Below are 57,243 nucleotides of genomic sequence, written 5' to 3'. Positions count from 1 at the left end.
CGCGCAGCGTGTCGCTGACCGAAGCGGGTGCCGAATTCCTGGTGCGCGTTCGCGCCATCCTCGCCGCTGTCGACGAGGCCGAGGCCGCCGCGTCGGCACATGCCGGCGGCCGCCCGCGCGGCCTGCTCAGGCTGGCGCTGCCCGGCACGTTCGGGCGCATGTGGATCGGGCCGCTGCTGCCTCAATTCCTTGCCGAATTTCCCGATGTCCGCATCGAGGCGGAATTCTCCAACCGCTTCGTCGATCTGGTCGCCGAAAATTTCGACGTCGCCGTGCGGCTCGGCGCGCTGGAGGATTCGCGCCTGGTGGCGCGCAAGGTGGCGACGCGGCGCCGGCTGCTCTGCGCCGCCCCCTCCTATCTCGCCAGAAGGGGCAGGCCGGAGACACCGCAGGCGCTGCTCGAACATTCCTGCCTCGGCTTCAGCGGCTTCCAGACTTTTCCGGCCTGGGAGATGACCGACCGCGAGGGCCGGCACGTGCGCGTCGAAGTTTCCGGGCCGTTGGTCTCCGACGATGCCGAGGTGCTGGTCGAAGCTGCCGTGCAAGGCGTCGGCCTGATGATGAGCACCGACTGGCTGGTCGGCCGCGAGCTCGCCGACGGCCGGCTGGTGCCGATCCTGGAGGACTGGACGCTGGCCGACGAAGGCGCGGTCTATGTCGTCACGCCGTCAGCCAAGGGTCAAGCCGCCAAGACCCGCGCGTTCACCGACTGGATCGGCAAGCGCTTCGCGCCGGATCCGCCCTGGCGGCGGTGAAGCCGCCGGTCTCCCACAAAGGGGGAAGATCACACGCTCCTCCCCTACTTCCCCTGCTGCTTCATGAACTGGCTGAGCAGGTCCACCGGCAGCGGGAACACAACCGTGGACGAGCGCTCGCCGGCGATGTCGTGCAGGGCCTCGAAATAGCGCAGTTGCATGGCTTGCGGCTCGGCGGCCAGCATCTTGCCCGCCTCGACCAGCTTGGCCGCCGCCTGCTGCTCGCCATCGGCGTTGATCACCTTGGCGCGGCGCAGCCGCTCTGCCTCGGCCTGCTTGGCGATGGCGCGGATCATGCTCTCGTTCAGGTCGACATGCTTGATCTCGACATTGGAGACCTTGATGCCCCAGGCGTCGGTGCGCTGGTCGAGGATCTCCTGGATATCGCTGTTGAGCTTGTCGCGCTCGGCCAGCATTTCGTCGAGCTCATGCTTGCCGAGCACCGAGCGCAGCGTGGTCTGCGCCAGTTGATTGGTGGCGGCCATGAAGTCCTCGACCTGGATGATCGCCCGTTCGGCGTCAACGATGCGGAAATAAAGCACCGCGTTGACCTTCACCGAGACGTTGTCGCGCGAAATCACGTCCTGCGGCGGCACATCCTGCACCACCACCCGCAGATCGACCTTGACCATCTGCTGGATGAAGGGGACGAGGATGATGAGACCGGGACCCTTGACCCCGGTGAAGCGACCGAGCGTGAAGACCACGCCGCGCTGATATTCCCTGAGGATGCGAATGGCCGCGGACAGGAACATGACCACCACCAGCGCAAGCAACAGATAGGCCACGTAACCGATGCTCATTTCTTTGCTCCATTCCTTCCGGCGTCGCGCCGCTGCACGGTCAGTACGAGGCCGCTGACATCGGTGACCTCGACGCTGTCGCCGGGTGCGATGGGTTCGTTGGCCTTCGCCCGCCAGCGCTCGCCCTGGGCCAGTACATGGCCCTCGCCGCCCTGCCAGTCGAGAATCTGGGCCGGCAGTCCGCGCATCGCCTCACCGCCGACACGCGGCAGGCTCTTGCGCGCCGCCCAGACATAGGTGCCCGTCAGCAGCGCCAGCCCAAGCGTCAGCGCGGCGGCGGGACCGATGACGGCCCATGACACGGCGAAGCCCGGACCTTGGGTCTTGAGCAGCACGGTGGCGCCAAGCAGAAAGGCGGCCACGCCGCCGAGTCCAAGCACCACGGTAGGGTTGAAGGCCTCGACAACGAGGAAGGCGACGCCGAGCAGCATCAGGGCGAGGCCGGCATAATTGATCGGCAGGAGATTGAGTGCATAGAGCCCAAGCACGAGGCAGATGGTCCCGATGACGCCGGGCGCCACCGCGCCGGGGCTGGTGAACTCGAAGATGATGGCGTAGACGCCGACCAGCATCAGGATGATGGCGACGTTCGGATCGGTGATGACGGAGAGAAGCTGGATGAACCAGCCGGGTTCCAGCGTCTCGACCCGCAGCCCTTTGGTCGCCAGAACCACTTTCCTGCCGGCCACATCGACGGTGCGCCCATCGGCCTGTTGCAACAACTCGGTGGTGTCGTGGGCGACGAAGTCGATCACATGTTCCTGCAGCGCCGCGTTGGCCGAAAGGCTTGCCGCTTCGCGCACGGCTTTCTCGCCCCAGTCGCCATTGCGCCGCGCAGTTCCGCCAGCGAGCGGATAAGGGCGACGGCATCATTGGTCACCTTGGCCATCATCGCGTCGCCTGCCGGCCGCCCGGTGCCGTCCTTCTGGTCGCCCTTGTCGTTCTGGTCGCTCTTGTCCTTGTCGCCGCCGGGAAGCGACGGCAGCCCGCCCATCTCGACCGGCGTCGCCGCACCCAGATTGGTGCCGGGCGCCATCGCCGCGACGTGGGTGGCATAGAGGATATAGGTGCCGGCGCTGGCGGCATGGCCACCGGCCGGCGCGACATAGCCGATGACGGGCACCGGTGAAGCGAGGATATCGGCGATCATCTCGCGCATCGAGGTGACCAGCCCGCCGGGCGTATCGAGTTGAAGGATGAGGACTTCGGCGACCCGCTTGGCGGCGACATCAAGCGCTTCCTCGAGTTGCCTGGTGCTTGCCGGCCCGATGGCGCCGTCGATTGCGACGCTCAGCGCAACCTTCTCGCTCCCGGCCGAAGAGAAGGGAGAAAAGACAGCTGCGGCGACGAAGGCCGCGGCAAAAAGGGCCACCCGCGCGAAGGTCACGCTCAAAGCTCCGTGGATTCAATATGGGTTGTATTTTGCGAAGTCCAAGAGGAGAGCGACGTCGGCGATTGCGGACGCGGCTGAGTGCACAATCTCCCTTGTGGGGAGTTGGTCGGCCGACCAGAGGCGCGCGCAAGATCAGGAAATATTTGTGCCCTGGGCTCAACCTCGCCAGGCCGACCGGGCTCGCCCGGCAACTATGTCTCTGGAGAATCTACTCCGGCGATGGCACCGGCGGCCGCGACGTCATCGCGGTGCCGAAGGCGGCGGCAATGACGGCGGCGATCCCTGCGCATTGCGTAGGGGTCAGGCTTTCGTGCAGGAACAGGAAGCCGGCCAGCGCGCCCAGCCCGGGCTCGAGGCAGGTCAGCGTGCCGTAGATGCGGGCCGGCATCCTGGTCAGCGCCACCATCTCCAGCCAGAAGGGCAGCGCACTGGAGAACAGGCCGACGAGCAGCGCGCTGGTCAGGATCGATGGCGCGAGCAGCGCGGTTCCGGCCTGTGCCACGCCGAAGGGCAGCACCAGCACGGCTGCGATCGCCATGCCATAGGCTGTGGTGCGCGAGCCGAGTTCGGCGCCCGCCTTCTGGGCGAGCACGATGTAGAGCGCCCAGAAGCCGCCGGCCGCCAGCGCCAGCATCACCCCGGTCGGATCAAGCGGCTGCAGCGAATGGACGAAAGGTGACAACAGCACGATGCCGGCCACAGCCAGCCCGATCCAGGCAAAGTCGCTGGCACGCCGCGAGGTCAACGTCGCCACCAGCAGCGGGCCGGAAAACTCCAGCGCCACCGCGATGCCGAGCGGAATGGTGGCGAGTGCCGCGTAAAACAGAAGGTTGAGCGCGCACAGCGTCACGCCATAGGCGATCAGCCATGGCATGGTGGCGCGCGACGGCCGCATCTGCCACGGCCGCAGCACGGCGATCAGCATCAGCGCGCCGACGACAAGCCTGAGCGTCGTCGTGCCCTGCGCGCCGATTAGCGGGAACAGGCCCTTGGCGAAGGTGGCGCCGATCTGGATCGACACCATGGCGCCCATCAGCGCAGCGATCGGCAAGGGCGCCGCTTCGCGACGGGCAACCGGCGTCGATGTCACTTTGGCTCGTCCTCCATGCCGCCGGACCAAACCCGCCCGGCGGCATCGCGATAGGCCGAACGGGCCGGCCTGTCGTGAGACAGCGCCGACGTCTTGATGGGGCAAGGCGCCGGCAACCGCCAACCGGTCACTGATGTCGCCAGCCTCGATGCCAGCCGCAGGCCGGTCTTGACGTCGACGATCTCCGGCCTTGACCCCCAGACGGCCATCCGCGGGGTGATCCGCGGTCGCCGGCTTGGAGGAAGAGCCGGTTGCCCGATGCCGGCCCGTGGAACCAGGTGACGCTGTGTTCGCCGCAACGGCGCTTATGGTTTAGGCTCCATCGCTTACATAGGGCTGGTCTTCTAGACATCAGGAGGATTTGATCCGTGCTCGCCCGCGTCGAAGCCGTCGCACCTCTGCCCGAAAATGTGCTCAGCCTGTCGACAGCGCGGCGGGCCTGGAACGGCGTTTCTCTCGACGTCAATGAATGGCGCGGCTCCGGCAGGGTGGCTCACCAATTTCCCCACGAGACGGAGACCCGCCTGATTGCCCTGCTGGAAGAGGTCGGCAGCCCGTGTGAACCACGGCTGCGCGAGAACCAGCCTTGCCCCGCCGGCTACAGGCCCAGGCACATGGACTTCGCCCCTGCCGGCATGGAGATGTGGGGCTATAGCGCCGACGTCCGCTTCGTTCGAGACGCCACGCTGATGTTCGATTTCGCCGCCATGGACGAAAGGCTGGCTACCCGGTTCGATCGCAAAGCGGTCTCGACGCCGCGGCTGCGTTTTGCCGATGACCGCATCTGGACCCTGGTCAAGCTGCTCGCCGAGGTGGTGAACGACACCGATCCGTCGGCGCAGCTCTACGGCGATGGGCTGACCGTGGCGATCATGGCGCGACTGTTCGTCGATCCGCTGGAGCCCGGCGCCGACGCCAAGGGCCTGGCGCCCTGGCAGCTTCGGCGTGTCATCGACCATCTCGATGCGCACCTGCCCGAGCGTGTCGACCTCGTGCGGCTGGCGGCACTGGCCGGCCTGTCGCAATCGCACTTCAGTCGGGCGTTCAAGGCCTCGACCGGCATGGCGCCGTATCGCTGGCAACTCGACGCCCGCATCCGGCGCGCGCAGGCACTGCTCATCGACAGCCGCGCCACGCTCGACCAGGTGGCCGAGGCCACCGGCTTTGCCGATGCCGTGCATTTTGGACGCACGTTCCGCAAGCTCATCGGCGCGACCCCGGCGACGTGGCGGCGCGACCGCAAAAGCTGATCGCAACGTGACAGCGGCCGATCGCAAGGCGACAGCGGATTCAGGCTGGAAATAGCAGGATCGAACAGTGCGTTGCGCCCCATGATGGAGCAATAGTCCCTCGACCGGGCAGGCGAGACATCGGATTGAGCACTTTGCGACATCCGCCTCCCCGGAACTCCTGATCCGGAAGGTGGAAGATGACCGCAGAACCGATCAACTATGATGCCCTGATGCAGGCTAACCTTGCCCGCGTGTTCGGCGAGCGCGATGCCGTCCGCCGGATGAGCGCCATTGCAAAAATCTATGCCGACGACGCGGTGCTATATGAACCGCATGCGGCGGCAACGGGCCATATCGCCATCAATCAGGCGGTGGAAGCGCTGCTGTCGAGCCTGCCGGCAGACTTCGTCTTCACGGCGACCGGCCCTGCCGTCGGTCACCACGGCATCGGGCGGCTGCGCTGGCAATCCGGCCCGCCCAACGGTCCCGTCGCCGTGACCGGCACTGATGTCGCGCATTTCCAGGGCGACCTCATCCATTCCCTTTACGTTTTTCTCGATCCCGCCGGCGCCTGATGCATGTCGCCCAAAAGTGCGCAGCGGTTTGGGACAACGACATGCACAAAAAACAGAAACTTAAGGCGCGTCGACTGAAGCCGTTTCAACACGACGCGCTTTAACCAGTCGCCCGCATATCCAAGGAGTTTCCCATGCCCAAAGCCGGTCTCGAAGCCCTGCTTCGCCCCGAAGACAGCATTCTGGTGCTGATCGACCATCAGCCCTACCAGTTCACCAATCTCAACAGCCACGAGCCGACGATGATCGTCAACAATGTCGTCGGCCTCGCCAAGACGGCCAAGGTCTTCAATGTCCCGACGATCCTGACCACCGTGCTCGAAGAGCGCGGCGGCTACATCATCAAGGGGCTGCAGGACGTCTTTCCGGGCCAGAAACCGATCGACCGCACCTTCATCAACACCTGGCAAGACCCCAAAGTCGCCGACATCGTGAAGAAGAGCGGGCGCAAGCAGCTCGTGCTGGCCGCGCTCTACACCGAGATTTGCCTGGCCATGCCAGCGATCCAGGCGCTGGCCGAAGGCTATGACGTCTTCATCGTCACGGATGCTTCAGGCGGCGTCTCGCTGGAAGCGCATGACATGGCCGTGCGACGCATGGTCGCCGCAGGCGCGGTGCCGATCACCTGGATGGCGGTTCTCGGCGAATGGCAGCGTGACTGGGCGCGCGAAGACACGGCCGCCGGTGTCGCCGGCGTCGTAGCCGAACATGGCGGTGCCAGTGGCGTCGCCTTCGCCTGGGAAATGCAGCTGCTCGCCACCCGCGCCAAAGTCGGCGCCTGAGCAGGCCCGCACGTCAAGAGGCCCGTACTTCGGGAGAGGCTAGCCATGTCCGCCGTGCCCATCCGCATCGGCTACTGCCTGTCGCTGACCGGCTCGCTCGCGGGCAACAGCCGGCCGGCGCGGCTCGCGCATGACATCTGGCGAGAAGACACCAACAGACGGGGCGGATTGCTCGGCCGCCCTGTCGAACTTGTCTGTCATGATGACCATGGTGATGCCTCGCTCGTGCCTGGCCTCTACAAGCGGCTGATGGACGACGACAAGGTCGACCTGGTCATCGGCGGCTATGGCACCAACACGGTTTTGCCGGCAATGCCGCTGATCATCAAAGGGCAGCGATTCTTCGTCGGTCTGATGGGCCTCGGCGTCAACAACGCGCTCGCCTATCCCAACTATTTCGCCATGATCCCGACCGGGCCGGATCCGAACGCGGCACTGACCGAAGGATTCTTCACGCTCGCCGCGCAGCAGAAGCCGCGGCCAGCGACCGTAGCGCTCTTGTCCGCCGACGCCGAATTTTCCAGGAATCCCATTCTCGGCGCCAAGGCAAACGCCGACAAATACGACTTCAGCATCGTTCATGAGGCCACTTATCCGCTGACGACAACCGACTTCAAGCCGGTCCTTGATGCCGTCGCCAAGAGCGGCTGCGACCTCTTGTTCCTCTGTTCCTACCTCCAGGATTCGATCGATCTCGTGCGCGCCATCCATGCGCACAGGTTCCGCCCGAAGATGGTTGGCGCCGGCATGATCGGGCCACAGAACACGGCGGTGAAAACGGCGCTCGGCCCGCTGCTCAATGGCTTCGTCAATTACGAATATTGGGTCCCCGTCGCCAGGATGATGTTCCCCGGCGTTCAGGAGTTTCTGGACACTTACCAGGCGCGAGCCGGCGATGCCGGCGTCGACCTCTTGGGGCACTATATGGCGCCGCTCGCCTTTGCGCAGATGCAGGTGGTTGCCCAGGCAATCGAGGCGAACGGCGGCCTCGACGACGCCGCCCTGTCGGCATACACGCGCGAAGCGATCTTCGACACCGTCATGGGCGCCGTCAGCTTCGGGGTGAACGGCGAATGGGCGCGGCCACGCGTCCTGCAGGTTCAGTTCCAAGGCATCTCCGGCCATGAGGCTGGCCAGTTCCGCAACGGATCGAGGCAGATCGTGGTGTCGCCACCAGACTTCGCCTCTGGTGAGCTGATCTTTCCCTATGCGCAAGCCCGCTCTGCCGGGTGAAGGGCTTTGCTTGCGGCTTCCCGTTGGGCGGATGCCTGCTTTGGGAGGAGCGAACCGTGCGGGCAACCCACGAAAAAGCCGGCGATCATGCTGCATCGCGCAAAACCCAATAATTCCAATTCATTCCATGTGTAACCGAGGAAAAGTTCGTATGGTAAATTATAGATTTTCGAGTTTCGCGGCCGATTTAAGAAAGATCTGAGCTTTTCTTATTCTCCAAGCTGGGGTTTTTTCCAATCAACCGGAGCAGGCAGATCCATACAGCTCAACGGCAGGGTTGAATTGCTCGGGGAAATCACCAAAAAGGGCGAAATCCGGGCAGCTTTGTCAACCTTTATCGCTTGCTCACACAAGTATTTCGGCCTGGTAAATTTTTTGTGTTGCGCTGCACAATGCGGTAGCCGAACCATCGTCCGGGGGACTCGTTTAGCGACTGGACATAGGCCGTGAAGGATTCCCTGGCTTGACCGAATTGAGCTGCCTGTCCGTCGATTTCGAGCCCGGCCTGAGCGGACTCGCAAAGCGCGGGTTTGATGGCGCCGGCCCCGTGGCGGGTCTCGTCCGCCTTGGCCTGCCGTTCGAAATGGCCGGCTTGCGGCTTCATCGCGGACATCACGCCGGCGGACGCTGTTGATGGGAAACACCCGCGACATCCAACTGGATGCATTGAGGGCCATCGCCGTAACGATGGTTCTGTACTCCCATTTCTTCGCGGCCGGAGGATCATCCTTCTGGGGCCATATCGGCGTGCGGCTGTTCTTCGTGCTGAGCGGCTTCCTGATCACGCGCCTGCTGCTGGAAGCGCGTTCGGCCGCCGAATTTGAAACCGGCGCCGCGTTGCGAGCCTTCTACATCAGGCGGGCGCTGCGGATATTTCCTCCCTATTTCGCCGTCCTGGGTTTCGTTTGGGTTTTCGACCTGGAACAGGCCAGGCCATCGCTGCTCTGGCATGCGCTCTATCTGTCGAATTTCTGGTATGCGCTGCGCAATGACTGGACGCCCTGGGTGCTGTGCCATTTCTGGAGCCTGAGCATCGAGGAGCAGTTCTATGTCGCCTGGCCACTGATCGTCCTGCTGGTCCCGCGCCGGCGCTTCGAGCCGATCTGCATGGGCATCATCCTGCTGTCGCTGGCCTATCGCTTCTACTGGCCGGTCACCGCCAACCCGGCGCTGGCACGCGACCTGCTGCCGCCGGCATCCATGGATGCGCTGGCGTCAGGTGCGCTGCTTGCCTGCTGGCGGTCCAGAGGTGCTGCCCTGCCGCAATGGATGCGGTTGGGCTGGCCTGCCTTCGCGGCCGCATTCCTGATGATCGAGTGGTTTGTCCCGGCGCCTCCCGATCCGACACTGGAATGGGCGCGCTGGCTGCTGCTGCAAGTCCTGCCCCTAGTGCCGTTGATGGCCATCGTCGCCGCCTGTTCGAGCGGCCTTGGCGGCACCCTCGGCAAGCTTGCCGAGCTGCCGCCGTTGCTGGCTTTGGGTCGCATCAGCTACGGCGTTTATCTCTATCATCCGATATTGCTGTCGCTCGCAGTCAAGTCGCAGCCGTGGATTCCGCTCAATGTCTCGGAGCAAGGGCCAGGGCGGTTGCTGGTTGCGAGCGCCGCCACGATTGTCGTGGCCTCGATTTCCTGGGTGGTTTTCGAAAGGCCGCTCAACCGCCTGAAGCGCCACTTCCCCTATGTGGCGCGCACCCATGCCGCGCCGGCACGCGCCGACCGCGCCGGCTGGGCCACGAGGGCGCCCGGCCGATCGCCCGATGGCCCAGCGCCATCGCTCGACCTACAGCAAACGGATGCGACTCGATGACCGCCGCGCCGCTCGTCTCAGTCCTGCTGCCGGTCTACAATGCCGGGCCCTATCTCGCCGCCGCGCTGGGAAGCATCCTGCGGCAGGACTACTGCCGCGTGGAGGTCATCGCCATCGATGACGGGTCGACCGACAATTCGCTCGAGATCCTCGAGCGATACCGGCAAGCCGACAGCCGCATCTCGATCATCTCGCGCGAAAACCGCGGCCTCGTCGCGACGCTCAACGAAGGGCTGCAGAAAGCCCAGGGCGACCTGGTCGCACGGATGGACGCGGACGACGTCGCCTATCCCTGGCGCCTGTCGCGCCAGGTGGCGCTGTTCGAGCGGCGGCCCGAACTTGGCTTCTGCGGCGCCGGGGTCGACATGTTGATCCGCGGCCGCATCGCCAGGGGCAAGCCCGATCCGGTGTTCCAGTTCGGCCGCATTCCCATATTGGCGATGTTCTTCACCATCTTCATGCATCCGACGGTCGTCTACAACAGGAAGGTCATCGAAGACGACGATCTCCACTACGACAAGACCTACAGGCACGCCGAGGATTTCGATCTTTTCAGGCGACTGGCCGGCCGCTACCCGGCAGCCATGATGCCCGAAAACCTGGTCGTCTACCGTGTCCATGCGGGAAGCGTGACCAGCCGGCACAGCAAGGAGATGCGCAGGACTCATTTGCGGATCGTGGCGGAGAATCTCGAGCGCGAGGGCCTTGCGGAAACCACGCGGGACCTGCGCGACATCGGCGATACGGTCAGCCTCGACACCGTTACCCGTGCGGCCAACTTCATCGTCGCGCTGGAGGAGGAGATCTGCTCGCTGCCGGCCGAGACACGGCGGAGCTTCGAGGCCGGCGCGCTGAACCTGTTCTATTTCCTCTACCAGCTCGTCGCCGACGAAAAGCAGCCCCAGTTGACGCATGAATTGCTGACGCGGACCACGAAATGGAACTTTATCCGGCGCCGGGAGAAATATGCGCTGCGGCCGGGCTCCTGGGCGCCCTGGCTCAGCCTTGCCTCGTTGTCGGCCGGCAGGCAGGCGGACGCCCTGGCATACTTCTTCAAATCCGCGCCCGCCGAGACGGTCCTGGCGCCTTATCAGTTGAGTTAGAGGGATGACCGTCAAAGCCCACCAACCCCTGCAGCGCGATCGTTCGACGGCGCTCGGCGCCGTCCCGGCCAATTCCCGCCCGGAACGATCGGCGCCAGAAGTCAGCTTCATCATCTGCACGCGCAACCGCGTCGCCGTGCTCGAGGCTTGCATCAAGTCGGTGCAGGCCGCGTGCCGCGCCCATGCCGGCTTCGCCGCCGAACTGGTGGTCGTCGACAACGGCTCGAGCGACCGTACGGCGGAACGCCTGGCCAGCATCGCCGCCATGTCGGACATTCCATTCACGCCGGTTTACGAGCCCCGCCCCGGATTGGCGACTGCCCGTAACGCCGGACTGAAGCGCGCGCGGGGCCGTGTGCTGGTCTTTGTCGATGATGACTGCGCGGTCCATTGCGACTACCTGCGCGATCTGGAGCGACACTATGCGTCCGGGGAACAATGGCTCATCCGGGGCGGCCGTGTCGAACTTGGCGATCCCAGGGATTTGCCCTTCACGATCAAGCGCTCGCGGGTACGTGAGCGGCTGACACCGGATGTCCATCCCGGCGGTTTCGTGCTGGGCTGCAACATGACGATGCACCGCGATGTCGCGGCCCGTATCGGCAATTTCGACGAACGTTTCGGCGCCGGCGGGCCGTTGCGATCGGCGGAGGATACCGACTATCTCGTGCGCGCGGTGCTGCTCGGCATCGCGGTCGAATATGTGCCGGACATGACGATCTTCCATCATCACGGCCGGCGCGATCGCAAATCCATCGAAAAGCTCCACCGCGACTACAGCCTGGGTAATGGCGGGCTCTGCCTGAAACATGTTCGCCATGCTCCCTGGCTGCTGCGTCATTTCTACTGGGCCGCGAGAGCCGCTTTCCGGGAATCGGCGGGCGGGCCTGCGTTCGATCGTGAACTCAACCTGTCGCATTGGCCGATCGTCGGCATGAATTTGCTCGGCGCCGCCAGATTCGCGGTTCTCCTGCTGGCGAGACGGGCGCAGGGTGCGCCGGTGCGACAAGATCAACAGGCAAATGCCGAAGCGAGTTGAACCGCTATAATGTCATTGCTACCGCCCAGCCTGCCGATGCTGTTCCGGACGTTCGGAAAGAAGCAACTGCGCCTGCTTCCGGCCGTGGTGGTGCTCGGCCTGGTCAGCGCCGTCCTCGAAGGGTTCGGCATCGGCCTGATCATCCCGTTGCTGGGCATTATCATGGGACACGGGGACGCAGCGGGAATGGGCGGCTTCTCCGCCGTCCTCCAGCATGTCGGATCGGGCCTCAGCGAGCGCGACCGGCTTATGGTCATTTCGGTCGCCATCCTCGGCTCGATCGTCCTGAAGAACATTTTCGCCTTCGCCAACACGCTGCTGACGACCTTCATCTACGGCAAGGCTAGTCATTCGATCCGCAGCGCTTTGTCGGAGCGGCTGTTGCGGGTCGGCTACCCATTCTTCCTGCGGCAGAGTCCAGGACGGCTGCTCAACATCATCTCCAACGAATCCTGGCGGGCATCGGATGCGATCCAGATCATGCTGTCGGCCATCGTCAGCGCATCGGCCGCCATCATCCTGCTGGCTTTCCTGCTGCTGCTTTCGTGGCGCATGACGCTGTTGGTCACGCTGGGACTGGCCGTCGTCCAGATCGCGCACGCCATCCTGTCGGCCAATCTGAAGGGGCCCAGCCGCAGCGTCGCCTCGCGCAACTCGCACCTCGCATCGCAGATGCTCCATCTGGTGCATGCCGGACGGCTGATCCGCATCTTTGGACAGGAGAGCCGGGAGAAGGCGATATTCGATACGGCGTCCGATGCGGTCCGCCGCGCCTCCTTCGTCCTGCTTGTGCGCCAGGGAGCGTTGCCGCCGCTGACGGAGGTTCTCCACGCCGCGCTGTTTCTGGCGGTGGTGATCGGCGCCTGGCTGGCCCAGGTGAATTTCCCGCTGATCATCGCGTTTGTCATCCTGCTCTACAGGCTGCAGCCGCATATGCGGGCCCTGCAAGGGTCGTGGAGCCAGCTGCAAGGCCTGAGCGGATCGCTCGAAGAGGTGACATGGATGCTGGATCCGTCCGGCAAGCCTCCACCGCCGCAAGGCGACGGGCCGTTCCACGGCTTGCGCCAGGGCATCAGGTTCGATGACGTGACGTTCACCTATTCCGGCACGGACCGGCGTGAGGTAGTGCTGCATTCGGCGACTTTTGATATCCGCGGCGGCCGCTCGACGGCACTGATCGGCCGCTCGGGCGCCGGCAAGACAACGATCGTCAATCTTCTGTGCCGCTTCGTGGAGCCTGACACCGGCAGGATTCTCGTCGATGGATCACCGCTCGACGGGATCGACGCCAGCCAGTGGCGCCAGCACATCGCATTGGCCAGCCAGGAGCTGGAGCTGGTCGACGGCACCATTTTTGAAAACATAACCTACGGGCAGGACGCGGCCACGGCCGCCGAAGCCGAGCGTGCCGCGAGACTGGCCGAGGCGCACGAATTCATCGAACGGCTCCCGCTCGGTTACGACACGCTCGTCGGCTACAGGGGTATCAACCTCTCGGCGGGACAGCGACAGCGGATCGCACTGGCCAGGGCCCTGGTGCGCGATCCCGATCTCCTGATCCTGGACGAGGCCACCAATGCCGTCGATGGGCTATCGGAGGCAGCCATCGTCGAGACCCTGAAGTCGAGAGCCGGCCGCCGCACGACCATCGTCATCAGCCACCATCACAGCACCATCTCGTTCTGCGACGACGTGGTGATCCTGAGCGGCGGCCGGGTGAAAAAGCAGGCGCCTTTCGGCGCGCTGGCATCGCTCACCATGGACGAGCTTTACCAGCACGAGCCGCTCGCCGCCCCAGGCGGGGCGGGAGCGAAGCGACGTCGCGGCGAGCCCGCGAAATAAAGCTACGGCGCCGCGCGGAGGTTCCTGCGGGCGCGCCGCCTGCCCGTTGCACGTGCTTTCTCCGCCACCACCCCGGTGATCTCGACCACGGTGCCTTCGCGCGGTCTGCCGCTGGTGGCCTTGTGGAGCCGCTCGTAGGGCAGCAATTCCTTGATCCTGGCATTGAGCGACACGATTTCGGCCCTGAGGTCCTCGCATTCCTGCCTCTGGACATCGAGCTGTATCTGTTCCGACGCCTGTTGCAGCACAAGCTGTGAAAAATTGGCGTTCACTTTCGAAAGGCTCGCCTTGTCGCTTTCGTTCTCTTCGATGAGCGCGGACAATTTTTCGTCGGCGATTTTCTTTTCGGCCAGCGTGTCGTTCAATTCAGTCTTGAGCCTGGCGATCTCGCCGGTGGCATCGCTGTTCTCGTTCGAGGCCCACTCCAGCCGCGATTGCAGGTCCTCGATCTCGGAACGCAACCCGCGCATTTGCGTCTGGCTGCGCGCCAGTTCCGCTTCCCGGTCGCCTTCCACCATGCTGGCCGCTTCGCTCATTCCCGAAAGCTTCGCCTGTGCGGCCTCGAGCGACTTCTGGAGCCGCACCTCCTCTTTCTCGCTCTTTGCGAGCGCGGCGAGCAGTTCCGCAAACCGCGCTGCTTCGCTGGCATGGATCGCCGAGAGCTCGTCGAGCCGGTGGCGCGCCTGGGATTCCCGCTTCAGCGCCTTGTCGAGCTCCATCGACAGGCTGACATGCTTTTCGCGCAGCATCTTGCTCTCGCGCAAGCGCCTGTTGGCCTCGACGGTCCTGGCGGTCAGCCGCTTGGCGATGTCGCCGAAGTCCGCGTCGCGCTTTGCGCTCGCATTGGCTGCCTCCGCGAGTTCCAGCCTTGTCGCGGCAAGCGTCGCGCGAAGTGCGTCCCTGTCCTGGACCAGGCTTGTCTCGCGCTGTTGCAGCACCTCGCAGGTGCTTTCACGCTCGCGCAGCTTTCGCCCCGCATCGTGCAGCTTTTCCGACAGCGTTCTTTGTTCGGCGAGGAGGCCGGCATTGGCCAGCTCCAGCTCGTTGGCGCGAAGAATGTCGCCATGCAGGATGTTGAGGTATTCGCGCGTCAGGTGATGTGAGGTCGCGATCTCCGACAGCTTGCCGGTGATCTCCTCCATATAGTCCCTGGCGTCATGGAACAGCCCTTCGAAGGCGCTTAACGCAGCCAGTCGGGTCTGGGCGTGGGACGTCAGCCGCGGCCCGGTTTCGGGACTGTCCGGATTGCCCGCACCGTCTGCATTCTCCGCACCATCCGTGTTTGCCGCATTGGCCTCGGGTGGCGGGTCGTCAGGTGCCGCCGTGGAATCCGGGACCTCGTCGCTCTTTGGCGGCGCCTCGTCCTCGGCGTTGAGACTAGCGTCCAGCGCATCCGCCAGATCGATCTGCAGTTCCTGTAGTGCGGTATCTACGTCTTCAGCGCGCTTGATCAAGCCCTTGAAGTTCATGCCCGAACTCCCCTACCCATACCCAACCCAGTACTTAACAAAATGCTAATGTATCATTACATCCGCGGCTTCCGTATGGGAAGCCCCGCCTGTAGAATGCTGAAACTAGGGGATTTCTCGCTTGCGTCCAGTGGCTTGAAGTCGCCGCCGCGCACCATTTTTCGTGGCAAAGCCCGCGCCGCCGCGCGTGAGCTCCAGAGGTGCCTCGGAGAAAACTTGTCTCATTCCGGCTTACCATACGGCAAGATGATTGCCGCAGGCGAGACTGACCACGCTACCCCAAAAGTGGAGGTACCAAACGTAGGTGGGTTGGCGCCGACCCTCCACAAAATGTAGGTTTCTCGCCCTACGGAAGTGGGGGACAGGCTCGACCCCCAAATGAATTCAGAGGAAGCTTGCCGGCGTGGCAGGCCCCCTCTCCGACCGCTTCGCGATCTCCCCACCTCCCCCTTGTGGGGGTAAGCCATCGGTTCGCGAAGCGAATTCATCGTGCCGGTGGCACGATGAAAGGCAGCGAACGCCGGGACGCTGCGCAGCAGCGGGGACCCGGCAGACGAGACCGCAGGTTCGGGTGGGGGTGCCTGGCGCCGACCCCCCCGCCCCCATCCGCTTTGCGGATCGACCCTCCCCACAAGGGGAGGGTAAAAAATCAGCCCGCCATCGCCAGCGGCACGGCGCTCTTGTTGGGGATCTGGATGTCGATTTCCAGCGTCGACATGGTCTCGCCGCGGTCCATCGAGACCTGCAGGTAGTCCTGGTCGATCTGCACATGCTTGGCGATCACGGCCATGATCTCCTCGCGCAGGATGGAGACCAGGTCGGGCTGGCTGCGGTTGCGGCGCTCATAGGCGAGCAGCACCTGCAGCCGCTCGCGCGCCACCGGCGCACTGGAGCGCCGCTTGAAGATGTCGAGCAGGTTCATGCCGCCCTCCTTCCCAAAAGACGATCGAGGAAACCCTTGCGTTCGAACGGCACGACGACGGGCAAGTCCTCGCCCTCGAGCCGCCTTGCAGCATCGATATAAGCCTTGGCAGCCGCGTTGAGCGGCTCCGAAAGCGTCACCGGCGAACCGAGGTTGGAGGCCCTCAGCACATCCTGGCTCTCGGGAATGATGCCGAGCAGCGGCGTCGACAGGATCTCCAGCACATCGTCGATGGACAGCATTTCGCCGCGCGCGGCGCGCGCCGCGTCGTAGCGCGTGACCAGCACATGCTTGGCGATCTGCTCGCCATGCTCGGCCCGCAGCGTGCGGGCGTCGAGCAGGCCGATGATGCGATCGGAATCGCGCACCGAGCTCACTTCCGGATTGGTGACGATGACCGCCTCGTCGGCAAAGCGCATGGCGAGCTGCGCGCCGCGCTCGATGCCGGCCGGGCTGTCGCAGAACACATAGTCGAACACCGAGCGCAGCTTGTCGATGACTTCGCCGACGCCGTCTTCGGTCAGCGCATCCTTGTCGCGCGTCTGCGAGGCCGGCAGCAGGAACAGCGTCTCCACCCGCTTGTCGCGGATCAGCGCCTGCGAAAGTTTCGCCGAGCCCTGGATGACGTTGACGAGATCGAACACCACGCGGCGCTCGGCGCCCATGATCAGGTCGAGGTTGCGCAGGCCGACGTCGAAATCGACGAGCGCCACCTTCTTGCCGGTCTTGGCGACCGCGGCGCCCAGGGCTGCCGTCGAGGTCGTCTTGCCAACGCCCCCCTTGCCCGAGGTGACCACCACTACCTTGCCCATGAAAATGCCTCCGTTGTTGTTATGTCGTTGGTCGAGCGGCCCTGCCGGCCGCAACATATGTCAGCTGAGCGGCGCGACGCGCAGCCCGTCCCCGTCGAGAAATGCCTGGATTGGCTTGCCGCGCGAAACGCCTTCCATCTCCTCGGCAGTCACGTACCAGCCGTCGACCGCCAGAAGCTCGGCCTCGTTGCGGCGGCAGAAGATGCGCGCGCCCTTGTTGCCGAGCGCACCCGCCGAAGCGCGCCCGCGCAGCGTGCCGTAGACATGGATCGAGCCCGCCGCGATGATCTCCGACCCGGACGCGACCGAGCCGAGCACGATGACATCGCCATGCGGATGCACGATCGCCTGGCCGGAGCGGATCGGCGACTTGATCATCAGCGTGCCCGAAGCTTCGTGCCCAACCTGCGGCTCGCTCTCGCCTGCTTTGCTTGCGCCAACCTTGTCAGCCTGCGGGCGCCCCACATCGGCGCGTCCGGCACCTGCGCGTTCCGCGTCCGCGCGAACCTCTGGCGCCTTGCCCTCGGCCTTCTCGTCCGCCCTCGCCTTGCGGCCGGGCAGCAAACCATCGGTCGTCGCCTCCTTGGCGCCGACCAGCACCGGCGGCAATTCGGCGCCAAGCGCGGCCCCTTCGAGCTCGATGGCATAGATGCGAATGCCGCGCGTGGCGAGTTCCGCCACCAGCGCCGCGATATCGCTTGGCTGCGGCTTCAGCGTGTTCAGATCGAGCAGCACCGGCCGGCCGCTGAAATAGCCGGGCGAGTTGCCGATCCAGTGATCGAGCCCCTCCAGCCAGGCACCCAAAGGCGCCTCCGGCGTCAGCGTGAACGCGACGAACGAGCGGGCGCGAAAGCGAATGGATTTGGCCTCGAGGGGAGCGGCAAAAGTCACTGGCGGCGAATCCTTACTGATAGGTAAACGCTAGCGAGTGAATGGTTAACGAATGGTTAATGCGAGGGGGCGGAACTTGGCACGTGCGCGAGAAATCGGCAGGGTCTACTAGGGCCAGTAGCGGACGCTGACCGGCTACATGCTGAACGTCTTGATAGGGCCGACAGCAGTAGGTGGGCTTATGGCCACGGAAGAACGATAGTGGACCTTCAACTTTCCAAGGTTCGATGTCGTGACTTGACTCTTAGACCGGACATAATGATCGCCTGTCCACTTCCTTTGGCGCGGGGGCGTCCGGTGGACCGAGACAGATTTCGACATACTCGGGGACCGGTTGGCTCCCCACCATAGGGCAACGGGGTCGGTCCATGTCTGTCGGCCAACGGGCGGCAAGGCTAGCAGAGCGCTCTGAGCTGGGCCTTAGCTTCCACAAACTCAGGCATTGCCGAACCTTCGGGGAAGCAATCACATGCGCGACTAAGGATGTCACGCGCCTGAGAGGTTCGGGCCGTTTCGCGCCACAGTTTCGCTAGGCTGAGGGTGTTCCGCAGTTCCCAGATCAGTGCCTTCTGCATTCGGCTGATTTCGATCGCCCGGAGGAAGAGCGCCTCCGCGTCAGGCAATCGGTCGGCACCATCGTCCATAAGTAGCGCCTCGCCGTGTCTGCGGAGAATTTCGGCGGTACACCAATTGGTCCCGCCGGCAAGTGCTTGGGCAAGCGGTTCTGGATGTAGCATGCGGTCGGCAAATGTGCTCAACCGCTCCGTCTGATATGGTGTAAGCTTTTGCCGAAATAGTTGGGCAACATTCACCCACGTGCGCTGGGATTCCGGCATCTTAAGAAAAACGAGCACGCGTGCGTAGAACTCACCCTCGGTACGCCAGATCGTAAGGGGAACGCCGATCGCCTCATCAAGCAGCAAGTCGACATATTGCTGCAGGCCCGCAAGGTCGCCATTCCAAATTGCAAGCGGGCAAGCGCCGAAAACCAGGAAATATCCGAACGCAAATACCTGATCGATCCGGTTCACATGCTCAAGCGTGTGGGCGAGCACCTGATTGGCCCGTTCGGCGCGCCCCGTGATCCAGAGAATACGACAATAGTGGGCGCTCGATGCCGTCTCATGGTCGTAGACAAAGCCGCCGTCGTGGCGTTGAATGGCCGGGTATCGAAGTGCTTCCTCGGCATGGTGCAGGGCGGCGTCCTGGTCGCCCAGGAGGTGCAGACTGAGCGCCGACATTCGATGGTAAGTCGCCGCGATGATAGGTATTGGATGTTGGGCAAAGAGCGCCGCAACATCCGACACCGCCGCCGCCATCGGTTCGTAGGTGCCATAGGTCGAGTGGTGGCCGTAAAGACCCCACAGCGCCTGGAGTTGGTAATTGAAATCGCCCACCCGCTGCGCAATTCTGTGCGCTTCGCCGAGAGCCGCCGCGACCTCGGGCACAGGCCCGATACCGTGGAAGATCGCGTGGCCGAGCGCGATGTAGAGACGGATGCGCACGCCATCGTCGATTTCCGGCATCCCGTCGACAAGCGCAATGGCGCGCTCCAGGTTGCGCCGCAGTTCGGGGAGGAGAAGCATTTTGAACCAAATCGGCGCTGAGGCTGCTGTGATCTTTACGCCAAGCACCGGGTCTCCGCCCGGCGCGAACGCCCAATCGATGGCGGCGCGAAGATCGGCTACTTCGCTGCTGTGCTGGGCGAGCCAGTCCGCGTCTGGCACCTCGACCCAGTTGTCACCGGCGTCGACCGAGCGCTCATAGCAATATTGCGCATGACGGCGCTTCAAGGATTGGATCTCGCCGTTGTCTAGGAGTTTGGTGGAGGCATAGAGCCGAAGCGATTCAAGAAGACGATACCGAGGATACGTGCCGGTCAAGTCGGCAACGATCAACGATTTCTGAAGAAGGTCGTCCAGAACGTCGATTGTGCTGAGGTCATCGCCGATCCCATCGTTGACGACCGCCTCGACGGCTTCGAGCGTGAAGGGGCCGGGGAAAACACTGAGGCGGCGCCAAATCGCCCTTTCCGCCTCGCCTAAACCTTCATAGCTCCAATCGATCATCGAACTCAGTGTCTGGTGGCGTGATACGGCGGTTCGCCGGCCCTTCGTCAAGATGCTGAAGCGGTCATCAAGGCGATCGACGAGGCCCCTCAGTCCGAATAGCGGAACCCGCGTCACGGCCAGCTCAATGGCAAGAGGCAGCCCATCCAATCGCGCACAAATCTCGGCAATAACGCGCGCGTCATCATCGGTCAGCTCAAAGGCTCCATCCCATGCACGCAGGCGCTCGACAAAGAGCCGCACGGCCGAAAATCGGATGGCTTCAGCCGCACGAAGGTCCAATGTTGTCTGAGGGACCTCCAAAGGGGTCAGTCGCTGCACCCATTCAAAAGCGGCCCGCAGCGGCTCCCGGCTTGTGATCAGCAGATGGACATCGGGTGCGTGCGTCACGATCGCTTCGGCGATTTCGCTCGCCCTATCGAGAACATGTTCGCAGTTGTCGAGCACGATCAGCTGTTGCCGCGAACGCAGGTGCCTGCGAAACGTCTGCAGCGGGTCCTTGTCGTCAACAGCGGGCAGCCGAAGCAGCGATACGAGATCGGCTGCGAGCAGCGAAGGCCGCGGCAATCCGGCAAGGTCGATAATTTGCACGCCGTCGCGATACGCGTCCGCAACTCGTTGCGCGACGGCGAGCGCAACGACCGTCTTTCCAATACCTCCCGTTCCGGTAATCGTTATCAAGCGCTTCCTCGGAAGCTGGTCGGCGAGCTCGGCGATAATGTCGTCTCTCCCGAAGATAGGTGTCAGGACTGCAGGAGAGTCGGCGTGGTCCAGCGACGGGGCCGGCACCGCCGTCCGGGGTGCACTGCCAGTTCGGGGCGAGCTTCGAATGGCGTCTGCGACGAAAGAATAGCCCCGTCCTGGAACGCTCGCTATAAATCGCGCGTCTGACCGGCCATCGCCCAGTGCCTTGCGGACCGCCGCAATGTGAACCCTCAGATTGCTCTCTTCGATGGCCATGCTCGGCCAAACCAAGGAGAAGAGTTCTGCCTTGCTCACCACCTGGCCCGCGCGTTCGACCAACGCAATCAGCAGATCAAGGGCGCGTCCGCCGATTGGGATCGGCACCATGTCGCGAACTAGCGCGCGGCTAGTCGGCCATAGCTGAAAGTTCTCAAAGCTGTAGTGGTCGCCCGCATAGTCGACTGCCTGATCGCTAGAGGGAGGCAGCGGCCTTTCAGACGCGACCATCGAGTAACTTTGCTCCTTCCAAGCATATATCGCTCGGTCTCAGCGGCGCCAATGAAGTAAACCTAGCGGCATTATCCTAGCACCAACGGCGTCTTCGGAACACAGGCCACAACCTCTTGCGTGTCACGGCAGGCTTCGCGGGTTTTCACGGCGATTCCCGACCATTCACTCGCGTTCCATACGAGGCAGGGCGACAGTGCGTGCGTGAACGCGTTCGCATGCCGATGAACAGAGCTTAGCTCTACACGCCACCCTGGAGAGAAAGATATGAAGCTCAGCCCCTCCCTCGCAACCCTCAGTCTAGGAGTAACCCTCATGACCCAAGCCGCCACTGCCGCGCCCATACCGAACGCGGCAACTGATCCCCGGATTGACCCCCAAGTCCGGTCTTTCCTGGCTGATCTCAACAAGGACAGTAGCCCGTTCTGGGAGCTGCCGCAGCCGAAACCGCAGGACACTCTGACCGCTCTGCAAAACCAGACGCCAGTCGACATTTCCGGCGTGACAACGACAGAAGAAACCATCACCGAAGACGGCCGCACGGTGAAACTCTATATCATGAAGCCAGACCATGTGAGCGGAACGCCGGGCGTTCTGCTGTTCATTCATGGTGGCGTGTGGATCGTCGGCAACTTCGAGAACCACAAGCGCCTGTTACGCGATCTCGTTGTCGGGTCGGGCCAGATCGGAGTGTTCGTCGAGTACACGCCGCTGCCGCAGGCCAAGTACCCGGTGCAGCTCGAGGAGAGCTACGCCGCTCTCAAGTGGGTTTCCGAGCATGCGGCCGATTTCGGCGCCGATGGCAGCCGCATCGCAGTGGCGGGCAATTCGGTCGGCGGCGACATGTCTGCTGCGCTGACACTTATGGCCAAGGACCGCAAGGGACCCAAAATCAGCTACCAGGTCCTCATGATCCCTGCGACCGACGCCAGCGTTGACACCAAGTCGTACCACGAATTCGGGACCGGGCGCTTTCTGGCGCGCGACTTCATGAAGTACGGTTGGGACCTCTACGCGCCGGACGAGAAGACGCGGAACAATCCCTATGTCTCGCCGTTGCGCGCCAGCCTGGACGAACTAAAGGGCCTGCCGCCGACGCTCGTCATCACGGCAGAAAACGATCCGTTGCGCGACGAAGGCGAGGCCTATGCCCGCAAGCTGAAAAACGCCGGCGTCGATGTGACGGCCATCCGCTACAACGGCGTCATTCACGACTTCGTGCTGCTCAACGCTATCCGCCAAGTGCCTGAGGTAAGAGCGGCTTTGTTGCAGGTGAGCGCGGGACTTAGCCACCATCTCGCTCGGTGATCTCAGCCCCTCCCTATCGGGCGCATGCCCAGGCGCCGCTACTTGAGCGGCGTCTGGGACTTTTGCAGCCCTCGGAAGGCAATCAATGGCGTCGGAACACGCCCTTAGATGCCGCATCGTTTCGTACTGACACTCTGGCGATCCAACGCCCAGGTCCTGCCGATGCTGCTTGCTCGCAAAATGCCGCCTGCTGGCGCAATCACGACGTCCAGCCCTGTCGCTAGCACGTCTGCTTTCAGGCCGCGGCTAAGCCAATCTCAACGGCTGACATGAGACGTTAAGCTGCCATTTGTCGCACAGAGAATGAAGGTCTCCGCCGAATGTACAACGGGTCTTTCAGGGTGGTTGCAATAGTCTAACGTGTATGTATCGCCATTGCGGCCGCCAGACTAAGATAATTTCGAACAACTCAACCCCTCACCGCCTCTTGAAATATTGCACTGGTGCGGCATGCCGCGCGAGGTTGCCCTGGTGCAGGCTTCTCAGACTGAGACGACCCATCATTGCCGGTCCCTCCAGCCCCTCGCCCCGTCGTTGGCGATAAACGTCGCCGCCTGATCGACATTCGCATCGCGCCCGGGGCCTTGCTTGGTGTCGGAGCAGGTTTGTCGTGCAAACATCGCCGGTCGGCACCCTGCTGCCTCTGCGCAACGCGGCTGCAAGTGCTGGTTGGCGAGCACAGGCTGACGGCAGCAGATTCTGAAGCAGCCCGCCCCAAGCGCAAAACACCAACCTGACCCGCAATAGGAGTCCAGGCGGGATCGATTGGCGGGCAATTGGGAATCCTCCCCTCGCAAGCACTCCCTGCGACGCGATTATGAAGCAGGTCTTTCGACCGCCGTGGGCAGCCGATTGCACCCGTGCATGGAGTTTGTTGACAGGATGGAACACAGTGGCATTGCCACGAGTGGAACGACGGCCTTACAAACGCCTGACGACGAACTCTCAGGAGGGCAGGCGCTACTATGAGTGGCTGGTTGCATACTCTTCCACTCGCTTGGATGGCTCTCGTCGTGTTCGGGGCCACCTATATCGTCGCGTTCATCTTGCACCAAGGCATCGCCGCTCTGTCCGTGGGCTCCACGGCGCGGTCATTCAAGGCGCTTTCGCCTGGCATGTTGCCGCCGCTCGGTATCATCTTTGGCTTGTTTGTGGCGTTCACCGCGGCTCAGGTCTGGAGCGACAACGATCACGCCAATGCGGCAGTCAATCGCGAGGCCAGTGCATTGCGGTCGGTCGTGCTTCTGGCGAGCAGCTTTCCCGGGGAGCCCGAGGCGCGCTTGCGGACGCTGGTGCACAGCTATATCGAGGAAACGACCAGCCAGGAGTGGCCGCTGATGGCCGAGAGCGCGGCGACCCTCACCATAATCCCGCCGGCGCTTAACGAGGCGCTGCGGACGACGCTGGCTTTGACGCCAAGCAATCCCGGCCAGGAGATCGCGCAGCGCGAGATGACGAGGTGGCTTGAAGACGCCTTCGAGGCGCGTCGGCAACGGGTTCTCGTCAGCTCCGCGCAAGTCAACCCCACGAAGTGGGCCTGCCTGATCCTGCAAGCCTTCTGTGCTCTTCTCGCGATCGCGATCGTTCACAGTGATAACCGAATGGCATCGGCGATCGCTCTTGGAAGTTTTGCGACCGGCGTGGCGGCATCCGTTCTCTTGATTCTCGCCCACGATCGGCCCTTCACCGGGGAGATCGCAGTGTCGCCGCAACCGTTGCTGCAAGTTATGCCCGAAGCCAAAGCGAGCGGCGGCGGATGATACAAGCAGGAGTGCAGAGACGGGTAGATTCCCACTCCGGTGTGGCGCCGGTGGCCATGACTGTCTTCGGGATCATTTTGACAGTCCGCGACGGGATCGCCTCACGGCGCTGAGGAAGCTGAATGCCAATGTCGGCAATTGGCGCAATCAAGACGTCCGGCCCTGTCGCTGGCCACGTCTGCTTTCAGGCAGCGGTTAAGCCAATCTCTTCGGCCGACATGAGGCGCAAAGCAGCCATGCCGCCGTCGCGTTGTGAGACCCTGATTTGGTGACAAGCAAAACAGCAGCCCCTACGACTCGTCCCTCTCATCGCGCAAATTAGACACAACGCGGCGGTTCTGCGACCTGCAGGCGGAGTTGGGGCAGTCGCGGACGAGCCTGTCCTTGCCGTAGCCCTTGGCCCACATGCGGTTGCGGTCTATGCCGCCGGCGGCGAGGTAGTCCATCACCGCATCGGCGCGCTTCTGCGACAGCGCTGTTTCGCTCGCGCCGGGATCGTCGGCGAAACCCTGCAGCTTGAGCAGCCAGCGCGGATTCTTTGCCAACCAGGCGACCTGGGTGTCGAGGGTGGCCTTGGCGACAGAATCGAGCGCGGCCGAACCTTGCGTGAAATAGATGCGGCGGCCGACATTGAGGATAAAATCCTCCTCGCTGCCCGGCTGCACGTTCTGGAAGCCGGCAACCTCGGCGTTGGTGACGTCGGGCGTGGGAGGGGCCAGCGTGTTGCTGGTCGAGCAGGATGCGGCCAGCACCAGCAGGCTGGCGGCGAGCAGCCGGCGCGTGTTTTCAATCATGCGGCTCATGAGGCGCCAATCATTCGACAGTGGTGGAAGCGGGCGCCTGGTCGGCGATGTGCGGCAGGACCTCCACCGCGGTGCCGATCGGGCACCGCTGGTAGAGGTCGATGATGTCTTCCGGGAACATGCGGATGCAGCCGCTGGAAGCGTCGGTGCCGATGCTCCATGGCTCCAGCGTGCCATGCAGGCGGTAGCCGATGTCAGCGCCGTCGCGGTACAGATAGAGCGCGCGCGGCCCGAGCGGATTGTTGGACGCGCCGCCTGCGATCATGGGCGGTAGCTCCGGCCTGCGCTTGCGCATTTCGGGGGGCGGGACCCATTGCGGCCACAGCGCGCGGCGGTCGATCGTCGCGCGGCCGTACCATTTGAAGCCGTCCTTGCCGACGCCGACGCCGTAGCGGATGGCGGTCTTGTTTTCCATGATGAGGTAGAGGAAGTGGTGGCGGGTATCGACCACGACGGTGCCGACCGGCTCGCTGCTGAAATACTTGACGATCTGGCGATGCCATCTCTTGTCGATCTTGGCGAAGTTGGTCTTGCGATAGACAAAATTGTTGTCAATGGCGGTGCCGGCGAAAAAGGATTTTGCCGTCGCGGCTTGAACAATATTGCCGGTTGCACTGACCCCGACCAGCGCCAGGCCGCCGAGCACGACCCCCCTGCGTGATAAAACCATCGGCAATCCCCACTGCCTTGAGCCTGGCGAACCATAATTGAGAATTATTTCGCCTCAAAGTGGAAAATGCTGCGTTGCTTCCGTCACAAACCTCGCGGAATCACCAGACTGGGCAATTGCGAACAACTCAGCTCCCCTCAATACCGCCTAAGATACTGCACCTTACGCTCGTGCTTCTCGACCGCCTCACGAGTGTCGAAAGGCCCCTCCCGCTTGCCGGGTTTTTCGCCCTTCTTGCGTGGGGCGCTCCGTCATTGCCGGTCCCTCCAGCACCTCGACCGTGTCGTCGGCGGCAAACGTCGCCGCCTGATCGACATTCGCATCGCGGCCGGGGCCTTGCTTGGTGTCGCAGCAGGTTTGTCGTGCTAGGATCGCCGGTCGGCACCCCTCAGCGCAACACGGCTGCAAGTGCCGGTTCGTACGCATGCCGCCAGGCTGGCGGCGCAAGATTTTGTTGCCGGAGGTTTTTGCAAGAGCAAAGGGGGACATCGATGAGCGCAAGGGACCGATTTTTCCGTAGCCTGGTGGCTGGCCTGTTTGCCGGTGTCTTCTGGGTGGATGCCGCCCTGGCGCAGGGCGCGGGGTGTGCGTTCGCGCCGGAGGGCGGCACGTCCCGACAGATCCTGAGGTGTCAGGAAGGCCTTACCATCATTGTCGAAGGCGGGGCTCGGTTCACGCTGGCGGACCGCGATCGAAACGGCAAGGTCGATACGGTCAGGTTGCGGCGCAAGGCGCTGCTGCTCGATGCTCCAGCCGGCTCGATCCCGGGTGGCTTCGCGGTTGTCACCCCGCAGGCGATCGCCGCGGCGCGCGGCACCAAATGGGCAGTCGACGTCGGCGGGGGCAAGACGTCTGTCTTCGTCCTCAGGGGCCGCGTCGCCGTAAACCGGCCCGCGTCGAGAGCCGGCGTGGTGCTGGCGCCGGGCGATGGCGTCGACGTCACGGCCGGAACAGGACCACTGACCGTCAAGCGCTGGCCCGCCAAGCGCGTTTCCGCCTTGCTGGCCCGTTTCGGCCAGTGAGCGGCAGTGAGCCGGCGAGCGCTTCCGACGCTGATCGCGCTCATCCTGGCGGGTCTCTGGGGCGCCGGCCTGGGCTTCGCGCACTGGCGCGGCAATCTGTGGTTTCTCGATCGCGTCGAAGCAACGATGACCGATCTTCGAACGCTCGTTCGAGGAACGGCAAAGCCACCGGAGCTGATCACCATTGTCGCGATAGACGACGAAGCGGTGCGGCACGAGGGTGCATATCCGCTCAGCCGCGCCACGCTTGCCCGGCTTGTCGATACGATCGCGCGGCTTGGACCGAAAGCCATTGCGCTCGACCTGCTGCTGGTCGATCCGGGGGAAAAGGACAACGATGAGGCGCTCGCCCGTTCGCTGAGCGGGAGTGCGAGCGTCATCGCTGCCGCGGCGGTCTATCCCGGAGGTGAACAATGGACGGTGGCCGAGGGCGACGGACCCATCGCCGGCGTGCCGAATGCCGAGCGGTTCCTGTGGCCACTCAAAGCATTCTCGGATGCCGCCGCCGTCGGCGTCGTCAACGTGGCCACCGACAAGACGGGAACGCCCCGCTTCGTGCCGTTGCTGTTTCGGGCCGGAGATCGGCTGGAAACGTCTTTCCCCTTGCGTGTTGCCGCCATGGCAGCAGGAGGGGATCCAGAAATCGCCGCCGATCATCTATCGCTGGGCGGACGCTCAATCCGGACCGACATTGGTCACATCCTGCCTCTGACCTTCTATGGCCCGCGCGGCACGATCCGCACGATCAGCGCGGCGACCGTGCTGGAGGGCCAACTCGATCCCCGCACGATCCTGGATCGAATTGTGGTGATCGGAGCCACTGCAACCGGCACCGGCGATGTTTACCCGACACCGTTCGATCCCATCCTCCCGGGCGTCGAAGTCATGTCGACGGCGATTGCCCACCTGATGACCGGCGACGCAGTTGTGCGAGACCAATATGTCCGGCTTGCCGATGCCGGTTTTGCAGTGGTGCTGCCAATGGTTCTTGTCGGGCTGTTGGCATGGCGGCGAAATGCCGGCGGCCTCGCGGCGGTCGCCGGCGTGGTCCTGGTCTGGCTGGTGGTCAACATGACCGCCTTCCTGCACCACATCTGGCTGAGCGCCGCGCTGCCGATGACCGCCGCCATTCCGCCTGCCATCCTGTTCGGTGCCGCGCAGCTTTGGCTGGGCAGGAGCCGGGCGCAATTTTTCGCAACGCAGAGCCAATTGCTTCAACGCGTTGAAGCCCCAGGCATGGGCGAGTGGCTGGCCAAGCATGGCGACTTCCTCTCGGAGCCCGTCCGAACAGACGCCGCCATCCTGTTCATCGACCTGTCCGGCTTCACCGGACTGAGCGAAACATTGGGACCGATCGCCACCCGCGAACTCCTGAACAGTTTTCATGCGTTGGTCGGCGAAGAAGTGACGAACTGCTGCGGCGTCGTCACCAGTTTCATGGGCGACGGAGCCATGATCCTGTTCGGCCTGCCGCAACCGGCGGCAAATGACGCCTTCAATGCCGCCCGCTGTTGCGTGGGGCTCTCCGGCCGCACCAACGATTGGCTTGTGTCGTTGCCTGCATCGACTGCATCCCGGCTCGGCTTCAAGATTGGCGCCCATCACGGAACGATCGTGGCCTCTCGGCTCGGCGGCGAAGGCCGTCAGCACATCGCGGCCATAGGTGACACGGTCAACGTTGCCAGCCGCCTGATGGAGATCGCAGCCGACCAGGATGCCGAAGTCGCGGTGAGCGACAAAATGCTCGATGCCGCCGGAAGCGACTGCGCGTTGTTCAAATCCGGTGCCCTGAAAGGACCTGTGGAAACACAGATCCGCGGGCGATCCGGCTCGCTGGCTATCTGGCTTTGGCAGAGTTCAGGGACGCTGCCGTAGAGGGTTGCCGCCGTGCGCGGCATGACAATTCGGGGCGTCGTCACATCGTGCGCGCCTGCCCTCACGCCGCGAGTTGGACCTCACGGGCGGCCGCGATCATGACACTCGCGAGCAAGCCGTAGGCTGCCTCCCAGGCCTCCCGCACCGCCGGTGTAAAAGCGGGGCCGAGGCCGGCCGCCAGCGTCTCGATCAGCGCTTGCCCGACGATCGGGTAATGATGCTCTTCAACACCGTAGGTGACGTGACGCTTGGCGAGTTCGCGCACGGTGGGCAGAATGGTGTCGGCACGATCCAGTCCATGCACGACGAAGCCCAGGCTCGCCATCAGCTTCGCGCCTTGCTTGGTCATGTCTCTCACCGGAAACAGCGCCCGAAGAGACCCGTCGATCGCGAACAGGCGTTCATAGAACAAGGCGGCGGCAGCGGCACGGATCGGGACGACCTCACGAAAACTATCCTGGACAAGTCGAATCTGGTCGGGTGTCATCGGCGCGCTCCTCTGGTTCTGGTCTGGGTGAGCCCCGACCATGCGCCCGGGCCGTTTCGCATCCATGTCGCCTGTCGCGCCGAACTGTTTCAGTTATGTCTCAATTTGGCTTCAGGTTGCGTTCGATTGTTTTCAACTCCTTCCCGGCGCCGCAATGTTCGGCAGCCCATCCCCTCAATGCCGCTTGAAATACTGCACCTCGCGCAGGTGCTTCTCGGCCGCTTCGCGAAGGTGGCGCCGTGGAGCTCGACGGCGGAGGCTTCACCCTCCCCCAAGGACCAATAAGGGAGAGCAGCACAACAAAACGGGTTCCATCGGGCGCCGGCGCGTTGGTTGCCGAAGCATCAAACGCAAAACCCGCCTGTGCGGCGGGTCATTGGCGCAAATCAGCACCATGGACAAATATGTAGCATAGCTGCCCTCACCATGTCAAGAATAAATTCCTATCGCCCCCCCCCGGAACAAAAGCTGCCGACACCGCAGGACTGGCCGTCGACAGGCCTGTTGATCTGAGTTCGGAGCCCCGAGGCGAAGGGTACGAAGAGCGCCCAGACACAATCCAGAAACAATATTCAACAGTTCGGAAAAACTGGCGAAAAGATCGCATGGCATAACCTCCCGCGGCGGCCGGAAACGGCTGCGGTAGCCGTTGCTCGGCCAAGACGGGAAAGAATGGACATGGACCAAGGTTTCGATATCGCCGAACTGGACGCGGCAAGACCGGACAGCCAACCGGAAACTGGCCTGGCAATCGTCGATGCGCTCGTGGAGGCCACTCACGGCTCCGGAAGGCGCGCACGCGGCCAGATCCTGACGGGCGCCGACTTTGCCCGGCAGGGGCAACCCGGTGAGCGGCTCGATACCGTCTTCGAAGAGCTCGCCGAGACATTTGCCGCGTTGCCGGCGGTGATCTCCGACGGGCGGGTCTGGACGTATCAGGAGCTGGACAACCGTGCCAACCAGTTCGCCCGCCTGCTGGTCAAGCGAGGCGTGCGAAGGGGTGACCGGGTTGGGCTCATTCTCGACCGGTCGGCGGAGACCTATGTTGCCGTGCTGGCGGTTATGAAGGCAGGCGCGGCCTTCGTGCCGCTGGCCACCGCGTTTCCTCAGGAGCGGATGACGCTCATCATCGAAGACGCCAGCGTCAGCCTGATCGTCACCATCGCCGCCTACGCGTCGCGAGCCGATCAACTGCCCGTTCCCCACCTGCTGATCGACAGCGCCGCCACCGAGATCTCCAAACAGTCGAGCGCGCCGCTGAAGCCGGATGCGAGGACCGCTGTATCGGACGACACCTGCTACATCCTCTACACCTCTGGCACCACCGGCAAGCCCAAGGGCGTGGTCATCAAGCACCAGAGCTTCGTCAACTTCATCCGCGTCGCCGCCGCATCCTACGGATACCGGCCGGGCGATCGTGTCTACCAGGGCATGACCATCGCCTTCGACTTTTCCTCCGAAGAGATCTGGGTGCCGTTTGTCGCCGGCGCGACGGTCGTGCCGGCGCCAGGCCAGATGCCTCTCGTCGGCGAGGAACTGGCGGATTTCCTGCGGCTCCATGACATCACCTGCATGGCCTGCAGCCCGACCCTGTTGTCGTCGATGGCGAGCGACGTGCCCAGCCTGCGCACACTGCTGGTGGGCGGCGAGGCCTGCCCGCACAATCTGGTGGTGCGCTGGTCGAAGCCGGGGCGGCAGATTCTCAACACCTATGGCCCGACCGAAGCCACCGTCACCGCAACCATGGGCGCGCTGACGCCCGACAGTCCGGTGACGATCGGCGCGCCGTTGCCGACCTACTCGATCGTCATTCTCGACGCTTCGCTGCCGCAGCTTGCGGAGCCTGGTGAACTGGGTGAGATCGGCATCGCCGGCATCGGGCTTGCGGTCGGCTATCTCAACCGGCCGGATCTGACGCACCAGAAATTCATCGCCGATTTCCTCGGCCTGCCCAACAACCCGTCGCAGCGCATCTACCGGACGGGCGACCTTGGCCGCATCAACGACAAGGGCGAGATCGAGTATAACGGGCGCATCGACACCCAGGTGAAGATCCGCGGCTATCGCATCGAACTCGGCGAGATCGAGGCGGTGCTGCTGGACCAGCCGGAGATCGCGCAGGCTGCCGTCACCACCTGGGAGATCGAGCCCGGTCGCGTCGAACTCGTTGCCTACTACGCGCCAAAACCAGGCCTGCCGGCGATTTCCCGCGCCGATCTCGCCCAGGTGATGAAGCGACGCCTGCCGGATTACATGGTGCCCTCCTACCTGGAGGAACTGCCGGCGATCCCGATGACGGTCTCCAACAAGGTCGACCTTCGCCAGCTGCCGAAACCGACAAGCCTTCGGCTTTCGGCCGATCGCGCGATGGTGCCGCCCGGCAATGACGACGAGCGTTTCCTGGCCGACGCACTGGCTGCGGTGCTGAAATTCGACGAGGTGTCCGTCGAGGACAATTTCTTCGACGATCTCGGCGCCAATTCGCTGCTCATGGCCCATTTCTGCGCGCGCGTGCGCACCAGGAAGGAATGGGCGACGACGTCGATGCGCGACATCTATCTCTATCCGACCGTGGCGCGCCTCGCCAAACACCTAAGCGTGGCGGAAGGGATGACGACGGCCACCAATGAGCGCGTTCTCACCCGCAAGGCGTCGAATTTTGCCTACTGGACCTGCGGCGCGGCGCAGCTCCTGTTCTACGGACTCTACAGCTATGTGGCGCTGTGGGCGTTCAATGACGGCCTCAACTGGATGTATGACGCGCTCGACAATCCGCTGCAGCTCTATTTGCGCTGCGTGGCGCTTTCGGCCGCCGTGTTCTTCGGCATGTCGGGCTTCGCCGTCATCGCCAAATGGGTCCTCATCGGCCGCTGGAAGGCCGAGGCGTTTCCGATCTGGGGCCTGCGCTACTACCGCTTCTGGGTCGTCAAGACATTGATCCGAACCGCACCCGTCGTGCTGTTCCGGGGCAGCCCGCTCTACAGTTTCTATCTACAGCTTCTCGGCACCAAACTTGGCAAGAACGCCGTCATCGAATCGAAATCGGTGCCCGTCTGCACCGACCTCATTTCGATCGGCGCCAACACCATCCTGCGCAAGGAATCGATGATCCTCGGCTTCAGGGCCCAGTCCGGCTACATCCACACCGGCCCGTTGACCATCGGCCGCGATGCCTTCGTCGGGGTGGGCTCGACGCTCGACATCGACACCAGCATCGGCGACGGCGCCCAGCTCGGCCATTCGTCCTCGCTGCACCGCGGGCAAAGCATCCCCGACGGCGAACGCTGGCATGGATCGCCGGCCGTGCCGACCACTGCGGACTATTGCAAGGTGCGCAACGTCGATCCTTCCAACATCCGGCGCTTCCTCTTCGAAGCGGTCCAGCTGATTGGCCTGTTTGCCATCGTCACCCCGCTGCCGCTATTGTTCCACAGCTATTGGGAGAACGTCGGCGACGACTATCAGGAGACCATCGGCATTGTCGCGATCGGCACCACGGTCACGCTTTTTGGCTACATCGCCGTGGCCTTTCTCGCGGCAACGCTGGTGCCGCGCCTGTTCAGCCTGATCCTGAAGCCCGGCCGCACCTATACGCTTTACGGCTTCCGTTACTGGCTGCAGACGGTCGCCGAATTCTCGAGCAATTCCCGCGTCCTCGGCCTCCTGTTCGGCGACAGTTCGGCAATCGTGCACTACATGCGCGCCATCGGCTGGAACCTCAACAAGGTGGTGCAGACCGGTTCCAACTTCGGCAGCAACCAGCAGCACGAAAACCCGCTCCTGTGCGAGATCGGCACCGAGACCATGGTGTCGGACGGACTTTTCATGATCAACATGCACAAATCCGCCTCCGCATTCCGGCTCGAGCAGACGCGGATAGGCGAGCGCAACTATCTCGGCAACAACATCTATTACCCGCCGGATGGACGCACGGGCGACAACGTGCTGCTCGGCACCAAGGTGATGATCCCCATCGATGGGCCGCTGCGCGAGAATGTCGGCCTTCTCGGTTCGCCGTCCTTTGAAATCCCGCGCATGGTGAACCGCGACAAGGAACTCATCGCGGGTGTCGACGAGGACGACCGGCGCCGGCGCATCCCACTGAAGAACCGCCACAATATGGTGACGATCCTGCTGTTCGTGGCAACGCAATGGGTCATGCTGTTCGCCACACTGGCGATCTGGGACCGCGCGCTGAACTACTATACCGAATGGGCGGAGGTCGCCCTCTTCGTCGCCGTGCTTTTGACGTCCGCGATCACCATTCCGTTCTACATCCTTGTCGAGCGGGCAAGCCTTGGTTTTCGCAGGCTGAAGCCGCAGATGACGACGATCTACGACGTCGCCTTCTGGCGCCACGAACGCCACTGGAAGCTTGCGGATTCGCCGATCGTGCGCCTGTTTGCCGGCACGCCGTTCCGGCCGATGATCCTGCGCATGCTGGGCGTCAAGGTCGGCAAGCGGGTCTATGACGGCGGCAGCAACCTGACCGAGCGTTCGCTGGTCGAGATCGGCGATGACGTCACGCTCAATGAAGGCTGCGTCATCCAGGCCCATTCGCTGGAAGAAGGCGCGTTCAAGTCCGACTACATCCGCATCGGCAAGGGCTGCACGCTTGGACCTTCCGCATTCGTCCATTACGGCGTCGTGATGGGCGAGGGATCGATGGTCGACGTCGACTCCTTCGTGATGAAGGGCGAAGAGCTGGAGCCCAACTCCATCTGGCGGGGCAATCCGGCCAAGCTGCATCGGTTCGTGGAGCCGGTCACGGACGATGGCTCCAGGGCATCGGCTTGAAGGCCGCAGAAATTCTTCTCGCCACCCTGACCAAGGCCAACCAGGCCTTGGTCATGTCCCTGCAACTGGCCCCCGACCAGATGGATCTCGTCGCCAGCAATGCGGAGTCCCTGGACGAAGCCAGGTCTGACAGGGACGCGCGGCCCCGCGTCGTGATGGCTGGGGATCGTGTCGTCGGCTTCCTGATGTACGAGGCGCCGCAGGATGACGACGAAGCGCGGATCTACCGCTTCATGATCGACCGCACGTGGCAGGGCAGAGGCTACGGCAAGGCTGCGTTGCGTGAAGTGCTGGACGAAATCAGAAAGCTCGGCCACATTAGGCACGTTTCAATCTGCTACGAACCCCGCAATGAAGCAGCACGACAGCTCTACAGTGCCGCCGGTTTCGTGGAACAAAGGCTCGACGAGGATGGAGAAATGATCGCCGACCTCGCCTTCGCGGCGGATGATCGTTGACGCGGCCGCCCTCCCCTGAAAGTGCGCTTGCGCAAACATCCCTGCTGCAGGCGATGGTCGCCATCGCGCCCAAAAGTGTCCGGATCGGATGCCGGGTCATACAAGACGGAGACGAGGCCCACCTGCTGCCCGAGGAGGCACGGTCCATCCTCGCGCGCCAGCCGGCCATGCGGCGCGCAAGCGGAGCGGCCCGCTGGATCGCACACGGACTGCTGGCGGATGTTGGTGTCAACGACTTCGCCATCCTGCGCGCGCCATCCGGCACGCCGGTCTGGCCCGGCGGGATAACCGGTTCGCTCGCCCATGACGACGAAATGGCCGTAGCGGCGGTTGCGCCTGTTGCCGACATCGGCTCCCTTGGCATCGACGTCGAGCCCGCCCAACCCTTGCCCGATGACATCTTCGCGCTGGTCGCAACCCGTGCGGACCGGACAGACGCCGCGGACCCGCATCTTGCCGGTCGCGTGCTGTTTTGCGCCAAGGAAGCGGTCTACAAGGCGGTCTATCCGCTCGATCGCGAGGTCCTTGGCTATGAGGATATAGAAGTGGACCTCTACACGGGCCGAGCGACGACCAAGGGGGGCCGCAAGGTCAGCCTCGCTTACTGCGTTGCTCCGCGCGTGGTCGTCTTGGCGTTTGTTGACCAAGAGGCGGTTTAAGTCTCGTGCGGATGGTGGAAATGGGTCACGGCGTGACCCACCACCCCTCAGTGCCGCTTGAAATACTGCACCCCGCGTTCATGCTTCTCCGCCGCCTCACGCGTGTCAAACGTGCCGAGGTTGCGGCGCTTGCCGGTCTTTTCGTCCTTCTTGCGTGAATAGAGGCGGTATTTTCCGTCCTTGAGTTTCCTTATCATCCGTCTCTCCCTAGGACCGCCGCTTGCCCCCGAGGTTGCGCGCGGCTTGCTCGACCGCCGCTCGGTCGTGGCCCAGCCTGTCGATCAGCTCCTGCGCCTCGTCGCCCGATATGCCGGTGCGCATCGCCAGCGCCTCCACCGCCAGGACGTCGGAGCTGGCGATCTCGCCTGTTTCCGGCAGCGCATCGCCTGCCGTCAGCGGCAGCGCCGCCTCCCTATCGATCTCGGCCGCGGCCTGATGCCAGTGCCGCTCGGGATCCCCGCCCCCTTCGCGTTCCCAGATCTGGTATGCGCGCTGCTGGATCTTCTCATGCCGTTCGTCGCCCATGATCATTCCTCCGTTGCGTCAGGGAAGAACGCCGCGCCGACCCGAACGATCCAAAGAATCTGCGTGATCGTGGGTCATTTTGCTGGGATGGCGCTGGGCAGCGCTGGCCAGACCACGAGGTCATTCAAGGCCGCGGGCGAGCCCACCGCCTGGATGTCGGCCGTTCCCGGCCGGCCTTGTTGTCAGTGCCCCCAGATTCCCTGGCCATAGCCGGCTGACATGTCGGAGTTCGCACTTCCTCCCGGGGCCGGCGCGCTGTTGGCGGTGCCGATGCTCTTCGTGCCGCCGAGGTCGAGCGCATTGGCGCCATCGGACCCCATCGAATGGTAGACGCTGCTGCTCGGATAGGCGTCGGGGCCAGGGATGTAGTCCGTGCCATAGTTGTCGCTGCCGGCAAAAGCCGTGCCGGAGGCAAGCAAAACCGTGGCAATGGCCAAAACGATCTTTTTCATTTCAAGCTCCATCTTTGAAAGTTGACATTTGGCCCCAACGCGCCGCCCGCACCGCGTTCATGAGGCCTTCCCTTGATTGCTCTCGGGCGAAACCAGCCAACCGCGATGCCTACGGATTTGCGGCGGCAGCTTCAGCGTACGGTCGTGTTGGTCCTTCGTACGCTGTTGGCCAATTCATAGGGCCGTGGTGTTTGCACCGGCGTGGGACGGCGCGTGGTACCAACCACCGCAAACGTGGAATTCTGCGTTGAATGCGGCCGGGAAGCGCGTAGAACGCTGCCCGGGAGCGCAATGTGATGGCAATTTCAGATCGGCAGGCTGGTCTCGCCGTGCTGGGGATAGGCCGCCATGAGCGCGTCTACGGTGTCTTTGTCGCCACGCCGGGGCTTCACGAAACCAGTGAGCACCCTGTCCAGCGAAATCCTGCCGGCGCCTGATATGGCCAGCACGAACATGCCACCGGCAATGGCGAGATCCTTTTCGAAATGCAGCAATTCGTTCTGGTTGGCGAAGTTGGTGTGGAAGAGTGTCGCCGTTGCCAGGCAGAACAGGCCGAGACCGATGGCGCCCAGGCGCGTCAAAAGGCCCAGCCCGACCGAGAGCCCTGCCCCCAATTGCAGCGCAACCGTGGCAACAAACAGCGGCAGGCTGACGCCCAGCGCGGCTATCGCCTTGGCGGCGCCGTCGAAATGGGTGGCCAGTGTCAGGCCTTCATGCAGGAAGAGCAGGGAAAGCAGCAGGCGGCCGGCAAGGAGGGTCACATCCCCAGCGTATAGCTTCGTGGCGAGGAGGTGCAGCTTCGCGGCAAGTTCAGTCGGTGTCATGGTCGGGCTCCAATTTTTCTAACAGGCAGGCGCCGCGTCCGGTCGGACAGGCGCAATGGCGCTGCCAAGCGTCTGATTGAAAAAGGCCGGAGCCAGCGCAAGGGAGGGGATGCCGGCTCCGGCAATGGGCGCCAGCCACGAGCGCCCAAACTATGGTGCTTAAGAGGGATGGCGCGGCGCCAAGCCCCCTCTCCGTCTCGGCTTCGCCGAGCCACCTCTCCCCACATTCGTGGGAGCGAGGAACAGCCCTCTGGGCCCTACTTCGTCACCTTGGTGTCGATGGCCTTCTGCAGGTCCGACAGTTCCTCGCAGCCGGCCGGACAGAGTTTTTCCAGCGACGCCAGCTGTTCGTTGGCCTTGGCCATGTCGCCGGTCTCGACATAGAGCTCGCCCAGATATTCGCGGGCGGCCTTGTGGTCGGGCTTCAGCTCCAGCGCCTTGGTGTAGTAGGTCAAAGCGGTCTTGTAGTCGCCGGTCTTGCGCAGCGTGAAGCCGAGCAGATTGTAGACGTCGGGCTGCTGTGTGTCCTGCGCCAGGTCGCGCAGCTGGGCCAGCGCGCCAGTATAGTCCTTGGCCTCGATCTTGGCCTTGACGGCGGTGAGGTCAGGCGCGTTAGCGCCCTCGATGTCGTCGACGGCATAGGCGGGCATGATGGTCGCGACCGGAACCACGGTCAGCACCGCAACGGCGCCGAGCAGGCCGAACAGGGCATGTTTGCCAAAAACAGAATGTTTCATTGTCTTTCTCGCTTGGGTTGAGTGCTAGCGTTGAGAAGACGTTCGAAATTCGCTCTGGCGAGTCAGCTGATGGTGGTTTCGAGAACCGCAGCGCAGCAGAACGTCCGGTCCGTGAGCAACGGAAGCGCAGAAAACGCCTTCAGATGGCCGCCAGAGTGGAGTTTCCAAACGGCCTCAGATCTGGACCGGAGTGAAGCCGTAGGCGTTGCCGTCCTTGACGAAGACGCCGGTGCCAGGGAATGGAAAGTGCGAGCCCGAGATGCGGATGTTGTCGGCAATCACGCGGTCGATGATCTTGTGGCGCGTAGTGATCGCCGTTGGCCCGTCCTGGTCGTAGCTGCCCTGCCATTCTGGATGCGGCGCCAGAAGGGCGGGCACATACATGGTGTCGGCCGAGATCATGATCTGCTCGTTGCCGGAGTTGGCCAGGTAGACCGAGTGGCCGGGCGTATGCCCGGGCGCGGCGATGATATGGATGCCGGGCGCCACCTCGGCGCCGTCCTCGACCAGCTTCCAGTTTTTCCATTTGGGGAAGTTTTCGGCGATGCGCTTGCCCGCCGGCTTGCGGCCCTCGGGCAGCTTTGCCAACCGGCCGGGATCGGTCCACCAATTGTATTCGGTGGCGTTGACGATGAGCTCGGCATTCGGGAAAACCGGCGCGTTGGTGCCCTTTTCCATCAGGCCCCAGACATGGTCGGGGTGGAAATGCGAAATCATGATGGTGTCGATCGCCTTGTAGTCGATGCCGGCTGCAGCCATGTTGGCCGGCAGGTGGGTGGCGTTGGTCTGCCACTGGCCGACACCAGACCCGGCATCCATCATGATCAGCTTGCCGTTCATCTTGAGCACGACGACGGTGAGCGGGATGGGCATGAAGTCTGTGGTCAGCCCCGCCTTGGCGAGTGCTGCCTTGGTATCGTCGACCGAAACATCCTTGATGAAGGCCGGGTCATGCGGCTTGCGCCAGATGCCATCGTAGATGGCGGTGATCTCGATGTCGCCGACCTTGTATTTGTAGAAGCCGACTGTCGGCTCCACTGGCGTTTCGGCAAAGGCCGGTCGGGTGAATTCAAGCTTGCCGGCAAGGCCGAAGGCGGCAGCGGCAGCGGCGGATCCAAGCAGTGTGCGTCGTGTCATGCTGGACATGGTGGTCTCCTCTGTTGGTGGGTGCGGAAGGGATGATGGAGGGCCAAGCCCCAGGCCATCCCGATGCGGTTGAGGTCCGAACTGTTGGGATTCGGGTCTTGACCCCCGGCGAACTCAACGACCCCAGATGCCTTGGCCTGGTTCGCTCGCATTCGATTGCGTCGTCGCGTGCCGCGGCCCGGTCGTGACCTTGGTGTCGACGCCGTCTGTAGGTGCAATGTAGGGGATCGACGCGGTGGCGTTGGTGTCGACGGAGGCGACCGGTGAATTGGCGTTGTTTGCGCCGTGGTCACTGCCGGCAAAGGCAGCGCTCGAGGCAAGCAGCATGGCAGCCACGCTGAGAGCGAGCTTGGTCATTATCGTAGGTCCTTGTTTCGTTTCTTCGGGTTGCGGGCCGGGCGAATGGCCTCGCTGAAGGGAAGACCCGGCAGGGCGGGCCTTTATTCCCGGTGCGACAAGATTTTTATGAAATAATCGAATTCAAGTGCTCAGTGGCCACAAGGCTTGGGTTCCTCGCCCCCATGTCATGGGGGAGAGGTGGCTCGGCGAAGCCGAACCGGAGGGGAATGGCGCTGACCTAAGCAAATTGCGCTCTTGAGAAGGCAGAGCTCTACGACGCCTCCTCTTCGCCCGCTTCGCGGCCGCCTTTCCCCCGCTCCGTTGGGGCGAGGAACCCAAGCTTAGGGTCCGTCGACAAGCTCCGCATAGCCCCTCACCTCGCCATCCAGCCCGCGAATGCGCCAGTCCGTGCCGTCCTGCGCCTCGACATAACACGGCCCGATCGGCACCTTGCCACCGCCTTCCGGCAGGTCGAGCACATAGACGGGGTTGCAGATGCCCGACAGGCGGGCGCGCAGCGCGGCGGCCAGCGCCTGGCCTTGCGCGATGGTGGTGCGGCGGTGGGCCATGCCGCGCGCAAGGTCGCCATGGTGCAGGTAGTAGGGTTTGACGCCGAGCCGGTACATCAGCTCGCGGCAGAGTTCCTCCAGCACCTCGACCGTGTCGTTGACGCCTTTCAAGAGTACGCTCTGGTTGAGCAGCACGAAGCCGGCTTGCCGCAAGGTGCGGCAGGCAGCTTCGGTGACCTCGGTGATCTCCCGGGGATGGTTGAAATGGGTGACGACCGTGACCATCAGCCGGCCCTGCAGGGCCGTGACCAGCCCCGACGTGATGCGCGAGGGCAGCGCCACCGGCACGCGCGTGTGGATACGTAAGAGACGCACATGCGCGATCGCCTCGATGCGGGCGCGGATTTCAGCCAGCGCCTTGTCCGGCAGCGACAGCGGATCGCCGCCGGTCAGGATCACCTCGCCGATTTCGGGGTGATCGGCGATGTAGGCCAAGGCCGGCTCCAGCGCCTCGCGCGTATAGCCGCGGCCGATCGAGGTCAGCGATTCCTTGCGAAAGCAGAACCGGCAATAGACCGCGCATTGATAGGTCGGGAACAACAGCACGCGGTCGGCATGGCGATGCGTCAGCCGCGGCACCGGGCTGAACGCGTGGTCGGCGATCGGATCGTCGAGCTCGCCCTCCTGCTCCACGAGTTCGTCCGGCGACGGGATGACCTGCGCCCGGATCGGATCGGCGGGGTCGTTCCAGTCGATCAGGTCGAGATAGGTTTTCGGGATGCGCACCTTGTGGTTCGCGGCGGCGGCTTGCGCCGCCGCGCGCTCGCCCGGCGACAGCGGCAGGGGCGCGAGATCGCGCACATGGCGCACGCCGGCGCGGACGTCGGTCTGCCAAATGGCGTCGGAGGTGTCGAAGCGCTCGATTGCATCGGAAAAGTTGGCGTCTGAAGTCATCTGATATCTCGGGGGCAATTTCTGGCGGAGCTATCGGCCGGATGGCCAGGCGGGTCAACCACCTGCATGCCGCAGGCCCGTCGACGCGAGCCCATAGGTATTTAAGCAAAATAGAACTATTCTGCGCAGTATTCTGCGCAGCCCGGGGGTTTCAGGGAAAACAGATGGACTTCAATACGGGCCATGGCTACCTGCTCATCGGCGGCCTCATCCTGGTTGGCGCCGGCCTGCTGATCCTGTCGCTGATCGTCAATCTGCGCGTCGCCCACAGCGTGCGCGACGACGTGCGCCACCGCGAAAAGCTGCTGGAATACTATCGCAACATCTTTTCGCAGCTGGGCGTGATCCTGATCGGCATCGGCGTGTCGCTGTTCATCTTCTTTTTCCAGCAGAACTACCAAGACCAGCGCAAACGCGAAGCGGAACTCCAGCAGGTTCTGGCCAAGCTGGCGGCACGCATCGCCCACGGCGCCCCCATCGTCGGATCGCTTGGCCAATTCGACGCTCTGCTGGATGAAGGCGGGGCCTACGTCAGCCCCGAACTTGGTGGAACCAACGCCGCGATCGGAGCGCAGGGGGCGCAGCTCGGCAAGCAGGTCGGCGAGATCGCGCTGGTCGAGCGCGACATCGACGTCCGGGACTTCGACGTCCTCAACCTGTCACGCGATTTCGAATCGTCGTTCGTCGTCAACGAGCTCGACCCCACGCTGTGGTTCGACATCGTGCGTGACGAGAGCGAGATCAAATATGCCACCACCCAGCTCGCCCTCGACTACAAGGACCTGCAGGATGCGATCGGCGGCCAGCCGGTCGAGCTTGCGATCGCCAATCCTGAAACGGGGCGCAAGATCAAGCACGAGGTGCTTGACGTCTTCTACGATGCCGATCTCCTGCGCCAGCGCAGCAGGAGGTTTCTCGGCCGTGCGTGCTGGCTCTTCAGCCACGGGCGCAGCTTCGTTGGCCTTGCACCGGTCGATGCGATCGAAGCCGATGCGAGGTCGCATCAGGAATGGATAGACCGGTCGAAACCGTTCCTGATGCAGGCGAAGTCGGGCAACGGCGATTGCTTCAAACTGCTCCAGTACGGCCCGTCGCCTTGAGCTGCCGCCGGCACTGTTCGATTTGACGGTCAGTCGCCCACGCGCCGCAGCGTGCCGAGATGATTGTCGTCGAGGAAGCCTATGGTCATGGCCGACGCCTTGCCGTCCGGGCCGACGACGAAGCTCACGCCGGTTGGTCTGTCCGGGGTCTCGGCATCTGGAAAGGTCAGGAAAATGTCGCCGTCGAAATGGGTCAATGAATAGGACCGGGCTGCAGCCGGGCCTACCCTCAGCACGAGGTCGTCTCCCGCTTTCGATACGATTGCGTCGCCAATGAAGTCGTTGGCGTAGCGGCCGGCATAGGCGCTGGCCGGTCCGGCCGGCCTCGCCGGGGAAGGTGGCGCTGCATAGGTGGCCTTGGCTGCCGCCACCGCCGGGCCGAACAGGCCTGCATAGATATCGTCCCACGCCTTCACCCAGTCCTTCTCGACCGTGCCGTCGAAGACGAGATCGGCGAAGCTGTCGGACAATCCCTCCGGCAGTCCTGTCGGAAAGGCGTTGGTGATGATGACGATGCCAAGCTTCTCCTTCGGGAAGACTGTCACCAGGGTGCGCGCGCCGACGCTGAAGGCGCCGGCGTGGCCCCAGCTCAGGCCGTGCCGGCCGAATTCGACATTCCAGCCGAGGCCGTAGAACGAGGCACCTCCAGAGACGGGATTGTTGCCGCGCGCCATCAGCGGAACATGCGTCTGGTCCAGCGCATCGGCGGCAATCAGTGTCTTGCCGGCGTAGACGCCGTTGCCGATGATGAGGCGCACCCATTGCGAGAGGTCACGTGCGGTGGAACTGACGCCGCCGGCGGGCGCCTGCGCATCCGGATCGCGCTCTATCTTCGCGGCCCAGGCGCCATCGACCTTGACATGAAGCGCGGCGCGGTTCGTGTGCTTGACGAAGTCCGAATGGCGCGAACTGGTCGAGGCCATGCCAAGCGGACGGTAGAGCTTCTCCTCGGCGACCTCCTCCCAGGGCTTGCCTGTCGGCGTCGCGGCCGCCACGGCACCCTCCGTCAATCCGAAATTGCTGTAGGAATACCCGGCGCGAAAGCTCGACGATGGCGGGACGAACCGCAGGCGATGCAGGATTTCGGCGCGGTCGTAGCCAATGTCCTCGAGGTCGTCTCCGGCGGTCCCGGGCAGTCCGCTGCGGTGCGAAAACAGGTCGCGGACGGTGAGTTGGCTGGTTGGATAGGGATCGGCCAGCCGGAAGGCCGGATCGAGGTCGGCGATCTTCGAATCCCAGGACACGATCCCGTCGCTGACCAGCGCCGCCACGACGGTGGCGGAGACCGGCTTGGAAAGCGATGCGATCTGGAACACGGTGTCGGCGTCGACGGCCTCGGGCTTGCCTGCCTCGCGATGGCCGAAACCCCTAAGGAAGATCACCTGGTCATCGTGCACGACGGCGATGGCGAGACCGGGTACGGCACCGTCCGCGACGGCGGCTTCGGCAAGCGCTTCAAGCTTGGGTAGGGCAGCCGTGATCCGCTCGGGCGTGATGCCGTCGGCCGGCGCCGCCTGCGGCCAAAGCACCATGGCGGCGATGAGTGCCCAAGTCCTCCAATAACGGAGATTCTGATCCAGCCGCATGAGCGAGCCTCCTCCCAGGCATTCCCGTTGCGATCATACAGGCCCGCGCGGGTGAGACCAGCCCACGCGCCATCCGTCATAGGACGAGGAACCGATTCCTTGCCGTCAACCCTCGGAACCCATGCGGGCAAGGCAGCGGGCCTGATCGCGCGGGCGGCCAAGTTCCTGATAGCGCGAGGCCGCCTCGTCGAAGGCGGCGAGCGCGCGGATCTCGTGGTTCTGCGCCCGCCGCTGCACACCGCGCGCTTCCCAAAGGGCAGCCGCCCAGGGGCCGCCATGCCACATGCCGGCGATGCGCTCGGCGTCGTTCAGGCGGCGGTCGACCTGGTCCAGTTCGCCCGCCTCGGCAAGCGCGATCGCGGAGGCCGTGCGCAGCGCCATCGAACAGGGCTGGCAGGCGCCGTGGGTCAACAGCCGGTCGCCGGCGAGGATCTGCTGCGCCACCATCTTGGGTGTCGCCGCCGCCCGCACGGCCAGCGCCTGCATGCGCATGATCAGGTGCGGGGATAGCCATGAGCGTTCGGCGTCGGTGAGACCGCGTTGGATGAGCCGGCTGGCGCGCCATTTCTGGCCGCGCTCGAGCGCGATCTCGGCGAGCCGCTCTATGGCGAGCACGCGGCCGGCCACCGCGTCCGCCTCAAGCAGCAGCCGCTCGGCCTCGATCAGGTGGCGCTCGGCCTCGTCGAGGTCGCCCGAGAACAGCGCCGCCTCGCCCAGAAGCAGGCAGGCAAGCCCGCGACCGGCATTCGATCCGGCCTCCTCGGCCACGGTGAGCAGTTCGCGGGCAAGGCCTGCGACTTCGGCATGGCCCGAGGCGCTGCAGAGGCAGAATTCGGATAGGCAAAGGTGGCCATCGAAGACATGCTGCACGAAGGCCGGTTTGGCGCGAACCCATTCGATGAATTCTGAGCGGAACAGTTGCGGCCACTGCGCCCGCATCATCGAGGCGATGCCGAGCAGCGCGCTCGCCTCGCCGACTTCGCGCGGCAGGTCGGCACCGAGCGCCAGGTCGCGGGTGTGCCTGGCGATCTCGCTTGCCTTGTCGAACTCGCCGCTTTGCAAATGCACCAGGCCCCAGGCGAGCGAGGTGCGGATGCGCTCCGACGGGTTGACGGTGGCGGCGCCGGAGAGGGCCAGCGCCTTCTCGTAAAGGGCAATGGTCGCCGCACTCGGCCCAACGCCGAGTTCGGCGTGCAGGTTGTCGCGCAGCTGGTTGAACTGGCGGATGGCCTCGACACGGTTGCCGGCATCGAGTGCCGCCTGCATCAGCGCGCACTGGGCCTGCTCGTCGGCGGGGTCGAGCGCGATCAGGCGCTGCCATAGGCCGCCGGCGCGCAAAAGATCGCTGTAGCGCTGCTGCGATTGCGCGCGCGGTGTGTCGAGCCACTCGACGAAAAGATCGTCCGGCAAAAGCCTGCCACCATAAAGGTCGGCCGCGCGTTCATAGGCGCTCCGGTCACCGCCGCGCAGCGCCGCCTTGGCGGCGGCCTCGAAGCTTTCGGTGTCGATCTCGAGCTCGGCATGCGGGGCAAGCGAGACGATGTCGTTGCTCACCTCGATCAGGTCGTGGGCCCCAAGCGCGCGGCGCGCGAAATGAATGGCCTTGCGCAGATTGGCGCCGGCCGCCTCGGGATCGGCGTCGGGCCAGAAAATTTCCATGGCCTGCTCGCGGTGGATGCGGTGGGCAGCCCTGAGCGCCAGCATCTTGACCAGGGCCGAGGCGCGATCGCGCCGCCAGTCGGCCGCCGGGATCGGGCGGCCATCGACGCTGACGGCGAAGCGGCCGAGCAGATGGATCGAAACGCGCATACAGGCACCATCAGGAAAGCCAGCCCTGGGGCGCCAGAGCCGTCACCAACCAGGGAGCGTCGGGGAACGCTCGCGGAACATAGATTTCCTAATTTGCCCCCGCAATCGAATTCCAACCGGAAAGGAAAGCAACCATGTCACTCCGTATCGCAGACATCGCCCCCGACTTCACCGCCGAGACCACCGAAGGCACGATCAGCTTCCACGAATGGCTGGGCAAGGGCTGGGGCATCCTGTTCTCCCACCCCAAGGACTACACGCCCGTGTGCACGACCGAACTCGGCTACATGGCGCGCCTCAAGCCCGAGTTCGACAAGCGCGGCGTCAAGGTCATCGGCCTCTCGGTCGACCCCGTCGAGAAGCACGCCGGCTGGGCCAAGGACATCGCCGAGACGCAGGGCATGGCGCCGAACTTCCCGATGATTGGCGACCCGACGCTCGCCATCTCGCAGCTCTACGACATGTTGCCGGCGTCGGCCGGCAACAGCGCCGACGGACGCACCGCCGCCGACAACCAGACGGTGCGCAACGTCTATGTCATCGGCCCGGACAAGAAGATCAAGCTGGTGATATCCTACCCGATGACGACGGGCCGCAACTTCGACGAGGTGCTGCGCGTGGTGGACTCCTTGCAGCTGACAGCCAAGCACCGCCTGGCGACGCCGGTCAACTGGAAGCCAGGCGACGACGTCATCATCGCGGGATCGGTGTCGAACGACGAAGCGAAGCAACTCTACCCTCAGGGTTGGAAGGAGCCGAAGCCCTACATCCGCATCGTGCCGCAGCCAGTCCTGACCTGACATCGACCAACCTACCTGGACTTGGACGGCCAACACTTTGGCGGCGAGGACACGGGAAGTCCCGCCGCCACGACGGGAATGATCGATCAACCGGGAAACCTTGGTGGGAACAAAGATGAACACTGCAAGCAAACCGCGCATCGTCGTGCTGGGAGCTGGTTTCGGCGGCCTGGAACTGACGACGCTGCTTTCCGAAGCGATGGGCGACAGCATCGAGGTGACGCTGATCGATCAGAGCGATTCCTTCGTGTTCGGCTTTTCCAAGCTGGACGTAATGTTCGGACTGAAGACGCCGCAGGCCGTGCGCCTGCCCTACAAAAGCTACGCCAAGCCCGGCGTCAGGATGCTGAAGCGCACGATAACCTCGATCGATCCCGAAAGGCGCCGGGTGACCACCAATGACGGCGTGTTCGACGCCGACCACCTCGTCGTCGCGCTGGGTGCCGAATATGATTTCGACGGCACGCCAGGGCTCTCGGGAACCAACGAGTTCTACACCGTGGCGGGAGCGGAGCGGCTGCGCGACATGCTGCCTACCTTCAGAAAAGGCAAGGCGATGGTCGGCGTCTGCGGGGCGCCCTACAAGTGCCCACCGGCGCCCAGCGAATGTGTGCTGATGCTGCACGACTATCTGGTCAGGCAGGGCGTGCGCGAGGCCTGCGAGATYGCCCTGGTGCTGCCGCTGGGCAGCCCGGTACCACCCTCGCCCGACACCTCGCGAGCGCTGCTGGCGGCCTTTGCCGAACGCGACATCAAGTTCGTCCCCGGCAGGCGCGTCGCCTCCGTCGACAATGCCCGCAATGTGGCGGTGCTCGACGACGGCACGGAAATGCCGTTCGATCTCTTCCTCGGTGTTCCCAAGCATCGCGTGCCGCCAGTGGTGCTGGAAAGCGGCATGGCCGAGAACGGCTGGATCCCGGTCAATCCGCGTACGCTCGAAACAAGATACGAGAATGTCTATGCCGTAGGCGACGGCGCCAACACCGGCACGCCCAAGGCCGGCGTGTTCGCCGAGGGTGCGGCGCGCGCCGTTGCCACCGGGCTCATCGCAAAACTGCGCCAGAGCGGCAGCGGCGCGCTCTATGACGGCTTCGGCACCTGCTATATCGAGTTCGGCGGCGGCCGCATCGGCAAGGTCGAGGTCGATTTCTTCTCAGGCCCAGCACCAACGGGCACCTACTACGAGCCCTCGGTGGCGCTGCGCGCTGACAAGGAGACTTTTGGATCGAGCCGCCGCTCGCGCTGGTTCGGCCTCTAGGGCCAGAGGATGAAGAGCACTCGGGGGCCGGATACCCCTCGGCGCGATCCTGGCGCCCGAAGCGGGAAGGCGAGCCCCTGCCCCGTTGCATCAAGCCTCGCGGCGATCACCTCATCGACCATGGGTGTGATCTTGGCTATCCTGTCGGCAATGACGATGGTCCACGAGGACGCCACCACGGAGGGATGCTGCGATGGTTGGAGCTTCGGCCGGCTTGCCGCGCTACGCGGATGCCGTTCAGCGCTTTCGTATCGAGGATGAAGTCGCGCGCCTTCATGGCGACCCGTCGACCGGCATCAATGCCTGCGTCGAATGCTGCGATCGCCACGCCGGGCAAAACCGGCTGGCGCTGCGCGCGGTCTCCGCCAAAGGCGAGCTGCGGGAATTCAGCTTCGATGATCTTCGCGATATGTCGGCGCGCGTCGGCAATATGCTGAAGGTGGCCGGCGTCGGCCCCGGTGACGTCGTCGCCGGCATGCTGCCGCGTATTCCCGAACTGGTCGCGCTTATCCTCGGCACCTGGCGCATCGGCGCGGTCTACCAGCCTCTGTTCACGGCCTTCGGCCCGAAAGCCATCGAGCACCGACTGAAGACCAGCGGCGCAAAACTCGTCGTCACCAACACCGCCAATCGTGGCAAGCTGGACGAGGTGGAGGATTGCCCCCGCGTGGCGACCATCCTTGCCCCTGGCGAGACCTTGCCGGCGGGCGACATCGATTTCCACGCCGCGTTTGCCGCCGCCTCGACGTCCTGCGAGCCGGTCATGCGCAAGGGCGACGACCTGTTCATGATGATGTCGACCTCGGGCACGACGGGCCTGCCCAAGGGCGTGCCGGTGCCGCTTCGCGCCCTGCTGGCCTTCGGCGCCTATATGCGCGATGCGATCGGTTTGCGGCCCGACGACGACTTCTGGAACATCGCCGATCCCGGCTGGGCCTACGGCCTGTATTACGCGATCACCGGCCCCTTGCTGCTCGGCATCGCCACCACCTTCAACGAGGGCGCCTTCACCGCCAACAGCACCTACGACATCATCGAGCGCCTCGGCATCACCAGCCTCGCCGGATCGCCGACCGCCTTCCGACTTTTGCTGGCCGAAGGCGCGGCTCCCGCCGCCCGCATCAAGGGCCGGCTGCGCGTGGTGAGCAGCGCGGGCGAGCCGCTCAACCCGGAAGTCATCCGCTGGTTCGACGCCCATCTCGGCGTGCCGATCCACGACCATTACGGCCAGACCGAAAACGGCATGTTGGTCAACAACCATCACGGCCTGTCGCACCCGGTGCGCCCGGGCTCGGCCGGCTTTGCCATGCCGGGCTACCGCATCGTCGTGCTGGACGAGGCCGGCCAGGAGCTCGGCCCGAACCAGCCCGGCATCCTCGCCGTCGACATCGCCAACTCGCCGCTGCGCTGGTTCGACGGTTATCACCAGGCGGAAACTCCGGCGATTTCGGGCGGCTATTACCGCAGCGGCGACACGGTCGAGTTCGAGCCGGACGGGTCGATCAGCTTCATCGGCCGCGCCGACGACGTCATCACCTCGTCGGGCTATCGCATCGGCCCGTTCGACGTCGAAAGCGCGCTCATTGAACACCCGGCGGTCAACGAGGCAGCGGTTATCGGCGTGCCCGACCCGCAGCGCACCGAAATCGTCAAGGCCTTCGTCATCCTTGCATCTTCGTTTCGCGGCAGCCCGGAACTGGCCGAGGAACTGGCGCAGCATGTCCGCAAGCGGCTCTCGGCCCACGCCTATCCGCGCGAAATCGACTTCGTCACCGAATTGCCGAAGACGCCGAGCGGCAAGATCCAGCGGTTCTTGCTGCGGAAGGCGGAGGTGGAGAAGCGGAAGGGGGTGAGGCGTGGTCCGCAAAGCGGACGGAAAGCCAATTGCTTGGCTTTCCGAACAACGAACGCCCGGAGCGACAGCGGAGGGCCGGCCGACGCATACAATGCTTGGCGTCGACGGTACTGCCGCGCAATAGCCGCAAAGCTGCTCGATGGCTCCCAATCTTGTCGATCGCCACAAAGGGGCTATGTCATGCGGTTGGTCTGGATGATCGTGTTCGCACTCGCGACCGGAGCGGCTTTCGCCGCCTCGCCGGAGGACGACTATATCGCCGCACGCGACAAGGCGATTTCCGCTATCGCAGCGCTGGAAAGCGCAAACGAACCCGTGGAAGCGCTGGATGCCGCCGGGACGAAAGCGCTGGCCGATCTGGAAAAGCGGCTTTCAGCCCTTCTCGGCCCCTTGGCGGTTTCAGGTTTTCCGGCAACCGGCACGATCAATCTCGAAAGCCTGAGCGATGCCGATATCGGGTTCGGCATGCTGGACGGGTTGCGGTACAGCAAAGGCGACGACGGCCCGAGCCTGGTGGCAACGACGCGGGGGCTTCTCGCGCGCTGGCTCCAGTCCAGAGCCGCCGAGATGGATACGAGCTTCAGACTGCCCACCGGCATCGATGCGGCACTTAAGCTCGATGCCTTCTACACCCAGGCGATCAACAGCGACGCCGCGTTCACGGGGACGCTCGACTTCCCGCTGAAGAAGCCTGAAGGCGCCGACATCGCCTTTGCGCGGCTCGGCGGCTGGGCGCAGGACATAGGACCGAACCCCGACCAGCAGGTCATCGTCACGCTCGTCAAGGGCAACAGCGTCATGATCGCCTCGGCCCCCGCGGCACCGCCTGTTCCGAAGATCGCCGCCTGCGACGCCTTGTGGGCCTCGGCGGACGCCGCCGCCCAGAAGTTCCAGGAGGCCTACCAAGCCTCGGACCTCAAGGACCAAAAGTCGTATGACGCCGCCAATGCCGCCTGGGAGAAAGGTGACGCCGACTATCGTGCCTGCATAGGCCAGCACCTGCCGGGCGAGCCAGTCTTCCCGGCACTTCTCGCCCAGGCCCAGGAGCTTGCCGATCACATGGCCGGCAAGTAGGCCCTCCCGGCGCGTCGGCGCCGCGCCTTCCTCAGCCCCGCCGGCCAAGGTAAGGCGCGGTTCGGGCGCTACTCCTTCGCGCGATAGGCCTCCGGCACGACAAAGACTTCGTCGGCACGGCCATAGCCGCCATCGGCGACTTCCTCCACCAGCACCATTGTGTAGGGTCGGACGCCTTCGCCGAAAAAGTCGACGAACATTGCCGTGGTTCGATGGATGAGGTCTTCCTTCTGCGCCTTGGAGAGAGCCGCCTGCGGCATCTTGATGTTGGCGAATGGCATGATCGTTTTCCTTGGTCTTTGAGGGTGGATTTCAGGCTTGGGGATGGAGCAGGTCGGCAAGGCCGATCCGTTCCATGAGTTGCGCGCGGACGCGATCGGCGACGCCATTGACGACCGCCGCACCATCGTCAGCGGGGTCGACGTGCACGCGCAACGGACGCCTTCCGTGCGGCATCGCCACAAGGTCGACGATGGCCGCTGCGACCTTCGAGGGGTCGGCATCCGCCGGCTCAAGTGCGGCCAGCCCCTTCAGCACCTGCTGATCGACGCCGGCGTAGGGGCCAGACCAGTAGTGCGCGGCGCGCTCCGCATCCGCCGGCGCCGCCGCATGATGAAAATGCTCCGTGCCCTTGGTGAAGGCGCCCGGCACGACGATGGTCGTCTCGATGCCGAAGCGGGCGAGTTCCAGCGCATAGCTCTGCGCCAGTGCATCCATGCCGGCCTTGGCCGCGAAATAGGCCGCGAGGAAGGGCGGCGTGCCGCCGCGCGTGCTGCTCGAGCCGACCCAGATCATCTGGCCCCTGCCAAGAGAGCGCATATGCGGCAAGGCCGCCCTGTTGACGCGCTGTGTGCCGACGACGTTGACGTCATAGAGCTGCGCCAGCTGTTCGGGCGCGAAAGCCTCGGTCGGTCCAAACCCCATGTGTCCGGCGTTGTGGATCAGCACGTCGAGCCGGCCGGCCTCGCTAACGATCAGCCGGACTGCCGCCTCTGCCGAGGCGTCAGAGGTCACGTCGAGCGCGATGGGGTAGAGCGCCACGCCCTCATCACGAGCAAACTTTTCCATCTCGGCGGCCGCCGCACCGCCGCGCGCTGACGGGTCGCGCATTGATGCGTAGACCGTGTGGCCCGCCTTTGAGAGCGCCCGCGCGGTCATCGCGCCGAAGCCGCTGGAAGCGCCTGTGATCAAGATTGTCTGTTGCATGTCTTGTCTCCTCAGACCACGCCGCCATTGGCGCGGATGATTTGCCCGTTGACCCAACCGCTATCCGGCCCGGCCAGGAACGACACCAGCCCGGCAATGTCGTCGGGCTGGCCGAGCCGGCCGAGCGGGATCATCTTGCCGATGGCCTCGATTTGCGCCTGGCTCTTGCCGTCCGTGAACAGGGCGGTCTCGATCGGTCCGGGCGCCACCGCGTTGACGGTGACGCGGCGCGCGCCAAGCTCCTTGGCCAGGATGTGGGTCATCGCCTCGACGCCTGCCTTGGTGGCGGCGTAGACGCCGTAACCCGGCTGGTAGAGGCCGACGACGCTGCTTGAGAAGTTGATGATACGACCGCCGTCGCGAAGCCGGCGCGCACCTTCCCGCATGCCGCGGAACACACCGCCGAGATTGATCGCGATTTGCATGTCGAAAGAAGCGTCATCGGTCTCGGCGATCGGCGACGTCTTCATGATGCCAGCATTGTTGACGAGGATGTCGATGCCGCCGAACGCCTTCTCGCCGGCATCGAACAGCCCGGTGAGGCCCGCCGGATCGGCGATATCGGCCTGCACGGCGATCGCCTTGCCGCCGCCGGCTTCGATCGCCCGGACAAGCTGTTCGGCCTCCGCGCGTCCCCGTGCGTAGTTGACGACGACAGCGACACCGTCGCCGGCGAGCCGCCGCGCGATGGCGGCACCGATGCCTTTGGAGGCGCCGGTCACGATCGCCGTTCTGCTTTGAGTGCCTGTATCTGTCTGCTGATTTGTCATGGAAGTGTCTCCGCGTTGTTGGTGACACGGATATAGGCCAAGCCATATTCCGGATAATCAGCCGCCTATTGACATGACTATTCGGAAACTGCGAACAAAGACCATGGATCGTCTGGACACCATGCGGCTCTTCGTTCGCGTCCTGGAGCGGCGCAGCTTCACCGCCGCCGCGGCAGATCTCGGCCTGCCGCGCTCAACCGCGACGGAAGCGATCCGGCGGCTCGAAGAGCATCTCGGCGCGCGCCTGCTGGAGCGAACGACGCGGCAGGTGAATGCCACGCAGGACGGCGAGGCCTATTATCGGCGCTGCCTGTCCATCCTCGCCGAGATCGAGGATGCCGAGGCCGCCTTCCGCAATGCCGAGCCCTACGGGCTGCTGCGCATCGACGCCAGCACGCTGCTCACCCGCACATTCCTGTTGCCGCGCCTGCCCGAGTTTCTCGCCCGCTATTCCCGCATCGACTTGCAGATCGGCCAGAGCGACCGGCTGGTCGATCTCGTGCGCGAGGGTGTCGACTGCGTGATACGTGTCGGCGTGCCTCCCGACAGCGGCATGATCATGCGGCGCCTGGCGATGATCCGCGAGATCACCTGCGCCAGTCCCGCCTATCTCGAACGCCACGGCATACCGATCTCCCCCGATGCGTTGGACGGTCACCAGGCAGTCGGCTTCGTCTCGTCGCGCACCGGCGAGACCCTTCCATTCGAATTCACCGTCGCCGGCAAGACCCGCGATATCCGGTTGCCGGGCCGCGTCGCCGCCAACAATTCCGACACCGCCGCCGATCTGGCACGGCTTGGACTTGGCCTCATCCAGGCACCGCGCTATCGCTTCGAGAAGGACCTTGCCGATGGGACGCTCGTCGAGGTGTTGGCCGACTACCCGCCCTCGCCGACACCGCTGTCAGCGCTTTACCCGCAAAACAGGCAGCTCTCGCCGCGACTTCGCGTCTTCCTCGACTGGGCATCGCGCATCTTCTCTAAGGCGAGCCTTTAGCGGCCGGCATTGACCGTGAAGAAGTCCAAACGGCGTCAGCCCGCTATGCATTGGTTCAGCCTGCGGGCTGAAATGCCGGCATTGGCACGATGCTGAAACTTCAGGCTGGTCTGGAAGGTTAAATTTAAGCGTTTGCTACTAGGATCGACCGACGAGCTATTGTCCAGCAAAGGTACCCGGGTCGAATTGGCCACAACGCGATACAGTCTCGGCCGCTTGAGACAGGCCGTTTTTTCATCCGCCAACTTGCCGGCGGCAATAGCCTTTGTTGTGCTCATGGTCTGCGCCGTCGTTGCCGACCAGCAGAACAGGAAGGTCTCCGACCAACTGGCGCGCGCCGATGTGCTGGCCAAGGTCAACGTCATCCGCGCCAAGCTCGAAGGCAACATAAACGGCAATCTCCAGCTTGTGCAGGGGCTCGTCTCGGCCATCGTTACAGAGCCCTACATGGGCCAGCAGAGATTTGCGTCGCTCGCAGGCAATCTGTTCGAGCAGAAATCGCAATTGCACAACATCGCCGGCGCGCCCGACCTGGTCATCTCGCTGATGTACCCGATGGAAGGCAACGAGAAGGCAATCGGGCTCGATTACCGCAAGAACGAGGAGCAACGCCTGGCAGCGCTTCGGGCGCGCGACCAGCGCGTGCTGGTATTTGCCGGACCGGTCAAACTGGCGCAAGGCGGGCGCGGCTTCATCGGTCGCATCCCGGTCTTCGTGCCGACGGCGGGAGGCGGCGACCGCTTCTGGGGCATCGTCTCGGCAGTCGTCGATGTCGACCGGCTCTACGCGGCAAGCGGACTGGCCGACCCCGATCTCGACATCGATGTCGCGCTGACCGGCAAGGATGCGCTGGGCGGCGGGGGCGAACGTTTCTTCGGCAACGGCACTGTCGTCGCCGGCAGTCCCGTATCGGCCGATGTGCAGCTGCCTTCGGGTTCCTGGCGGATTTCGGCCATCCCCAAGGACGGCTGGCCAGCGGCACCGAAAAATCAGTGGACCTTGCGGGCGCTCATGGCACTTGCCGGCTCGCTGGTGGTACTGCCAATTCTCGTGGCCGGGCGGCTGTTTGGCGAAAGACAAAGGAACGACGCCGAGTTGAGACGCCTGTCCGGTCGCCTGGAGCTGGCGCTGGACGCCTCGGGCATCGGCGTTTGGGAGCACGACCTCGCCACCAACGAACTGCTGTGGGACGACCGCGTCAACGAAATCTATGGCAAGCCGGCCGACGGCAAGCCGCGCGGCTATAACGACTGGGCGCTGGCGATCCACCCAGAGGACATCGAGCGGGCAAAGCAGGACTTCGATTCGGCCGCGACGACAAAAGGCCCCTACTTCTCGCAATACCGGCTCCTGCGCCCCGACGGCGCCGTCCGTCATGTTCGCACGCGCGCCAGCTTCTTCCAGGACATCGGCGGCACGCCCAAGCTGATCGGCGCCGAATGGGATGTGACCAGCGACGTCCTGCTCAACGAGAACCTCATTCGCGAGCGCCAGCTGTCGGAATCGAAGAACGCCGAGCTGAAGCTCGCCAAGGCGCATATCGAGCATGTGGCGTTGCACGATTCACTGACCAGCCTGCCCAACCGCCGCTATCTCGACGAGATGCTGGCCGAAACCGGCCAACACGACCGCATGGCGCTGCTGCATCTCGACCTCGACCGCTTCAAGCAGATCAATGACACGCTCGGGCACGCAGCGGGCGACGCCATGCTGATGCATGCCTCGAAGGTCATCAAGGCCAATGCCGGCTCTGGCGATTTCGTTGCGCGCATCGGCGGCGACGAGTTCGTCGTGGTGAGCCATGGGCGGGACGACGACGAGCTCTCGGCACTCGCCGACCGCATCATCGAAGAGATGCGCCAGCCTGTCTATTACCGGGGCCATCAGTGCCGGTTCGGGGTCAGCATCGGCATTGCCGCCAACACCGGCGTCGACGCAAAGCAGTTGCTCGTCAACGCCGATCTCGCGCTTTACCGGGCGAAAGGCCGTGGCCGCAACCGCTACGAGTTCTTCAACGAGGAACTGCAGAGCGAGATCGTGCGAACCAAGCAGGTCGCCGACGAGATCCTGGGCGGGCTGGAGCGGGATGAATTCGTCGCCTACTACCAGCCGCAATTCGACGCCAGGACGCTCGAGATCGTCGGCGTCGAAGCGTTGTCGCGCTGGAAGCACCCGCGACGCGGCATCCTGGCCCCCGACGCCTATCTCAAGGTGGCCGAGGAGCTCAATGTCGTGGCGCTGATCGACCGCATCGTCCTCAAGGATGCGCTGGAGAATTTCGAGCGCTGGTCGCGCAGCCATCTCAACATCCCGCGCGTCTCGGTCAACGTCTCGGCCAGGCGCCTGGAGGACAAGGACTTGATCAAGGGTTTGCGCGAGCTCGCCATCAAGGAAGGAACGGTGTCGTTCGAGCTGGTGGAGTCCATCTTCCTCGACGAGAACGACGATCTCGTCACCTGGAACATCGAGCACATCAAGGATCTCGGCATTGACATCGAGATCGACGATTTTGGCACCGGCTATGCCTCGATCGTCTCCCTGCTCAAGCTACGCCCGCGTCGCCTCAAGATCGACCGCCAACTGGTCACGCCCATCACCGGCTCAATGGCGCAGCGACAGCTGGTGTCGTCGATCATCGAGATCGGCAAATCGCTCGGTATCGAAGTGGTTGCCGAGGGCGTCGAGACGATGGAGCACGCGCGCATCCTGAAAGAGCTTGGCTGCGATATCCTGCAAGGCTATTTTCTTGGCCGCCCGATGGAGGCGAAGGCCTTCAAGACCTTCGCCCAGTCGCGCAAATGGCTGGCCGCGGGGTAGTGGCTCGGCGCCCTTAGCTCCTGAGCCCCGGCGCTTCCTGCCCCGTCCGCTCGACATATTCGGTATAGCCACCGCCATAAGTGTGGATGCCTTCTGGCGTCAGTTCCAGCACGCGGTTGGAAAGCGCCGCCAGGAAATGCCGGTCGTGCGACACGAAGAGCATGGTGCCTTCATACTGCGAGAGTGCCGTGATCAGCATCTCCTTGGTGGCGATGTCGAGATGGTTGGTCGGCTCGTCGAGCACCAGCAGGTTGGGTGGGTCGAACAGCATCAGCGCCATCACCAGCCGCGCCTTCTCGCCACCTGACAGCACCCGGCATTTCTTCTCGATTTCGTCGCCGGAAAAGCCGAAGCAGCCGGCAAGTGCCCTGAGCGGCGCCTGGCCGGCCTGCGGGAACGCGTCCTCCAGCGTCTGGAACACGGTGCGCTCGCCTTCCAGCAATTCCATGGCGTGTTGGGCGAAATAACCCATCTTGACGCTTGGACCGCGCGCCACCGTGCCGGCGTCGGGCTCGGACGCACCGGCGACCAGCTTCAACAGCGTCGACTTGCCGGCGCCGTTGACGCCCATGATGCACCAGCGCTCGCGCCGGCGGACCTGGAAATCGAGCCCCTCATAGATGCTGCGGCTGCCATAACCCTTGTGGACGCTCTTCAGCGTCACGACATCCTCGCCACAGCGCGGCGCCGGCTGGAAGTCGAACGACACCGTCTGGCGGCGCTTGGGCGGCTCGACGCGGTCGATCTTGTCCAGCTTCTTCACCCGGCTCTGCACCTGGGCGGCGTGCGAGGCGCGCGCCTTGAAGCGCTCGATGAAAGCTATCTCCTTGGCCAGCATCGCCTGCTGGCGCTCGAACTGGGCCTGCTGCTGTTTGTCGGCGATCGCCCGCTGCTGCTGGTAGAATTCGTAATTACCGGAATAAGCGGTCAGCGAACCGGCGTCGATCTCGACCACCTTGTTGACGATGCGGTTCATGAACTCGCGGTCGTGCGAGGTCATCAGCAATGCGCCATCATAGTTCTTCAGGAAGGATTCCAGCCAGATCAGGCTCTCGAGGTCGAGATGGTTGCTCGGCTCGTCGAGCAGCATGGCGTCGGGCCGCATCAGAAGAATGCGGGCCAGCGCCACGCGCATCTTCCAGCCGCCGGAGAGTTTGCCGACATCGCCGTCCATCATCTCCTGGCTGAAACCCAGGCCATCGAGCACCTCACGCGCGCGGCCGTCGAGCGCATAGCCGTCGAGCTCCTCGAAACGGTGCTGCGCCTCGCCATATCTGGCGATGATGTCGTCCATCTGGTCGGCCTGGTCGGGGTCGGCCATGGCGGCCTCGAGTGCGGCCATCTCAGCCGCCACGTCGCTCACCGGCCCGGCGCCATTCATCACTTCGGCCACCGCGCTGTGGCCTTCCATGTCGCCGACATCCTGGCTGAAATAACCGATGGTGACGCCGCGATCGACCTGCACCTGGCCTTCGTCGGGCTGTTCTTGCCCGGTGATCATGCGAAACAGCGTCGTCTTGCCGGCGCCGTTGGGGCCGACGAGGCCGACTTTCTCGCCCTTCTGCAGCGCCGCCGATGCTTCGATGAAGACAAGCTGACGGCCGTTCTGCTTGCTGATGCTTTCCAGTCTGATCAT

The 57,243-nt window shown here is 64.0% G+C and carries 48 protein-coding genes and 2 pseudogenes (1 of these 50 running past the window's edge); 22 read left to right on the top strand and 28 right to left on the bottom strand.

The window, feature by feature from the left end:
• Positions 1 to 755 carry the 3' portion of a LysR family transcriptional regulator gene (locus tag AC1DZP_RS08650; RefSeq protein ID WP_477301591.1) on the top strand. The gene continues 175 nt to the left of window position 1, outside the view, so only the last 755 of its 930 coding nucleotides appear in the window; its start codon lies beyond the left edge, outside the window; its stop codon occupies positions 753 to 755.
• Between the two features lie 44 nt (positions 756 to 799).
• On the opposite strand, the gene AC1DZP_RS08645 is transcribed toward AC1DZP_RS08650, so the two are convergent.
• The 4 genes and pseudogenes from AC1DZP_RS08645 to AC1DZP_RS08630 all read right to left on the bottom strand — a co-directional run bounded on the left by AC1DZP_RS08645 (position 800) and on the right by AC1DZP_RS08630 (position 4,250).
• Positions 800 to 1,558 (bottom strand): slipin family protein, encoded by a 759-nt coding sequence (locus tag AC1DZP_RS08645; RefSeq protein WP_095091267.1) that lies wholly within the window; start codon positions 1,556 to 1,558, stop codon positions 800 to 802.
• Positions 1,555 to 2,945 (bottom strand): annotated as a pseudogene (locus AC1DZP_RS08640) (NfeD family protein). Before AC1DZP_RS08640 ends, AC1DZP_RS08645 begins: the two are co-directional and overlap by 4 nt.
• A gap of 214 nt (positions 2,946 to 3,159) precedes the next feature.
• A complete protein-coding gene (locus tag AC1DZP_RS08635; RefSeq protein ID WP_477301589.1) occupies positions 3,160 to 4,041 on the bottom strand; it encodes an EamA family transporter in 882 nt (293 codons plus the stop codon).
• Positions 4,038 to 4,250, bottom strand: coding sequence for a hypothetical protein (locus tag AC1DZP_RS08630; RefSeq protein WP_477301588.1), 213 nt, complete (start codon positions 4,248 to 4,250; stop codon positions 4,038 to 4,040). The genes AC1DZP_RS08635 and AC1DZP_RS08630 overlap by 4 nt, the downstream gene beginning before the upstream one ends.
• Before the next feature lie 159 nt (positions 4,251 to 4,409).
• Between AC1DZP_RS08630 and AC1DZP_RS08625 the strand changes: the two genes are divergently transcribed.
• The 4 genes from AC1DZP_RS08625 to AC1DZP_RS08610 all read left to right on the top strand — a co-directional run bounded on the left by AC1DZP_RS08625 (position 4,410) and on the right by AC1DZP_RS08610 (position 7,863).
• Positions 4,410 to 5,291 (top strand): helix-turn-helix domain-containing protein, encoded by an 882-nt coding sequence (locus AC1DZP_RS08625; protein ID WP_477301586.1) that lies wholly within the window; start codon positions 4,410 to 4,412, stop codon positions 5,289 to 5,291.
• A 179-nt stretch (positions 5,292 to 5,470) separates the two neighbouring features.
• Positions 5,471 to 5,848, top strand: a complete 378-nt coding sequence (locus AC1DZP_RS08620) for a nuclear transport factor 2-like protein (protein ID WP_477301584.1) — start codon at positions 5,471 to 5,473, stop codon at positions 5,846 to 5,848.
• A gap of 134 nt (positions 5,849 to 5,982) precedes the next feature.
• Positions 5,983 to 6,630, top strand: a complete 648-nt coding sequence (locus AC1DZP_RS08615; protein ID WP_477301582.1) for a hydrolase — start codon at positions 5,983 to 5,985, stop codon at positions 6,628 to 6,630.
• A 45-nt stretch (positions 6,631 to 6,675) separates the two neighbouring features.
• Positions 6,676 to 7,863, top strand: coding sequence for an amino acid ABC transporter substrate-binding protein (locus AC1DZP_RS08610; protein ID WP_477301580.1), 1,188 nt, complete (start codon positions 6,676 to 6,678; stop codon positions 7,861 to 7,863).
• A gap of 334 nt (positions 7,864 to 8,197) precedes the next feature.
• Here the strand turns inward: AC1DZP_RS08610 and AC1DZP_RS08605 are convergent, their stop codons facing one another.
• The gene (locus AC1DZP_RS08605; RefSeq protein ID WP_477301578.1) at positions 8,198 to 8,467 is read right to left on the bottom strand and encodes a hypothetical protein; all 270 of its coding nucleotides are present in this window, start codon (positions 8,465 to 8,467) and stop codon (positions 8,198 to 8,200) included.
• Between the two features lie 29 nt (positions 8,468 to 8,496).
• Between AC1DZP_RS08605 and AC1DZP_RS08600 the strand changes: the two genes are divergently transcribed.
• The 4 genes from AC1DZP_RS08600 to AC1DZP_RS08585 are packed head-to-tail and all read left to right on the top strand — an operon-like array spanning position 8,497 to position 13,656.
• Complete coding sequence (locus AC1DZP_RS08600; RefSeq protein WP_477301576.1) at positions 8,497 to 9,672, top strand: acyltransferase family protein; 1,176 nt, start codon at positions 8,497 to 8,499, stop codon at positions 9,670 to 9,672.
• Complete coding sequence (locus AC1DZP_RS08595) at positions 9,669 to 10,775, top strand: glycosyltransferase family 2 protein (RefSeq protein ID WP_477301574.1); 1,107 nt, start codon at positions 9,669 to 9,671, stop codon at positions 10,773 to 10,775. Before AC1DZP_RS08600 ends, AC1DZP_RS08595 begins: the two co-directional genes overlap by 4 nt.
• Before the next feature lie 4 nt (positions 10,776 to 10,779).
• Complete coding sequence (locus tag AC1DZP_RS08590; protein ID WP_477301572.1) at positions 10,780 to 11,814, top strand: glycosyltransferase family 2 protein; 1,035 nt, start codon at positions 10,780 to 10,782, stop codon at positions 11,812 to 11,814.
• A gap of 9 nt (positions 11,815 to 11,823) precedes the next feature.
• The gene (locus AC1DZP_RS08585; protein ID WP_477301570.1) at positions 11,824 to 13,656 is read left to right on the top strand and encodes an ABC transporter ATP-binding protein; all 1,833 of its coding nucleotides are present in this window, start codon (positions 11,824 to 11,826) and stop codon (positions 13,654 to 13,656) included.
• 2 nt (positions 13,657 to 13,658) lie between these two features.
• Here AC1DZP_RS08585 and AC1DZP_RS08580 read toward each other — a convergent pair whose 3' ends face one another.
• From AC1DZP_RS08580 to AC1DZP_RS08560, 5 genes are all read right to left on the bottom strand, one after another.
• On the bottom strand, positions 13,659 to 15,125 hold the full coding sequence (locus tag AC1DZP_RS08580) for a coiled-coil domain-containing protein (RefSeq protein ID WP_477301568.1): 1,467 nt from the start codon (positions 15,123 to 15,125) through the stop codon (positions 13,659 to 13,661).
• A gap of 649 nt (positions 15,126 to 15,774) precedes the next feature.
• A complete protein-coding gene (minE, locus tag AC1DZP_RS08575; RefSeq protein ID WP_024501686.1) occupies positions 15,775 to 16,047 on the bottom strand; it encodes a cell division topological specificity factor MinE in 273 nt (90 codons plus the stop codon).
• Complete coding sequence (gene minD / locus AC1DZP_RS08570) at positions 16,044 to 16,859, bottom strand: septum site-determining protein MinD (RefSeq protein WP_477226767.1); 816 nt, start codon at positions 16,857 to 16,859, stop codon at positions 16,044 to 16,046. The genes minE and minD overlap by 4 nt, the downstream gene beginning before the upstream one ends.
• A gap of 60 nt (positions 16,860 to 16,919) precedes the next feature.
• Positions 16,920 to 17,750, bottom strand: a complete 831-nt coding sequence (gene minC, locus AC1DZP_RS08565; RefSeq protein ID WP_095091257.1) for a septum site-determining protein MinC — start codon at positions 17,748 to 17,750, stop codon at positions 16,920 to 16,922.
• A 395-nt stretch (positions 17,751 to 18,145) separates the two neighbouring features.
• A complete protein-coding gene (locus AC1DZP_RS08560; protein WP_477301566.1) occupies positions 18,146 to 21,010 on the bottom strand; it encodes an ATP-binding protein in 2,865 nt (954 codons plus the stop codon).
• Between the two features lie 315 nt (positions 21,011 to 21,325).
• Between AC1DZP_RS08560 and AC1DZP_RS08555 the strand changes: the two genes are divergently transcribed.
• Positions 21,326 to 22,318: an alpha/beta hydrolase gene (locus tag AC1DZP_RS08555; RefSeq protein ID WP_477301564.1), complete on the top strand. Its 993-nt coding sequence runs from the start codon at positions 21,326 to 21,328 to the stop codon at positions 22,316 to 22,318.
• 1,013 nt (positions 22,319 to 23,331) lie between these two features.
• Positions 23,332 to 24,078 carry a bestrophin-like domain gene (locus tag AC1DZP_RS08550; protein ID WP_477301562.1) on the top strand — a complete coding sequence of 249 codons (747 nt, stop codon included), beginning with the start codon at positions 23,332 to 23,334 and terminating at the stop codon, positions 24,076 to 24,078.
• A gap of 290 nt (positions 24,079 to 24,368) precedes the next feature.
• On the opposite strand, the gene AC1DZP_RS08545 is transcribed toward AC1DZP_RS08550, so the two are convergent.
• Together AC1DZP_RS08545 and AC1DZP_RS08540 are read right to left on the bottom strand one after the other, a co-directional pair.
• Positions 24,369 to 24,881, bottom strand: coding sequence for an OmpA family protein (locus AC1DZP_RS08545; RefSeq protein ID WP_477301560.1), 513 nt, complete (start codon positions 24,879 to 24,881; stop codon positions 24,369 to 24,371).
• Positions 24,882 to 24,891: 10 nt separating this feature from the next.
• A complete protein-coding gene (locus AC1DZP_RS08540; RefSeq protein ID WP_477301558.1) occupies positions 24,892 to 25,551 on the bottom strand; it encodes a L,D-transpeptidase in 660 nt (219 codons plus the stop codon).
• A 491-nt stretch (positions 25,552 to 26,042) separates the two neighbouring features.
• Here AC1DZP_RS08540 and AC1DZP_RS08535 point away from each other — a divergent pair, with 491 nt between their 5' ends.
• Both AC1DZP_RS08535 and AC1DZP_RS08530 read left to right on the top strand, forming a co-directional pair.
• Positions 26,043 to 26,573, top strand: coding sequence for a FecR domain-containing protein (locus tag AC1DZP_RS08535; protein ID WP_477301557.1), 531 nt, complete (start codon positions 26,043 to 26,045; stop codon positions 26,571 to 26,573).
• A gap of 6 nt (positions 26,574 to 26,579) precedes the next feature.
• Positions 26,580 to 28,448, top strand: coding sequence for a CHASE2 domain-containing protein (locus AC1DZP_RS08530; RefSeq protein ID WP_477301555.1), 1,869 nt, complete (start codon positions 26,580 to 26,582; stop codon positions 28,446 to 28,448).
• A 61-nt stretch (positions 28,449 to 28,509) separates the two neighbouring features.
• Here AC1DZP_RS08530 and AC1DZP_RS08525 read toward each other — a convergent pair whose 3' ends face one another.
• Entirely contained in the window at positions 28,510 to 28,935 is a 426-nt protein-coding gene (locus AC1DZP_RS08525; protein ID WP_477301553.1) for a globin family protein, read from the bottom strand.
• 672 nt (positions 28,936 to 29,607) lie between these two features.
• Between AC1DZP_RS08525 and AC1DZP_RS08520 the strand changes: the two genes are divergently transcribed.
• From AC1DZP_RS08520 to AC1DZP_RS08510, 3 genes are read left to right on the top strand one after another with little or no spacing between them, the layout of a single operon-like run.
• Positions 29,608 to 33,732 (top strand): Pls/PosA family non-ribosomal peptide synthetase, encoded by a 4,125-nt coding sequence (locus AC1DZP_RS08520; protein WP_477301551.1) that lies wholly within the window; start codon positions 29,608 to 29,610, stop codon positions 33,730 to 33,732.
• Entirely contained in the window at positions 33,729 to 34,190 is a 462-nt protein-coding gene (locus tag AC1DZP_RS08515; protein WP_477301549.1) for a GNAT family N-acetyltransferase, read from the top strand. Before AC1DZP_RS08520 ends, AC1DZP_RS08515 begins: the two co-directional genes overlap by 4 nt.
• Positions 34,187 to 34,849, top strand: a complete 663-nt coding sequence (locus AC1DZP_RS08510) for a 4'-phosphopantetheinyl transferase family protein (RefSeq protein ID WP_457150310.1) — start codon at positions 34,187 to 34,189, stop codon at positions 34,847 to 34,849. Before AC1DZP_RS08515 ends, AC1DZP_RS08510 begins: the two co-directional genes overlap by 4 nt.
• A gap of 47 nt (positions 34,850 to 34,896) precedes the next feature.
• Here the strand turns inward: AC1DZP_RS08510 and AC1DZP_RS08505 are convergent, their stop codons facing one another.
• The 8 genes from AC1DZP_RS08505 to AC1DZP_RS08470 all read right to left on the bottom strand — a co-directional run bounded on the left by AC1DZP_RS08505 (position 34,897) and on the right by AC1DZP_RS08470 (position 40,335).
• A complete protein-coding gene (locus AC1DZP_RS08505) occupies positions 34,897 to 35,046 on the bottom strand; it encodes a hypothetical protein (RefSeq protein WP_457150309.1) in 150 nt (49 codons plus the stop codon).
• 10 nt (positions 35,047 to 35,056) lie between these two features.
• Positions 35,057 to 35,374, bottom strand: coding sequence for a DUF2934 domain-containing protein (locus AC1DZP_RS08500; protein ID WP_457150308.1), 318 nt, complete (start codon positions 35,372 to 35,374; stop codon positions 35,057 to 35,059).
• Between the two features lie 182 nt (positions 35,375 to 35,556).
• Complete coding sequence (locus AC1DZP_RS08495; RefSeq protein WP_457150307.1) at positions 35,557 to 35,826, bottom strand: vWA domain-containing protein; 270 nt, start codon at positions 35,824 to 35,826, stop codon at positions 35,557 to 35,559.
• Positions 35,827 to 36,131: 305 nt separating this feature from the next.
• Positions 36,132 to 36,650 (bottom strand): DoxX family protein, encoded by a 519-nt coding sequence (locus AC1DZP_RS08490; RefSeq protein ID WP_457150306.1) that lies wholly within the window; start codon positions 36,648 to 36,650, stop codon positions 36,132 to 36,134.
• Between the two features lie 257 nt (positions 36,651 to 36,907).
• Positions 36,908 to 37,387, bottom strand: coding sequence for a tetratricopeptide repeat protein (locus AC1DZP_RS08485; protein ID WP_457150305.1), 480 nt, complete (start codon positions 37,385 to 37,387; stop codon positions 36,908 to 36,910).
• 174 nt (positions 37,388 to 37,561) lie between these two features.
• Entirely contained in the window at positions 37,562 to 38,533 is a 972-nt protein-coding gene (locus tag AC1DZP_RS08480) for an MBL fold metallo-hydrolase (protein ID WP_477301545.1), read from the bottom strand.
• 114 nt (positions 38,534 to 38,647) lie between these two features.
• Positions 38,648 to 38,890 carry a DUF680 domain-containing protein gene (locus AC1DZP_RS08475; RefSeq protein WP_457150303.1) on the bottom strand — a complete coding sequence of 81 codons (243 nt, stop codon included), beginning with the start codon at positions 38,888 to 38,890 and terminating at the stop codon, positions 38,648 to 38,650.
• A 323-nt stretch (positions 38,891 to 39,213) separates the two neighbouring features.
• Positions 39,214 to 40,335 carry a KamA family radical SAM protein gene (locus AC1DZP_RS08470; RefSeq protein ID WP_457150302.1) on the bottom strand — a complete coding sequence of 374 codons (1,122 nt, stop codon included), beginning with the start codon at positions 40,333 to 40,335 and terminating at the stop codon, positions 39,214 to 39,216.
• Between the two features lie 164 nt (positions 40,336 to 40,499).
• Between AC1DZP_RS08470 and AC1DZP_RS08465 the strand changes: the two genes are divergently transcribed.
• Positions 40,500 to 41,435 (top strand): hypothetical protein, encoded by a 936-nt coding sequence (locus tag AC1DZP_RS08465; RefSeq protein ID WP_477301543.1) that lies wholly within the window; start codon positions 40,500 to 40,502, stop codon positions 41,433 to 41,435.
• A gap of 29 nt (positions 41,436 to 41,464) precedes the next feature.
• Here the strand turns inward: AC1DZP_RS08465 and AC1DZP_RS08460 are convergent, their stop codons facing one another.
• On the bottom strand, positions 41,465 to 43,021 hold the full coding sequence (locus AC1DZP_RS08460; RefSeq protein WP_457150301.1) for a serine hydrolase: 1,557 nt from the start codon (positions 43,019 to 43,021) through the stop codon (positions 41,465 to 41,467).
• 105 nt (positions 43,022 to 43,126) lie between these two features.
• Positions 43,127 to 44,830 (bottom strand): AfsR/SARP family transcriptional regulator, encoded by a 1,704-nt coding sequence (locus AC1DZP_RS08455; protein WP_457150300.1) that lies wholly within the window; start codon positions 44,828 to 44,830, stop codon positions 43,127 to 43,129.
• A 134-nt stretch (positions 44,831 to 44,964) separates the two neighbouring features.
• On the opposite strand from AC1DZP_RS08455, the gene AC1DZP_RS08450 reads away from it, so the two are divergent.
• The 3 genes and pseudogenes from AC1DZP_RS08450 to AC1DZP_RS08440 all read left to right on the top strand — a co-directional run.
• Positions 44,965 to 45,630, top strand: a complete 666-nt coding sequence (locus AC1DZP_RS08450) for a peroxiredoxin (RefSeq protein ID WP_095091235.1) — start codon at positions 44,965 to 44,967, stop codon at positions 45,628 to 45,630.
• Positions 45,631 to 45,745: 115 nt separating this feature from the next.
• Entirely contained in the window at positions 45,746 to 46,888 is a 1,143-nt protein-coding gene (locus tag AC1DZP_RS08445) for an NAD(P)/FAD-dependent oxidoreductase (RefSeq protein WP_457150298.1), read from the top strand.
• A 193-nt stretch (positions 46,889 to 47,081) separates the two neighbouring features.
• Positions 47,082 to 48,734 (top strand): annotated as a pseudogene (locus AC1DZP_RS08440) (acyl-CoA synthetase); the annotation flags it as partial.
• A gap of 1,151 nt (positions 48,735 to 49,885) precedes the next feature.
• Here the strand turns inward: AC1DZP_RS08440 and AC1DZP_RS08435 are convergent.
• From AC1DZP_RS08435 to AC1DZP_RS08425, 3 genes are read right to left on the bottom strand one after another with little or no spacing between them, the layout of a single operon-like run.
• On the bottom strand, positions 49,886 to 50,098 hold the full coding sequence (locus AC1DZP_RS08435; protein WP_127263805.1) for a tautomerase family protein: 213 nt from the start codon (positions 50,096 to 50,098) through the stop codon (positions 49,886 to 49,888).
• Between the two features lie 31 nt (positions 50,099 to 50,129).
• Positions 50,130 to 51,023, bottom strand: coding sequence for an SDR family oxidoreductase (locus AC1DZP_RS08430; protein ID WP_477301540.1), 894 nt, complete (start codon positions 51,021 to 51,023; stop codon positions 50,130 to 50,132).
• A gap of 11 nt (positions 51,024 to 51,034) precedes the next feature.
• The gene (locus AC1DZP_RS08425) at positions 51,035 to 51,793 is read right to left on the bottom strand and encodes an SDR family oxidoreductase (RefSeq protein WP_477301538.1); all 759 of its coding nucleotides are present in this window, start codon (positions 51,791 to 51,793) and stop codon (positions 51,035 to 51,037) included.
• A 103-nt stretch (positions 51,794 to 51,896) separates the two neighbouring features.
• Between AC1DZP_RS08425 and AC1DZP_RS08420 the strand changes: the two genes are divergently transcribed.
• On the top strand, positions 51,897 to 52,790 hold the full coding sequence (locus tag AC1DZP_RS08420; protein ID WP_477301536.1) for a LysR family transcriptional regulator: 894 nt from the start codon (positions 51,897 to 51,899) through the stop codon (positions 52,788 to 52,790).
• Positions 52,791 to 52,825: 35 nt separating this feature from the next.
• On the opposite strand, the gene AC1DZP_RS08415 is transcribed toward AC1DZP_RS08420, so the two are convergent.
• A complete protein-coding gene (locus AC1DZP_RS08415) occupies positions 52,826 to 53,068 on the bottom strand; it encodes a hypothetical protein (RefSeq protein WP_477301534.1) in 243 nt (80 codons plus the stop codon).
• Between AC1DZP_RS08415 and AC1DZP_RS08410 the strand changes: the two genes are divergently transcribed.
• Entirely contained in the window at positions 53,067 to 55,607 is a 2,541-nt protein-coding gene (locus tag AC1DZP_RS08410; RefSeq protein ID WP_477301532.1) for a bifunctional diguanylate cyclase/phosphodiesterase, read from the top strand. The genes AC1DZP_RS08415 and AC1DZP_RS08410 overlap by 2 nt on opposite strands.
• A 13-nt stretch (positions 55,608 to 55,620) precedes the next feature.
• Here the strand turns inward: AC1DZP_RS08410 and AC1DZP_RS08405 are convergent, their stop codons facing one another.
• Positions 55,621 to 57,243 carry an ABC-F family ATP-binding cassette domain-containing protein gene (locus AC1DZP_RS08405; protein WP_477301530.1) on the bottom strand — a complete coding sequence of 541 codons (1,623 nt, stop codon included), beginning with the start codon at positions 57,241 to 57,243 and terminating at the stop codon, positions 55,621 to 55,623.

The organism is Mesorhizobium sp. P2_F8 (genome assembly GCF_056403655.1).
This window is presented reverse-complemented; position numbering and strand designations above follow the sequence as displayed.

Coding starts and splice junctions, on each gene's coding strand:
- AC1DZP_RS08645 (WP_095091267.1), bottom strand. CDS start 1,558: ATGAGCATCGGTTACGTGGCCTATCTGTTGCTTGCGCTGGTGGTGGTC.
- AC1DZP_RS08630 (WP_477301588.1), bottom strand. CDS start 4,250: ATGGCCGTCTGGGGGTCAAGGCCGGAGATCGTCGACGTCAAGACCGGC.
- AC1DZP_RS08620 (WP_477301584.1), top strand. CDS start 5,471: ATGACCGCAGAACCGATCAACTATGATGCCCTGATGCAGGCTAACCTT.
- AC1DZP_RS08615 (WP_477301582.1), top strand. CDS start 5,983: ATGCCCAAAGCCGGTCTCGAAGCCCTGCTTCGCCCCGAAGACAGCATT.
- AC1DZP_RS08610 (WP_477301580.1), top strand. CDS start 6,676: ATGTCCGCCGTGCCCATCCGCATCGGCTACTGCCTGTCGCTGACCGGC.
- AC1DZP_RS08605 (WP_477301578.1), bottom strand. CDS start 8,467: ATGAAGCCGCAAGCCGGCCATTTCGAACGGCAGGCCAAGGCGGACGAG.
- AC1DZP_RS08600 (WP_477301576.1), top strand. CDS start 8,497: ATGGGAAACACCCGCGACATCCAACTGGATGCATTGAGGGCCATCGCC.
- AC1DZP_RS08595 (WP_477301574.1), top strand. CDS start 9,669: ATGACCGCCGCGCCGCTCGTCTCAGTCCTGCTGCCGGTCTACAATGCC.
- AC1DZP_RS08590 (WP_477301572.1), top strand. CDS start 10,780: ATGACCGTCAAAGCCCACCAACCCCTGCAGCGCGATCGTTCGACGGCG.
- AC1DZP_RS08585 (WP_477301570.1), top strand. CDS start 11,824: ATGTCATTGCTACCGCCCAGCCTGCCGATGCTGTTCCGGACGTTCGGA.
- AC1DZP_RS08580 (WP_477301568.1), bottom strand. CDS start 15,125: ATGAACTTCAAGGGCTTGATCAAGCGCGCTGAAGACGTAGATACCGCA.
- minE (WP_024501686.1), bottom strand. CDS start 16,047: ATGAACCTGCTCGACATCTTCAAGCGGCGCTCCAGTGCGCCGGTGGCG.
- minD (WP_477226767.1), bottom strand. CDS start 16,859: ATGGGCAAGGTAGTGGTGGTCACCTCGGGCAAGGGGGGCGTTGGCAAG.
- AC1DZP_RS08560 (WP_477301566.1), bottom strand. CDS start 21,010: ATGGTCGCGTCTGAAAGGCCGCTGCCTCCCTCTAGCGATCAGGCAGTC.
- AC1DZP_RS08555 (WP_477301564.1), top strand. CDS start 21,326: ATGACCCAAGCCGCCACTGCCGCGCCCATACCGAACGCGGCAACTGAT.
- AC1DZP_RS08545 (WP_477301560.1), bottom strand. CDS start 24,881: ATGAGCCGCATGATTGAAAACACGCGCCGGCTGCTCGCCGCCAGCCTG.
- AC1DZP_RS08540 (WP_477301558.1), bottom strand. CDS start 25,551: ATGGTTTTATCACGCAGGGGGGTCGTGCTCGGCGGCCTGGCGCTGGTC.
- AC1DZP_RS08535 (WP_477301557.1), top strand. CDS start 26,043: ATGAGCGCAAGGGACCGATTTTTCCGTAGCCTGGTGGCTGGCCTGTTT.
- AC1DZP_RS08525 (WP_477301553.1), bottom strand. CDS start 28,935: ATGACACCCGACCAGATTCGACTTGTCCAGGATAGTTTTCGTGAGGTC.
- AC1DZP_RS08520 (WP_477301551.1), top strand. CDS start 29,608: ATGGACATGGACCAAGGTTTCGATATCGCCGAACTGGACGCGGCAAGA.
- AC1DZP_RS08505 (WP_457150309.1), bottom strand. CDS start 35,046: ATGATAAGGAAACTCAAGGACGGAAAATACCGCCTCTATTCACGCAAG.
- AC1DZP_RS08500 (WP_457150308.1), bottom strand. CDS start 35,374: ATGGGCGACGAACGGCATGAGAAGATCCAGCAGCGCGCATACCAGATC.
- AC1DZP_RS08495 (WP_457150307.1), bottom strand. CDS start 35,826: ATGAAAAAGATCGTTTTGGCCATTGCCACGGTTTTGCTTGCCTCCGGC.
- AC1DZP_RS08490 (WP_457150306.1), bottom strand. CDS start 36,650: ATGACACCGACTGAACTTGCCGCGAAGCTGCACCTCCTCGCCACGAAG.
- AC1DZP_RS08485 (WP_457150305.1), bottom strand. CDS start 37,387: ATGAAACATTCTGTTTTTGGCAAACATGCCCTGTTCGGCCTGCTCGGC.
- AC1DZP_RS08480 (WP_477301545.1), bottom strand. CDS start 38,533: ATGTCCAGCATGACACGACGCACACTGCTTGGATCCGCCGCTGCCGCT.
- AC1DZP_RS08475 (WP_457150303.1), bottom strand. CDS start 38,890: ATGACCAAGCTCGCTCTCAGCGTGGCTGCCATGCTGCTTGCCTCGAGC.
- AC1DZP_RS08470 (WP_457150302.1), bottom strand. CDS start 40,335: ATGACTTCAGACGCCAACTTTTCCGATGCAATCGAGCGCTTCGACACC.
- AC1DZP_RS08465 (WP_477301543.1), top strand. CDS start 40,500: ATGGACTTCAATACGGGCCATGGCTACCTGCTCATCGGCGGCCTCATC.
- AC1DZP_RS08460 (WP_457150301.1), bottom strand. CDS start 43,021: ATGCGGCTGGATCAGAATCTCCGTTATTGGAGGACTTGGGCACTCATC.
- AC1DZP_RS08455 (WP_457150300.1), bottom strand. CDS start 44,830: ATGCGCGTTTCGATCCATCTGCTCGGCCGCTTCGCCGTCAGCGTCGAT.
- AC1DZP_RS08450 (WP_095091235.1), top strand. CDS start 44,965: ATGTCACTCCGTATCGCAGACATCGCCCCCGACTTCACCGCCGAGACC.
- AC1DZP_RS08435 (WP_127263805.1), bottom strand. CDS start 50,098: ATGCCATTCGCCAACATCAAGATGCCGCAGGCGGCTCTCTCCAAGGCG.
- AC1DZP_RS08430 (WP_477301540.1), bottom strand. CDS start 51,023: ATGCAACAGACAATCTTGATCACAGGCGCTTCCAGCGGCTTCGGCGCG.
- AC1DZP_RS08425 (WP_477301538.1), bottom strand. CDS start 51,793: ATGACAAATCAGCAGACAGATACAGGCACTCAAAGCAGAACGGCGATC.
- AC1DZP_RS08420 (WP_477301536.1), top strand. CDS start 51,897: ATGGATCGTCTGGACACCATGCGGCTCTTCGTTCGCGTCCTGGAGCGG.
- AC1DZP_RS08410 (WP_477301532.1), top strand. CDS start 53,067: ATGGTCTGCGCCGTCGTTGCCGACCAGCAGAACAGGAAGGTCTCCGAC.
- AC1DZP_RS08415 (WP_477301534.1), bottom strand. CDS start 53,068: ATGAGCACAACAAAGGCTATTGCCGCCGGCAAGTTGGCGGATGAAAAA.
- AC1DZP_RS08405 (WP_477301530.1), bottom strand. CDS start 57,243: ATGATCAGACTGGAAAGCATCAGCAAGCAGAACGGCCGTCAGCTTGTC.